General features: G+C 44.1%; 56 protein-coding genes and 2 pseudogenes (2 of these 58 cut by a window edge). 49 read left to right on the forward strand and 9 right to left on the reverse strand.

The genetic code is table 11. The features are described from left to right. The 20 genes and pseudogenes from O3621_RS02755 to thrC all read left to right on the forward strand — a co-directional run. Positions 1-195, forward strand: the end of a protein-coding gene (locus O3621_RS02755) for a dihydrodipicolinate synthase family protein (protein WP_002917881.1). The gene continues 723 nt to the left of window position 1, outside the view; only the last 195 of its 918 coding nucleotides appear in the window; the start codon falls outside the window, past its left edge; it ends in the stop codon at positions 193-195. Between the two features lie 27 nt (positions 196-222). Then, complete coding sequence (locus O3621_RS02760) at positions 223-1,764, forward strand: sodium:solute symporter (protein WP_002917879.1); 1,542 nt, start codon at positions 223-225, stop codon at positions 1,762-1,764. A gap of 18 nt (positions 1,765-1,782) precedes the next feature. Next, positions 1,783-2,241, forward strand: coding sequence for a YhcH/YjgK/YiaL family protein (locus O3621_RS02765; RefSeq protein WP_002917878.1), 459 nt, complete (start codon positions 1,783-1,785; stop codon positions 2,239-2,241). 12 nt (positions 2,242-2,253) lie between these two features. Further along, positions 2,254-2,654: pseudogene (locus O3621_RS02770) on the forward strand (sialidase); the annotation flags it as partial. A gap of 39 nt (positions 2,655-2,693) precedes the next feature. Beyond that, positions 2,694-3,803 carry a Gfo/Idh/MocA family protein gene (locus O3621_RS02775; RefSeq protein ID WP_002917876.1) on the forward strand — a complete coding sequence of 370 codons (1,110 nt, stop codon included), beginning with the start codon at positions 2,694-2,696 and terminating at the stop codon, positions 3,801-3,803. 128 nt (positions 3,804-3,931) lie between these two features. Next, positions 3,932-4,306: pseudogene (locus O3621_RS02780) on the forward strand (YhcH/YjgK/YiaL family protein); the annotation flags it as partial. 180 nt (positions 4,307-4,486) lie between these two features. Continuing rightward, entirely contained in the window at positions 4,487-5,329 is an 843-nt protein-coding gene (locus O3621_RS02785; protein WP_002917874.1) for a MurR/RpiR family transcriptional regulator, read from the forward strand. Then, positions 5,326-6,222 (forward strand): ROK family protein, encoded by an 897-nt coding sequence (locus tag O3621_RS02790; RefSeq protein WP_002901996.1) that lies wholly within the window; start codon positions 5,326-5,328, stop codon positions 6,220-6,222. The genes O3621_RS02785 and O3621_RS02790 overlap by 4 nt, the downstream gene beginning before the upstream one ends. A 150-nt stretch (positions 6,223-6,372) precedes the next feature. Beyond that, positions 6,373-6,696 carry a hypothetical protein gene (locus O3621_RS02795; RefSeq protein ID WP_002898771.1) on the forward strand — a complete coding sequence of 108 codons (324 nt, stop codon included), beginning with the start codon at positions 6,373-6,375 and terminating at the stop codon, positions 6,694-6,696. Next, the gene (locus tag O3621_RS02800) at positions 6,686-8,641 is read left to right on the forward strand and encodes a V-type ATP synthase subunit I (protein WP_002917873.1); all 1,956 of its coding nucleotides are present in this window, start codon (positions 6,686-6,688) and stop codon (positions 8,639-8,641) included. Before O3621_RS02795 ends, O3621_RS02800 begins: the two co-directional genes overlap by 11 nt. 132 nt (positions 8,642-8,773) lie before the next feature. Then, positions 8,774-9,253: a V-type ATP synthase subunit K gene (locus O3621_RS02805; protein WP_002898768.1), complete on the forward strand. Its 480-nt coding sequence runs from the start codon at positions 8,774-8,776 to the stop codon at positions 9,251-9,253. A 10-nt stretch (positions 9,254-9,263) separates the two neighbouring features. Further along, a complete protein-coding gene (locus tag O3621_RS02810) occupies positions 9,264-9,854 on the forward strand; it encodes a hypothetical protein (protein WP_371513582.1) in 591 nt (196 codons plus the stop codon). Positions 9,855-9,864: 10 nt separating this feature from the next. After that, positions 9,865-10,878: a V-type ATPase subunit gene (locus O3621_RS02815; protein WP_371513584.1), complete on the forward strand. Its 1,014-nt coding sequence runs from the start codon at positions 9,865-9,867 to the stop codon at positions 10,876-10,878. Continuing rightward, entirely contained in the window at positions 10,865-11,185 is a 321-nt protein-coding gene (locus O3621_RS02820) for a V-type ATP synthase subunit F (protein WP_371513586.1), read from the forward strand. Before O3621_RS02815 ends, O3621_RS02820 begins: the two co-directional genes overlap by 14 nt. A gap of 7 nt (positions 11,186-11,192) precedes the next feature. Further along, a complete protein-coding gene (locus O3621_RS02825) occupies positions 11,193-11,888 on the forward strand; it encodes a GNAT family N-acetyltransferase (RefSeq protein WP_111675142.1) in 696 nt (231 codons plus the stop codon). A 164-nt stretch (positions 11,889-12,052) separates the two neighbouring features. Then, positions 12,053-13,843, forward strand: a complete 1,791-nt coding sequence (locus O3621_RS02830) for a V-type ATP synthase subunit A (RefSeq protein ID WP_172454686.1) — start codon at positions 12,053-12,055, stop codon at positions 13,841-13,843. After that, a complete protein-coding gene (locus tag O3621_RS02835) occupies positions 13,830-15,224 on the forward strand; it encodes a V-type ATP synthase subunit B (RefSeq protein WP_371513589.1) in 1,395 nt (464 codons plus the stop codon). The genes O3621_RS02830 and O3621_RS02835 overlap by 14 nt, the downstream gene beginning before the upstream one ends. Continuing rightward, positions 15,221-15,844, forward strand: coding sequence for a V-type ATP synthase subunit D (locus O3621_RS02840; protein WP_314448768.1), 624 nt, complete (start codon positions 15,221-15,223; stop codon positions 15,842-15,844). The genes O3621_RS02835 and O3621_RS02840 overlap by 4 nt, the downstream gene beginning before the upstream one ends. A gap of 444 nt (positions 15,845-16,288) precedes the next feature. Further along, positions 16,289-17,386: a LysM domain-containing protein gene (locus O3621_RS02845; RefSeq protein WP_314448766.1), complete on the forward strand. Its 1,098-nt coding sequence runs from the start codon at positions 16,289-16,291 to the stop codon at positions 17,384-17,386. Between the two features lie 113 nt (positions 17,387-17,499). Beyond that, complete coding sequence (gene thrC, locus O3621_RS02850; RefSeq protein ID WP_032911804.1) at positions 17,500-18,984, forward strand: threonine synthase; 1,485 nt, start codon at positions 17,500-17,502, stop codon at positions 18,982-18,984. A gap of 43 nt (positions 18,985-19,027) precedes the next feature. Here thrC and pulA read toward each other — a convergent pair whose 3' ends face one another. Both pulA and O3621_RS02860 read right to left on the reverse strand, forming a co-directional pair. Continuing rightward, the gene (gene pulA / locus O3621_RS02855) at positions 19,028-21,103 is read right to left on the reverse strand and encodes a type I pullulanase (protein WP_314449628.1); all 2,076 of its coding nucleotides are present in this window, start codon (positions 21,101-21,103) and stop codon (positions 19,028-19,030) included. Positions 21,104-21,220: 117 nt separating this feature from the next. Then, positions 21,221-22,204 carry a LacI family DNA-binding transcriptional regulator gene (locus tag O3621_RS02860; protein ID WP_002905582.1) on the reverse strand — a complete coding sequence of 328 codons (984 nt, stop codon included), beginning with the start codon at positions 22,202-22,204 and terminating at the stop codon, positions 21,221-21,223. A gap of 435 nt (positions 22,205-22,639) precedes the next feature. Between O3621_RS02860 and malQ the strand changes: the two genes are divergently transcribed. The 4 genes from malQ to nrdI all read left to right on the forward strand — a co-directional run bounded on the left by malQ (position 22,640) and on the right by nrdI (position 27,693). Next, positions 22,640-24,151 (forward strand): 4-alpha-glucanotransferase, encoded by a 1,512-nt coding sequence (gene malQ, locus O3621_RS02865; RefSeq protein WP_314449627.1) that lies wholly within the window; start codon positions 22,640-22,642, stop codon positions 24,149-24,151. Positions 24,152-24,183: 32 nt separating this feature from the next. Further along, on the forward strand, positions 24,184-26,445 hold the full coding sequence (gene glgP / locus O3621_RS02870) for a glycogen/starch/alpha-glucan family phosphorylase (protein ID WP_314449626.1): 2,262 nt from the start codon (positions 24,184-24,186) through the stop codon (positions 26,443-26,445). A 178-nt stretch (positions 26,446-26,623) separates the two neighbouring features. After that, positions 26,624-27,142, forward strand: a complete 519-nt coding sequence (locus O3621_RS02875; RefSeq protein WP_314449625.1) for a lantibiotic ABC transporter permease — start codon at positions 26,624-26,626, stop codon at positions 27,140-27,142. A gap of 62 nt (positions 27,143-27,204) precedes the next feature. Next, positions 27,205-27,693, forward strand: coding sequence for a class Ib ribonucleoside-diphosphate reductase assembly flavoprotein NrdI (gene nrdI / locus O3621_RS02880; RefSeq protein ID WP_002908478.1), 489 nt, complete (start codon positions 27,205-27,207; stop codon positions 27,691-27,693). Between the two features lie 31 nt (positions 27,694-27,724). Here nrdI and argS read toward each other — a convergent pair whose 3' ends face one another. After that, on the reverse strand, positions 27,725-29,413 hold the full coding sequence (gene argS, locus O3621_RS02885; protein WP_371513594.1) for an arginine--tRNA ligase: 1,689 nt from the start codon (positions 29,411-29,413) through the stop codon (positions 27,725-27,727). Positions 29,414-29,713: 300 nt separating this feature from the next. On the opposite strand from argS, the gene argR reads away from it, so the two are divergent. Further along, positions 29,714-30,151, forward strand: a complete 438-nt coding sequence (argR, locus tag O3621_RS02890; protein ID WP_371513596.1) for an arginine repressor — start codon at positions 29,714-29,716, stop codon at positions 30,149-30,151. Positions 30,152-30,229: 78 nt separating this feature from the next. Next, entirely contained in the window at positions 30,230-32,779 is a 2,550-nt protein-coding gene (gene mutS, locus O3621_RS02895) for a DNA mismatch repair protein MutS (RefSeq protein ID WP_371513598.1), read from the forward strand. Positions 32,780-32,827: 48 nt separating this feature from the next. Here the strand turns inward: mutS and O3621_RS02900 are convergent, their stop codons facing one another. Next, a complete protein-coding gene (locus O3621_RS02900) occupies positions 32,828-33,298 on the reverse strand; it encodes a DUF3021 domain-containing protein (protein ID WP_371513599.1) in 471 nt (156 codons plus the stop codon). Continuing rightward, a complete protein-coding gene (locus O3621_RS02905) occupies positions 33,295-33,735 on the reverse strand; it encodes a LytTR family DNA-binding domain-containing protein (RefSeq protein WP_371513601.1) in 441 nt (146 codons plus the stop codon). Before O3621_RS02905 ends, O3621_RS02900 begins: the two co-directional genes overlap by 4 nt. A 171-nt stretch (positions 33,736-33,906) precedes the next feature. Between O3621_RS02905 and mutL the strand changes: the two genes are divergently transcribed. Beyond that, positions 33,907-35,853: a DNA mismatch repair endonuclease MutL gene (mutL, locus tag O3621_RS02910; RefSeq protein ID WP_371513603.1), complete on the forward strand. Its 1,947-nt coding sequence runs from the start codon at positions 33,907-33,909 to the stop codon at positions 35,851-35,853. A 35-nt stretch (positions 35,854-35,888) separates the two neighbouring features. Here the strand turns inward: mutL and O3621_RS02915 are convergent, their stop codons facing one another. After that, positions 35,889-36,410, reverse strand: coding sequence for an RDD family protein (locus tag O3621_RS02915; RefSeq protein WP_185756493.1), 522 nt, complete (start codon positions 36,408-36,410; stop codon positions 35,889-35,891). Further along, positions 36,394-36,900, reverse strand: a complete 507-nt coding sequence (locus O3621_RS02920; protein ID WP_371513605.1) for a helix-turn-helix domain-containing protein — start codon at positions 36,898-36,900, stop codon at positions 36,394-36,396. Before O3621_RS02920 ends, O3621_RS02915 begins: the two co-directional genes overlap by 17 nt. Positions 36,901-37,069: 169 nt before the next feature. Between O3621_RS02920 and ruvA the strand changes: the two genes are divergently transcribed. Together ruvA and O3621_RS02930 are read left to right on the forward strand one after the other, a co-directional pair. Next, positions 37,070-37,660, forward strand: coding sequence for a Holliday junction branch migration protein RuvA (gene ruvA, locus O3621_RS02925; protein ID WP_371513607.1), 591 nt, complete (start codon positions 37,070-37,072; stop codon positions 37,658-37,660). Between the two features lie 9 nt (positions 37,661-37,669). Next, complete coding sequence (locus O3621_RS02930) at positions 37,670-38,242, forward strand: DNA-3-methyladenine glycosylase I (RefSeq protein WP_371513609.1); 573 nt, start codon at positions 37,670-37,672, stop codon at positions 38,240-38,242. A 9-nt stretch (positions 38,243-38,251) separates the two neighbouring features. On the opposite strand, the gene O3621_RS02935 is transcribed toward O3621_RS02930, so the two are convergent. Further along, positions 38,252-39,100: a helix-turn-helix domain-containing protein gene (locus O3621_RS02935; RefSeq protein ID WP_371513611.1), complete on the reverse strand. Its 849-nt coding sequence runs from the start codon at positions 39,098-39,100 to the stop codon at positions 38,252-38,254. Between the two features lie 346 nt (positions 39,101-39,446). Here O3621_RS02935 and O3621_RS02940 point away from each other — a divergent pair, with 346 nt between their 5' ends. From O3621_RS02940 to O3621_RS02955, 4 genes are all read left to right on the forward strand, one after another. After that, entirely contained in the window at positions 39,447-39,713 is a 267-nt protein-coding gene (locus tag O3621_RS02940; protein WP_176693608.1) for a hypothetical protein, read from the forward strand. 67 nt (positions 39,714-39,780) lie between these two features. Then, positions 39,781-41,763 carry an ABC transporter permease gene (locus O3621_RS02945; RefSeq protein ID WP_314449615.1) on the forward strand — a complete coding sequence of 661 codons (1,983 nt, stop codon included), beginning with the start codon at positions 39,781-39,783 and terminating at the stop codon, positions 41,761-41,763. Beyond that, positions 41,763-42,386, forward strand: a complete 624-nt coding sequence (locus O3621_RS02950) for an ATP-binding cassette domain-containing protein (protein ID WP_009754418.1) — start codon at positions 41,763-41,765, stop codon at positions 42,384-42,386. Before O3621_RS02945 ends, O3621_RS02950 begins: the two co-directional genes overlap by 1 nt. Next, positions 42,383-42,874: a hypothetical protein gene (locus O3621_RS02955; RefSeq protein WP_314449614.1), complete on the forward strand. Its 492-nt coding sequence runs from the start codon at positions 42,383-42,385 to the stop codon at positions 42,872-42,874. The genes O3621_RS02950 and O3621_RS02955 overlap by 4 nt, the downstream gene beginning before the upstream one ends. 207 nt (positions 42,875-43,081) lie before the next feature. Here the strand turns inward: O3621_RS02955 and O3621_RS02960 are convergent, their stop codons facing one another. Then, positions 43,082-43,489, reverse strand: a complete 408-nt coding sequence (locus O3621_RS02960) for a helix-turn-helix domain-containing protein (RefSeq protein ID WP_072074749.1) — start codon at positions 43,487-43,489, stop codon at positions 43,082-43,084. 238 nt (positions 43,490-43,727) lie between these two features. Here O3621_RS02960 and O3621_RS02965 point away from each other — a divergent pair, with 238 nt between their 5' ends. From O3621_RS02965 to O3621_RS03040, 16 genes are all read left to right on the forward strand, one after another. Beyond that, positions 43,728-44,984 (forward strand): competence/damage-inducible protein A, encoded by a 1,257-nt coding sequence (locus O3621_RS02965; RefSeq protein ID WP_314449612.1) that lies wholly within the window; start codon positions 43,728-43,730, stop codon positions 44,982-44,984. A gap of 58 nt (positions 44,985-45,042) precedes the next feature. Beyond that, positions 45,043-46,191 (forward strand): recombinase RecA, encoded by a 1,149-nt coding sequence (gene recA, locus O3621_RS02970; RefSeq protein ID WP_049552832.1) that lies wholly within the window; start codon positions 45,043-45,045, stop codon positions 46,189-46,191. 85 nt (positions 46,192-46,276) lie between these two features. After that, on the forward strand, positions 46,277-46,675 hold the full coding sequence (gene spx / locus O3621_RS02975) for a transcriptional regulator Spx (RefSeq protein ID WP_002894078.1): 399 nt from the start codon (positions 46,277-46,279) through the stop codon (positions 46,673-46,675). A 135-nt stretch (positions 46,676-46,810) separates the two neighbouring features. Next, positions 46,811-47,383 carry an SP0191 family lipoprotein gene (locus tag O3621_RS02980; protein ID WP_314449611.1) on the forward strand — a complete coding sequence of 191 codons (573 nt, stop codon included), beginning with the start codon at positions 46,811-46,813 and terminating at the stop codon, positions 47,381-47,383. A 105-nt stretch (positions 47,384-47,488) separates the two neighbouring features. Next, complete coding sequence (locus O3621_RS02985) at positions 47,489-48,031, forward strand: hypothetical protein (protein WP_314449610.1); 543 nt, start codon at positions 47,489-47,491, stop codon at positions 48,029-48,031. Between the two features lie 177 nt (positions 48,032-48,208). Beyond that, a complete protein-coding gene (locus tag O3621_RS02990) occupies positions 48,209-48,475 on the forward strand; it encodes an IreB family regulatory phosphoprotein (RefSeq protein WP_002894075.1) in 267 nt (88 codons plus the stop codon). Then, positions 48,475-48,894 (forward strand): Holliday junction resolvase RuvX, encoded by a 420-nt coding sequence (gene ruvX, locus O3621_RS02995; protein ID WP_011837635.1) that lies wholly within the window; start codon positions 48,475-48,477, stop codon positions 48,892-48,894. Before O3621_RS02990 ends, ruvX begins: the two co-directional genes overlap by 1 nt. Positions 48,895-48,918: 24 nt before the next feature. Then, positions 48,919-49,230, forward strand: coding sequence for a DUF1292 domain-containing protein (locus tag O3621_RS03000; RefSeq protein ID WP_125352428.1), 312 nt, complete (start codon positions 48,919-48,921; stop codon positions 49,228-49,230). Positions 49,231-49,412: 182 nt separating this feature from the next. Continuing rightward, on the forward strand, positions 49,413-50,645 hold the full coding sequence (locus O3621_RS03005; protein ID WP_125352430.1) for a folylpolyglutamate synthase/dihydrofolate synthase family protein: 1,233 nt from the start codon (positions 49,413-49,415) through the stop codon (positions 50,643-50,645). 57 nt (positions 50,646-50,702) lie between these two features. Then, positions 50,703-51,182: an SP_0198 family lipoprotein gene (locus tag O3621_RS03010; RefSeq protein WP_125352432.1), complete on the forward strand. Its 480-nt coding sequence runs from the start codon at positions 50,703-50,705 to the stop codon at positions 51,180-51,182. Between the two features lie 195 nt (positions 51,183-51,377). Further along, positions 51,378-52,913, forward strand: a complete 1,536-nt coding sequence (gene cls / locus O3621_RS03015; protein WP_125340243.1) for a cardiolipin synthase — start codon at positions 51,378-51,380, stop codon at positions 52,911-52,913. A 175-nt stretch (positions 52,914-53,088) separates the two neighbouring features. Continuing rightward, positions 53,089-53,232 carry a hypothetical protein gene (locus O3621_RS03020; RefSeq protein WP_002899268.1) on the forward strand — a complete coding sequence of 48 codons (144 nt, stop codon included), beginning with the start codon at positions 53,089-53,091 and terminating at the stop codon, positions 53,230-53,232. Between the two features lie 38 nt (positions 53,233-53,270). Next, entirely contained in the window at positions 53,271-54,818 is a 1,548-nt protein-coding gene (locus O3621_RS03025) for a heme transporter CcmD (protein WP_371513617.1), read from the forward strand. 222 nt (positions 54,819-55,040) lie between these two features. After that, positions 55,041-57,236, forward strand: coding sequence for an anaerobic ribonucleoside-triphosphate reductase (gene nrdD, locus O3621_RS03030; RefSeq protein ID WP_371513619.1), 2,196 nt, complete (start codon positions 55,041-55,043; stop codon positions 57,234-57,236). Between the two features lies 1 nt (position 57,237). Further along, the gene (locus O3621_RS03035) at positions 57,238-57,378 is read left to right on the forward strand and encodes a hypothetical protein (RefSeq protein WP_002911455.1); all 141 of its coding nucleotides are present in this window, start codon (positions 57,238-57,240) and stop codon (positions 57,376-57,378) included. A gap of 52 nt (positions 57,379-57,430) precedes the next feature. Continuing rightward, a protein-coding gene (locus O3621_RS03040) for a GNAT family N-acetyltransferase (protein WP_371513621.1) crosses the window boundary here: on the forward strand, positions 57,431-57,671 show its 5' end (the start). The gene runs 257 nt beyond the window's last position; 241 of the gene's 498 nt are visible here — the first part of the coding sequence; it begins with the start codon at positions 57,431-57,433; its stop codon lies off the right edge, out of view.

A 57,671-nucleotide genomic window follows, 5' to 3' on the forward strand; every position in this document is an offset into this window, starting at 1 on the left:
ATCAATGATGTCATTTATAAAATGGTCAGTGGTCGAGCAAATCTTTATGCAGTGATCAAAGAAATTCTACGTCTAAATGAAAAATTAGATCTTGGTTCTGTAAGAGAACCACTAGAACCTTTGCATGAAGAAGATCTGGTAATTGCAAAAGAAGCAGCAGAACTTATTCAACAAGCACGAAAAGAATTTTTATAATAAATAAAATCAATATGGAGATATGCTATGGGCACAACAGGATTTACAATAATTGACTTAATTATCTTGATTGTTTATTTACTTGCGGTGTTGGTTGCAGGTATCTATTTCTCTAAAAAAGAGATGAAAGGAAAAGAGTTCTTTAAAGGAGATGGTTCGGTTCCTTGGTATGTTACTTCGGTATCCATTTTTGCCACAATGCTCAGTCCGATTTCCTTCTTGGGACTCGCTGGTAACTCTTATGCAGGTAGCTGGATTTTATGGTTTGCTCAATTAGGGATGGTTGTAGCTGTTCCACTGACAATTCGTTTTATCTTACCTATCTTTGCACGGATAGACATCGATACGGCATATGATTACTTGGATAAACGTTTTAATTCTAAAGCACTTCGTATTATTTCAGCACTCTTGTTTATTATTTATCAATTGGGGCGTATGTCTATCATTATGTACCTCCCATCAGCTGGTTTATCAGTATTGACAGGAATTGACATCAATATTTTGATTATTTTGATGGGTGCAATTGCAATTGTTTATTCTTATACTGGTGGTCTAAAATCCGTATTATGGACAGACTTTATTCAAGGTGTGGTTCTGATTAGTGGTGTCGTTGTAGCTTTATTTGTACTGATGGCTAATATTAAAGGTGGATTTGGTGCAGTAGCAGAAACATTAGCAAACGGGAAATTCCTTGCTGCAAATGAAAAACTTTTCGATCCTAACTTGCTTTCAAACTCCATCTTCTTAATTGTGATGGGTTCAGGCTTTACAATCTTGTCTTCCTATGCTTCATCTCAAGATTTGGTTCAACGTTTTACTACAACACAAAATATTAAGAAACTTAATAAAATGTTGTTCACAAATGGTGTCTTGTCACTTGCAACTGCAACAGTCTTTTACTTGATCGGTACAGGCTTGTACGTATTCTATCAAGTACAAAATGCAGGTAGTGCAGCTAGCAATATCCCTCAAGACCAAATCTTTATGTACTTTATTGCATACCAGTTACCAGTAGGTGTCACAGGTTTGATCTTGGCAGCGATTTATGCAGCAGCTCAATCAACTATTTCAACAGGTTTGAACTCTGTTGCAACTTCATGGACATTGGATGTTCAAGATGTCATTTCTAAAAATATGTCAGACGATCGTCGTACGAAAATTGCACAATTCGTATCTCTAGCAGTAGGTTTATTCTCAATTGTTGTTTCCATTATCATGGCTCATTCAGATATTAAATCTGCATACGAATGGTTCAATAGTTTCATGGGACTTGTACTTGGTCTACTTGGTGGTGTATTCATTCTTGGTTTTGTTTCTAAAAAAGCAAATAAACAAGGTGCTTATGCAGCGCTGATTGTATCAACCATCGTTATGGTATTTATTAAATACTTCCTTCCTCCAACAGCTGTTAGCTACTGGGCATATTCATTGATTTCAATTTCTGTATCAGTAGTTTCAGGTTATATTGTATCTGTTCTTACTGAAAATAAAGTATCTGCACCTAAATATACAACGATTCATGATATTCCAGAAATTAAAGCGGATTCAAGTTGGGAAGTTCGTCACTAATAGAAAAGAGAAAATAATATGATTATTTCCGAACAATCTGATTTTAGACGATATGCTTCTGTAAATAAACATTTTTCAAAAGTCTGTGATTTTTTAGAAAATACAAATTTGACAGATTTAGTTGATGGAAAAATTGATATTGACGGAGAAAATGTTTTTGCAAATTGTATGATCTATCTAGCTGATGGAGTTCCAGGAGCTATTTTTGAAACTCATAAGAAATATTTAGATATTCATATTGTTATTGAAAATACTGAAAAAATGGCAGTAACTTCCCCAGTTCGTGCCCAGTCACGTGTACCTTTTAGCGAAGAAAAGGATATTGCTTTTTACGATAGCAAAGACTATCAAATTGTTGAATTGCTTCCAGGGAATATGTTGGTGACTTTTGAAGAAGATCTTCACCAACCAAAAATTCATTGTAATGATGAACCTGTTAAAAAACTTGTTATCAAAGTTTTAAACGAGGAAAAATAAAAATGAAAAAAATATTTAACAAGTACAGACGCAGGTACTACCTGGAGTGTACCGGAATATTTGAAATTTGATTCAAATCCAAGTTATGAAACACAATTATCAATCATCAATTATAGTCAATTGATTGATGGGAAAAGGCTGTCATTTTAAGTACTCCAAACTCCACAAATGTTCGTAAACAAGGACAAATTTGGATTGGTCTAATTAATGATGATAATACAATTGATTGGCGTTATCATCACGATGTTGATTATAGTAACTATGGATACTCATATTCAACATTGACAGAGTTACCGAATCATGAAATTGGATTGATGTTTGAAAAATTTGATTCATGGTCTCGTAATGAACTTCATATGAAAAATGTTGTACCATATATAACATTTAAAATTGAAGATTTGAAAAAGAATTAAAGCTGAAATTTAAAAATATATAGAAAGAGGATAAAAATTATGGTAAATTACGGTATTGTTGGAGCTGGATATTTTGGCGCTGATTTGGCTCGCTCAATGAACAAAATTGAAGATGCAAAAGTGGTTGCGGTATTTGACCCAAATCACGGAGAAGAAGTTGCTCAAGAGTTGGGATCAGATGTTTGTGCAAGTTTAGATGAACTTGTAGCACGTGAAGATATTGATTGTGTGATCGTAGCTTCACCTAGCTACCTTCACCGTGAACCGGTTGTGAAAGCTGCTCAACATGGCAAACACGTATTTTGTGAAAAGCCAATTGCATTGTCTTATGAAGATTGTAAAGCCATGGTTGACGCATGTAAAGAAAATAATGTTATCTTTATGGCTGGTCACATCATGAACTTCTTTAATGGTGTACACCATGCTAAAGAATTGATTACTCAAGGAAAAATCGGTAAAGTTCTTTATTGCCATGCCGCTCGTACAGGTTGGGAAGAACAACAACCAACTGTATCATGGAAGAAACTTCGTTCTCAATCTGGAGGACATTTGTACCACCATATTCATGAATTAGATTGCATTCAGTTTATCATGGGAGGACTTCCTGAAAAAGCGACAATGGTAGGAGGCAATGTATATCATAAAGGTGAAAACTTTGGTGATGAAGATGATATGCTCATTGTAAACTTAGAATACTCTGATGATCGTTATGCTGTTTTGGAATATGGTAATGCTTTCCGTTGGGGTGAACACTACGTCTTGATTCAAGGAACTGAAGGAGCTATCAAACTTGACTTGTTCAATACTGGCGGTACTCTTCGTGTTAAAGGTGAAGGAGAATCACACTTCTTAGTTCATGAAACTCAAGAGGAAGATGATGACCGTACAGCTATCTATACCGGTCGTGGTATGGATGGAGCAATTGCGTACGGTAAACCAGGAGTACGTTGCCCATTATGGTTGCAAACATGTATTGATAAAGAAATGGAATATCTACATGACATCATTAAAGGTGGAGAAATTACAGAAGAATATGAAAAACTTCTCAATGGTGTAGCTGCTTTAGAATCAATCGCTACCGCTGATGCATGTACTTTATCAGTTAAAGAAGATCGAAAAGTAAGGCTTTCAGAAATCACAAATGCTTAACTTTTGTAAAACAGAATAGTAAATTCTTGTAATTATATACTTTCTAAAGTTCTGTGATACAACCCATTGAATAAAGAAATAGAGATGAGGCTGGGACAAAAGTCTAACTTAATTTGACAATTTAGGATTTAAAAACACATGATGTCAGTCAAGAGGAAAAGGGGACGCATACAGTCTCTAATGATTTCTTTTACAATGTGATTGAAATGGAAACAACAGATGAAGAACACCGCGTGTGGGAAAGCCACCGAGCCTACTATGACGTTTATGTTCTATTTGAAGGAAAAGAACGCATCTCATATAATTTTTTGTCCAATATGGAAGAAGGGGATTATGATGCGGAGGGAGACTGGCAGCAGATGTCTGGGCAAGCCTTGTTTGACCTGATATTCACTCCTGGCAGCCTGCTCTTGCTGGATCCTAATGACGCCCATAAGACTGGACTGATCGCTGAAGAAGCCGGCCCCATCCGTAAGGTTGTCTTTAAAGTAAAAATTGTATAACAGGCTGCGGGCGGGATGAGAAAGACAGATTGTTCTCAACATGCTGCCCCAGCTTTTTTAGTCAGTTTTGAGCTTTGTTTTTTGCTGCAAGTCTCTAAGGGAGACTGAGCTAGCAAGTGTTGGAATTACTTTTGAGAAAGTGGTAGAATAAAGAAAATAGTTGCAGGAGGAAAGTGTCTGATGGTTTCTTTGGAAAAAAACATTTTGCCAGTGATTGAGTCTGTATACGGCAGTCTGACACACCTGGAAAAGAAGATTGCAGATTATTTTCTGTCTGATGAGGCGCTGACAGCTAATCTATCGGCTCAGGCTGTGTCTCAGAAGCTCTATGTCTCTGTGCCTTCTCTGACTCGCTTTGCCAAGAAATGTGGCTTTTCAGGCTACCGGCAGTTTATCTTTGAATTTCAGGAATCCAGCTCAGAAAGTAAAAATGTCAGTAGGGATTTGACGAGAAATGTCTTGTCTGATTATGGCGAATTGCTCAATAAGACTTTTTCCTTGATTGACGAAGAACAGTTCCTGCGCGTGGGGGATATGCTCAACAATGCTGGTCGAGTCTATATCTACGGGCAGGGGAGTTCAGGCTTAGTGGCTCGGGAAATGGAGTTTCGCTTCATGCGGTTGGGAATGGTTTGTAAGGCCATTACGGACGACCATATGATTCGGGTGAATAGAGTCATGCTGGATCCGGACTGTCTGGTTATTGGCATTTCCATATCTGGCGAGACTAAAATTATCACGCAGGCTATTCAGAATGCCAAAAAAGTCGGAGCCAAGACTGTGCTGGTAACTTCCAATAACAGCGACGACTTGAGGCAGCAGTGTGATGAACTGGTCCTAGTAGCTGTCAAGAAGCACTTGGCACAGGGCAATAATATCTCTCCTCAGTTTCCGGTTTTAGTTGTGATGGACATTTTCTATGCCTATTATATAGATTTAGACCGAGATTATCGCAGCCAAATCTTTACAAATACACTTTCAGCTTTAGAAGAAAATCAAGAAGAGAAGGAGCATGAATCGTGAATATTGTAGGAATAGATATCGGTGGGACAACGATTAAAGCAGATCTCTATCGGTCTGATGGACGTAGTCTAAATGAGTTTCGAGAAGTTACTACTGAGATCGATTTTGAAAAGAAAACGAATCAGATTTTAGAGCAGGTTTGCCAGCTAATAGCATTTTATAAGGAGAAGTTTGAGCTAGATGGAGTAGCGATTTCATCTGCTGGTGTAGTTGACAGCCAGGCTGGGAAAATCAGTTACGCAGGCTATACCATTCCAGGTTATATTGGGACAGATTTCCGTAGTCGGGTTTTAAAAGAATTTGGTTTGCCGATTGCGATTGAAAATGATGTTAATTGTGCTGCTCTGGGTGAGGCTTGGCTAGGTGCTGCCAAAGGTCATGCTTCTGCGGTTATGATTACTGTCGGTACAGGCATTGGCGGTGGCATTATCTATGATGGAAAAATTGTCAATGGATCCACCTATACCGCTGGTGAGGTAGGCTATCTGCCCATGGAAGATGGACAGGACTGGCAATCCCAGGCCTCAACAACTGCCTTGTTAGCATTATACAGCCAAAAGACAGGTGAACAAGGCCATACTGGGCGTAGTTTTTTTGCGGCAGTAGACCAAGGAGATAAGCTGGCGCAGGAAACACTTGATATTTTCTTAGGTCGCCTAGCTAAAGGTCTCTTAACGCTATCCTATATTCTAAATCCAGAGGTGTTGATTGTCGGCGGCGGCATATTAGCTCGTTCTGAGCTTATTCTGCCACGTCTTGAAAGTCTGATGAAGCAGCAAGTAGTAGATCCGCGCTTTTTGCCTAGAGAGTTGGTGGCAGCAGCCCTAGGGAATGAAGCCGGACGATTAGGCGCTGTTCAACATTTTCTGAATCAGGAGAAAAAATCTGTTTGAAAAAGATGTTTTCAGAAAGAATATGATATAATTTATGCAAGTACGAAGCTGTATTCTTGAAGATAACTTGCCAGATGGTTGGACAGTCAGTTAGGAATGCAGATTTTAAAATCCGTTTTCGAAGGTTTTTGAAAACGAGGGGGTGAATAGATGGCCAATGAAACACTTGAAAAAATGCAGGAAATTGAAACTGCTGCAGAAGAAGTTTTGATGGGCTACAGGACGCAGGCTCAGGAGCTACGACAGCGCGTAGATGAAGATCTCAGGCAGCTAGGTCTGACTTATGACGATGAAACGCAGAAGCTGGCAGAGGAATTAACAGCGAGTTCCCAGCAAAAGTTGGTGCTCCTGCAGCAAGACTTGGAGCAGACAACTCAGCAGAATGAGGATAAGGTTGAGGCTGCGCTGACAGACAAAAAAGCAGACTTGGCGCGAGCCATTGTAGAGAAGGTGGTAGAAGCCTATGGCCATTAGTCAAATGCGGCAGTTGTCTCTGCTTCTGCCCAAGGAACTGCTGGATCAGCTTCTCTTTTACCTACAGGGTTTAGAGTCGGTTCAGATTCATGACTTGCGGCAGGAAGAGGACTGGCAGGCAGCCTTTGAGCAGGCTTTAGTCGGCCAGCCGGATCAGCAGTTATCTCAGCAGGATTTGCTCAGTCGTCAGGAAAAGCTCGAGAGACTGATTGCAGAGCTGGAGCCTTTTATGTCCAAAAAGAAACTGCTGGAAGCCTTAAAAGAAGAACCTTTGGAGTTGTCCTTTGCTGCTTTAGAGCAGGCAGGGAAGGCCCGAGATGAGGTGGCGCTGTTAGAAGGAATCAGCAAACAGCTCAAGGTCTTGCAAGAGGCCAAGGGTCAGATAGAAGCTGACCGCTTGGAAGTGGCTGCGCTGGAGAAGTGGGAGCCACTGGAGCTAACACCGCAAGCAGCTGCGACTTTCAGTCATCTGGGAGCGTTGATTGGGACGATTCCCAATACAGACGACGATGCTCTGCGCCTGACTCTGGGATCACATCCCGACCTGAAGTTTCAGGAAGTCTTTACCGATGATACGGAGCATGGGGTTCTTGTCTTTTACAAGACAGGCTCTCTGGAAGATGTTCGCAAAATCTTGAAAGAGTATGGCTTTAAGCCTTTTGAGTATGACCATGAGGAACTACCTGCTGAGCGGGTAGCCCAGCTCAAGGCCGATATTCGACAGAATGAGGCTGTGGCGGATGCTATGACTAAGAGTCTGGCAGCTTCTAGGAACGAGTTGGACCAGCTCAAGGTTCAGCTGGACTATCTCTGTAATCTCTCCTCTCGTCAAGAAAGTAAAAATCAGTTAGCCAGTACGCAAAATCTAGCAGCCTTGGAAGGCTGGATCGAAAGCAATCAAGTTCAAGCTCTTGAGGCTTGCTTGGCAGAGCAGTTTGGCCAGAGCATTCTCATCCAGGTCAGAGAGATTCGACAGGACGAGGAAGATAAGGTTCCGACCAAGCTTAAAAACAATGCCTTAGTGGAGCCTTTCGAGCTAGTGACGGAGATGTATTCCCTGCCTAAGTATGGTGATAAGGATCCTACCCCCGTCGTTTCCCTATTTTATTTTGTATTCTTTGGGATGATGGTTGCAGATATCGGCTACGGTCTCTTGCTCTTTGTGGGCACCAGCCTGGCGCTGCACTTCTTGCATGTCAAGTCGGGGTTGGCTAAGAATCTGCGATTCTTCCGCCTGCTGGGCGTGGCAGTCATTATCTGGGGACTGGTTTATGGCTCTTTCTTTGGCTTTGAACTGCCCTTTGCTCTGATTAGTACCAGCTCAGACGCCATGATGATTCTGGTTATTTCGGTCGTCTTTGGCTTCATTACAGTGCTGGCGGGCCTCTTCCTCAGCGGTCTGAAAAATATCCGCCTCAAGGATTATGCAGAAGCTTATAATGCAGGCTTTGCTTGGGTGCTGATTTTGCTGGGGCTGCTACTCTTGGCCCTGGGAAATTTCTTCCCATTCTTGGCCTTTGCAGCAACGATTGGTCAGTGGCTGGCCATCATCAATGCTCTGGGCATACTGGCAGTATCCATTGTCAGTGCTAAGAGTTTGGCAGGGCTGGGGTCAGGTCTCTTTAATCTCTACAATGTCAGTGGTTATGTAGGAGATCTTGTCAGCTTTACGCGGCTGATGGCTCTGGGGCTTTCGGGGGCCAGCATTGGCTCGGCTTTTAACTTGATTGTCAGCCTCTTTCCACCTGTCGCTCGCTTTAGCATTGGTATTCTGCTCTTTATTGCCCTGCATTTGGTCAATATGTTTCTATCTTTTCTGTCCGGCTATGTGCACGGAGCACGTTTGATTTTCGTGGAATTCTTCGGGAAATTTTACGACGGCGGCGGCAAGCCTTTCACTCCGCTCAAGCCTAGTGAAAAATACGTTCAGCAAAGCAAGAAATAAAGATTAGAAACTATGGTAAGAGATGAGAAGCTCATCTTAAGAAATACAGTTTCTACAACATCAAAACAAGCAACATTCATTAAACTAGCTGTTGGTTTTACGACGATTACAGCATTTTCATAGGAGTAAATCATGGAACATTTAGCATCATATTTTGGAACTTACGGCGGCGCCTTTTTTGCAGGTCTGGGAGTAGCTTTGGCGGTCTTTCTTAGCGGAATGGGCTCAGCTCTAGGTGTTGGAAGCACCGGTCAGGCAGCGGCAGCCCTCTTGAAAGAGCAGCCGGAAAAATTCGCTCAAGCTTTGATTTTACAGCTTTTGCCGGGTACCCAAGGTCTCTATGGCTTTGTTATTGGGATTACCGTCTTCTTTAATATCAAGCCAGAATTGGCTCTGCAATCAGGCGTGGCTTATTTCCTAGCCGCTTTGCCAGTTGCGATCGTTGGTTACTTTTCAGCCAAGCATCAAGGACGAGTGGCGACAGCTGGTATTCAGATTTTGGCCAAGCGTCCGGAAGAGGTCATGAAAGGGGTTATCCTAGCGGCCATGGTTGAAACCTACGCCATCTTGGCCTTCGTTGTATCCTTCATCATGGTTCTGAATGTGAAGTAAGGAGGCTTTTATGTCTGACATATCAGATCTCAAAGCTTCTGTCTTGGAGCAGGCTCACGAGAAGGGGCGTTTGCTTTTGGCCGAGGCTACTGAGAAAATAGAGCAGGAAGCCAAGGAACGTGAGGCCCAGCTGGTTCGGCAAAAGCTTGGACAGCGGGAACAGCAGCTGAAAGAAATCAGCCGGCGCAGTCAGCGCGATATTCAGCAGTTGGAAAATCAAAAACGTCAATCTACCTTGGTCATCAAGCAGCGGGTTCTCAGAGAGCTTTTTGAGGAAGCCTATGCTCAGATGGCGGCTTGGTCAGCAGCTGAAGAAGAGCATTTTCTGAAGAGTGTCCTGGCTAAATATCCAGAGGAAGAGTTGACGCTGGTTTTTGGTGCTCTGTCTGCTGAGAAATTCAGCTTCAGCCAGTTAGAAGAATTGAAAAGGGCTTTTCCTCAAGTACACTTTTCAGACCAGTCCATAGCCGGTCAGGCAGGTTTTGTATTGAGCCAAGGACGGGTGGATGATAGTTATCTCTATCGTGACTTGCTGGACTCAGTCTGGCAGGAGGAAAGCTACCGTCTGGCTCAGGATATTTTCAAAGACCAGGCAGAATAGGAGGCGGACCATGAGTGAAAAAAACTTCTCTCAAGTCAATACAGCCATTAGTGTGCAAGAGGCTTCCTTTTTGACACCCCAGCAATATGATCAGTTGCTGCAGACTGACGATCCTGCTAGCCGTTCGGCTCTTCTGCAGGGAACGGTCTATGCCATGGATGCTGAAGCGATTAAGGATCTCAATGCCATTGAGCAAGTACTGATGAAGCATTTGTATTCCGTTTATAATTGGGCGCTTGAGATTAGTCCAAGTAAGGAGCTGGTGGAGATTTTCACGCTCCGCTACACCTACCATAATCTCAAAGTTTTTCTCAAGGGTCGGGCGACAGGTCAATCCTTGGAGCATTTGCTGATGCCGGTGGGGACCTATTCGCTGGAGGTTTTGGAGCACTTGGTCATGGCCTTTTCGGCTGAGTATTGTCCAGATTTCATGCTGGACGAGGTGCTTGCGACCTGGCAGGAATATCAGGATTATCAGGATGTGCGCGTGCTGGAGATTGGCATGGACATGGCCTACTTCCAGCATCTTAAGCGTCTGACACAGGAGTTGGAAGACGAGAGCTTGCTGCAGCTGGTAAATCTGACTATTGATTTTTACAATGCTATCACCGTCAAGCGGGCTGTTGATTTGGGAAAACCGCGCAGCTTTATGAGGCAACTCTTGTCTGATGAAGGAAGTCTTTCTGCTGCCAACTGGATTGCCATGGCAGAGCAGGGGGATTTCTTGACTTGGTTTAGCCAGATCAATCCCTGTGGTTACGATCTGGATCTGCGCTCTTATGAGGAAAAAATGCGGAACCAGACCTTGACGACAGTAGAGTTAGAATATCTAGCGGACCTCTTGCAGGCTAAGTTGCTGGCGGCTGGTCAGTTTGAGACAGATGGACCCCTCCCTCTGGCCCGCTATCTGCTGGGCAAGGAGTTGGAAATCAAGAATCTGCGGTTGATTTTGACCGGAATGGACAATCAGCTGCCCGTAGAGCTTATCAGAGAAAGGATGCGACCGATTTATGGACAAGACTAGCTACAAGATTGCGGTCGTGGGGAATCGCGATACCATTCTCCCTTTTAAGCTGATTGGTTTTCAAACCTTTCTAGTGAAGGAAGCTCAGGAGACGATCAATACCCTGCGTCGGCTCGCCCGCGAAGATTTCGGCATTATCTATCTGACGGAGGATATGGCGGCAGATATTCCAGAAACCCTGGCCTACTATGACCAGCTGGAGATTCCTGCTCTTGTGCTCATTCCTACCCATAAGGGGAGCACGGGGCTGGCTCTTTCGCGGATTCATGAAAATGTCGAAAAGGCTGTCGGACAAGATATATTGTGAGGTTTTTATGCGAATCAATCAACTAGGTCAACCCATTGGGAATGCTCTGCCGGATTTTCAGCCGGGGGACTTGCCTAACTTGGAGCGAATCGAAGGCCAGTATGTTATTATCGAGCGTTTGTCCAAGGACAAGCATGGGGCGGATTTGTATGAAGTGTATGGCCCAGATTCTCCTGCGGATATGTGGACCTATCTATTTCAAAATCCTGCTCAAAATCAGGAAGAATGGTCCCAGAAGCTAGAACAGATGCTGGCAGCACAGGATCGTTTTCACTATGCGATTGTGGATAAGGAGAGCGGTAAGACTTTAGGAACTTTTGCCTTGATGAGGATTGACCGAAATAACCGCGTTATCGAAGTGGGAGCTGTGACCTATTCGCCTAAGCTGAAGCGCACCAGACTGGCTACAGAAGCCCAGTACTTACTAGCACGCTATGTCTTTGAAGAGCTGGAGTATCGTCGCTATGAATGGAAATGCGACTCCCTCAATCAGCCTTCAAGGCGGGCAGCAGAGCGGCTTGGTTTCACTTATGAAGGTAGGTTTCGTCAGGCTATTGTCTATAAGGGGCGCAACCGAGATACTGACTGGCTGTCTATGATTGACAAGGATTGGCCGGTCGTCAAGAGCCGTCTAGAAAAATGGCTGAGCCCAGACAATTTCGACGAAAAGGGCCAGCAAATAAAAGCCTTATCTGATTTTTAAAATAAAAAGTAACAATCCTTGCCCTAGAGCTAGCTAAGAAGAATTTCAAACTCGCGGCAAGAATCAAAAAATACTCTTTGGAAATGAATTTCAAACTGTTACTTAGTTTGAGCTTTGATTTTCATGGAGAATTAAGAAAAATCTCCCAAGAATGGAGGAAGATTGTGAGTCAAGGAAAGATTATCAAAGTTTCTGGTCCTCTGGTGCTGGCATCAGGGATGCAGGAAGCGAATATTCAGGATATCTGCCGGGTTGGCGATTTGGGGCTGATCGGTGAAATTATTGAAATGCGGCGGGACCAAGCCTCTATTCAGGTTTATGAAGAAACTTCTGGCTTGGGTCCGGGAGAGCCGGTCATCACGACTGGAAGTCCTCTGTCCGTTGAGCTGGGACCAGGTCTGATTTCTCAGATGTTTGACGGGATTCAGCGGCCTTTGGAGCGTTTCCAGACCATCACGGCAAGCGACTTCCTCGTTCGCGGTGTCCAACTGCCAAATCTAGACCGAGAGGCTAAGTGGGATTTTGTTCCAAGTCTGTCTGTTGGAGATGCAGTTGAGGCTGGCGATATTCTGGGCACGGTGCAGGAGACCAATCTGGTGGAGCACCGCATCATGGTGCCAGTCGGCGTCAGTGGACGATTGGCTAATATCTCAGCTGACAGTTTCACTGTTGAAGAGACTGTTTATGAGATTGAGCAGGCGGACGGTTCTGTCTTTAAAGGGACTCTCATGCAAAAATGGCCGGTCCGTCGTGGGCGTCCTTTTGCTCAGAAGCTGATTCCGGTTGAGCCTTTGGTGACAGGTCAGCGGGTCATTGATACCTTCTTCCCAGTGACCAAGGGCGGAGCAGCTGCTGTACCAGGACCATTCGGGGCTGGTAAGACTGTGGTTCAGCACCAGGTGGCCAAGTTTGCCAATGTTGACATCGTTATCTATGTCGGCTGCGGTGAGCGTGGCAATGAGATGACTGACGTACTTAATGAATTTCCAGAACTAATCGACCCGGCGACAGGCCAGTCCATCATGCAGCGAACGGTGCTGATTGCCAACACCTCCAATATGCCGGTGGCAGCCCGGGAAGCGTCGATTTACACAGGGATTACTATCGCAGAATACTTCCGTGACATGGGTTATTCTGTGGCCATCATGGCGGACTCCACCTCTCGCTGGGCAGAAGCCCTGCGGGAAATGTCCGGCCGTCTGGAAGAAATGCCGGGTGACGAAGGCTATCCAGCCTATCTTGGCAGCCGGATTGCTGAGTACTATGAGCGGGCAGGCCGGGTCAAGACACTCGGTTCAACTGCGCGCGAAGGCTCTATAACCGCTATCGGAGCCGTATCACCTCCGGGCGGCGATATTTCTGAGCCGGTGACGCAAAATACCCTGCGAATTGTCAAGGTCTTCTGGGGCTTGGATGCCCAGCTGGCTCAACGCCGGCATTTCCCAGCTATCAACTGGCTGAGCTCATACTCACTCTATCTAGACGAAGTGGGAGCATATATCGACCAGCATGAGAAGATTGCTTGGGCGGAAAAGGTGACCAAGGCCATGAATATCCTGCAAAAGGAAAGCGAACTGCAGGAAATCGTGCGTTTGGTGGGCTTAGATTCCTTGTCTGAGAAGGACCGGCTGACCATGAATGCAGCCAAGATGATCCGCGAGGACTATCTGCAGCAGAATGCCTTTGATGATGTGGACACCTATACTTCTTTCAAAAAACAGGTGGCTTTATTGAGCAATATCCTGACCTTCGATGCGGAGGCCAATCGTGCCTTGGAGCTGGGAGCTTATTTCCGGGAAATCATGGAAGGAACGGTGGAGCTGCGTGACCGAATTGCCCGCAGCAAGTTTATTCATGAAGACCAGCTGGAAAAAATTCAGGCTCTCAGTCAGACTATCGAGGAAACCCTGCACCAGATTCTTGCCCAAGGAGGACTAGACAATGAGCGTCATTAAAGAATACCGCACCGTCAGTGAAGTTGTCGGCCCTCTGATGATTGTCGACCAAGTCGCTGGCGTGCATTTCAATGAATTGGTAGAAATCCAGCTACATGACGGAAGCAAGCGTCAGGGCCAGGTTCTGGAAGTCCAAGAAGATAAGGCTATGGTCCAGCTTTTTGAAGGCTCCAGTGGGATCAATCTGGAAAAAGCCAAGGTTCGCTTTACCGGTCGTCCGCTAGAGTTGCCAGTGTCAGAAGACATGGTGGGACGGATTTTCAATGGAATGGGCAAGCCAATTGATGGCGGTCCAGCAATCCTACCGGAAAAATATCTGGATATTGACGGACAAGCCATCAATCCAGTAGCTCGCGACTATCCGGATGAGTTTATTCAGACTGGAATTTCGGCCATTGACCACCTCAATACCTTGGTTCGGGGACAAAAACTGCCAGTATTCTCTGGCTCTGGTCTGCCTCATAAGGAATTGGCTGCTCAAATCGCCCGTCAGGCAACCGTGCTTAACTCTGATGAAAACTTCGCCGTGGTCTTTGCGGCCATGGGGATTACCTTTGAAGAAGCAGAGTTCTTCATGAATGACTTGAGAGAGACGGGAGCTATTGACCGATCGGTGCTCTTTATCAATCTGGCCAATGACCCAGCTATCGAGCGGATTGCGACGCCACGGATTGCCCTGACAGCAGCCGAGTATCTAGCTTATGAAAAGGATATGCACGTTCTGGTCATCATGACCGACATGACCAACTATTGTGAAGCCCTGCGGGAAGTCTCCGCAGCTCGTCGCGAGGTGCCGGGCCGTCGTGGGTATCCGGGCTATCTCTATACTAACCTGTCCACCCTCTATGAGCGGGCTGGACGTCTGGTTGGCAAGAAAGGCTCGGTGACGCAGATTCCGATTCTGTCCATGCCAGAGGATGACATCACCCATCCGATTCCAGACTTGACGGGTTATATTACGGAGGGGCAGATTATCCTTTCACGTGACCTATACAACAGCGGCTATCGTCCGCCCATCAATGTCCTGCCTTCTCTGTCTCGTCTCAAGGACAAGGGTTCGGGTGAGGGCAAGACCAGAGGTGACCATGCTGCAACCATGAACCAGCTATTTGCCGCCTATGCGCAAGGCAAGCAAGCCAAGGAGCTGGCTGTCGTTCTGGGGGAATCCGCCCTGTCCGAAACGGACAAGCTCTATGTGCGCTTTACTGACCGCTTTGAGCAGGAATACATCAATCAAGGTTTTCAGACCAACCGAACCATCGAGGAAAGCTTGGATCTGGGGTGGGAACTCCTGTCCATCTTACCTAGAACGGAGCTCAAGCGGATTAAGGACGATGTGATTGACCAATACCTGCCGCAGACCAAGGAGGAAGAAAGATGACACGACTCAATGTCAAGCCGACTCGGATGGAGCTGAATAACTTAAAAGCCCGTCTCAAAACGGCTGTCCGTGGGCATAAATTGCTCAAGGACAAGCGGGATGAGCTGATGCGGCGCTTCATTGAGTCAGTCCGTGAGAACAATCAGCTCCGCCAAAAGGTCGAATCCGCTCTGGTTGGCCACCTGCAGGACTTTGTCATGGCCAAGGCGCTGGAGAGCGACCTCATGGTTGAGGAGATTTTCGCTGTGCCCATGCGGGAAGTCAATCTGCATGTGGAGACTGAGAATATCATGAGTGTGCGCGTGCCCAAGATGTACGCCCATATTGACAATCCGCATACTGATGACGAGGGAGACGTGGTTTATAGCTATGTGGCGTCTAACAGCCAGATGGATGAAACCATTGAAAGCATGAGCGATCTGCTTCCTGACCTGCTGCGACTGGCTGAAATTGAGAAAAGCTGCCAGCTCATGGCGGATGAAATCGAGAAAACCCGCCGTCGGGTCAACGGACTAGAGTATGCTACCATCCCTGACCTCAAAGAAACTATCTACTACATCGAGATGAAGCTAGAAGAAGCCGAACGAGCCAGCCTCGTCCGAATGATGAAGGTGAAATAAGATGTGTAGGCGTTAAAAAACGACTGAAAAACAGGAACTGGACGATGGATTCGATGAATCCGAGCCAGTTCTCTTTTTTTCGAGTTTTTAGCTGTAGCTCGATTTAGCTGAGCTAACCTAGACTGAATAGATCTATTCACAGCAAAAATAGGAAAATAGACGAAGAAGTGACAGCTTCTAGGAGATTTTATCTTTTTTGCCCAGAGCTTAGGTCGGGTTCAGTTCACCAGAGTAGAAAAAATTCAAATAAGCCCAAAAGAAAAAACAGAAACTCTCCAAATGGGGTTCTTTTGCTTGTTGCCTGTTTTTATATGTTACAAACAAATCTCCATATTACAGGGGGCAGACAGTTTTGTTAAATAGGTCGAAAAAGGCTTTTTTCTTAGAAGATTTATGGTAAGATGGTTTTCGTATCATGAATGATTAGGAAGGTGCATTTTGCATATGAAAATGAATAAGAAATTACTTTTGGCTTCAACTGTTGCTTTGTCAGCATTGCCTTTGTTGACAACGCGAGCTGAGGAGCAGCCACAAAACTGGACTGCCAGAACAGTTGAGCAAATTAAAGCAGATATTACGAGCAATGAAAACCAACAAACATACACTGTTCAATATGGAGACACTTTGGGAAATATCGCCCAAGCGATGAACATTGATCTTGTTGACCTGGCTAAAATCAACCAAATTGCCAATGCTGACTTGATTTTCCCGGGTACTGTTTTAACTATTACAACAAATGGCCACAATGAAATTGCCTCTGTAGAAATCCAAAGTTACCAAGCAGGAAATAATGCAGGATTGGTAACAGAAGATTATACGGCTAGCGAGATTTTTGGTACTGAAGAAGCTGCTCCAGCAGCACCGGCTCCAGCAGCAGAAACTCCAGCTCCGGCTGCTGAGGAAGCTGTTGCGGCTCCAGCAGAGGCCGCACCAGCGCCTGCTGAAGCAGCTCCTGCACCAGTAGCAGAAGTTGCAAGTGAAGCAGCCCCAGCTGCGGAAGCAAATGCAGCCGCTCCTGTAGAAGCAGCACCGCAGCCAGTAGTTGCTGCAAGTCCAGAAGCTCCAGCAGAGGCGGCTCCAGAAGTGACTGAATTAGGCCAAGACCAAGTCAGTCAAGCAACTGCCGCTGTTGAGCCAACAACTTACAATGCTCCAGCTGTAACAGATGCTGCTAGCGTGACAACTAACAATCCTGCTAATGAAGGTCTTCAGCCACAAACTGCAGCTTTGAAAGAAGAAATAGCAGCTAAATATGGCATTACAGAATTTAGTCTTTACCGCCCAGGTGATAGTGGTGACCATGGTAAGGGCTTGGCAGCTGACTTTATCGTTGGTGACAATACTGAATTAGGAAACCAGGTCGCAGCCGATGTTACTTCTAACATGACTGAAAGAGGCATCTCTTACGTTATCTGGCAGCAACAGTTCTATGCACCATTTGAAAGCATTTATGGACCAGCTAATACTTGGAACCAAATGCCAGACCGTGGCAGCGTAACTGAAAACCACTACGACCACGTTCACGTATCTATGAATGAATAAGATGAATACAAGCCCAGAAATGGGCTTTTTTCTGATATTCTCTGTGAAAAAGCGAGAATTTTCTGATAAATTTTGGTATAATAAAGCGAACTACAGATAAAGGATGAGAAAGAATGACCTTAGTTTATCAATCAACACGCGACGAAAAGAATAGAGTAACAGCCAGCCAGGCGATTCTACAAGGCTTGGCAACAGATGGTGGGCTCTTTACGCCCATTACCTATCCGCAGGTCGATTTGGACTTTGCCAAGCTCAAAGATGCTTCTTACCAGGAAGTAGCCAAGTTGGTTTTGTCTGCTTTTTTGGATGATTTTTCTGAAGCGGAGCTGGACCACTGTATCAACCATGCCTACGACAGCAAGTTTGATGATGCGGCGATTGCTCCCTTGGTCAAGTTGGATAGTCAGTACAATCTAGAGCTTTTCCACGGAGCGACCATTGCCTTCAAGGATATGGCTTTATCCATCTTGCCTCACCTGATGACAACCGCAGCTAAAAAGCACGGTTTGGAAAACAAAATTGTCATTTTGACGGCGACTTCTGGCGACACAGGCAAGGCGGCTATGGCAGGCTTTGCGGATGTTCCTGGGACTGAAATCATCGTCTTCTATCCGAAAGACGGTGTCAGCAAGGTCCAAGAGCTGCAAATGACGACCCAGACAGGTGCCAATACGCATGTGGTGGCCATTGATGGCAACTTTGACGATGCCCAGACCAATGTCAAGCACATGTTCAATGACACAGACCTACGAGCTCGTCTCTTGGAGCATAAGCTGCAGTTTTCATCAGCTAATTCTATGAATATTGGCCGTTTAGTGCCACAGATTGTCTACTATGTCTATGCCTATGCTCAGCTGGTGAAGGCGGGAGAAATCACAGCGGGAGACAAGGTCAACTTTACCGTTCCGACGGGGAACTTTGGTAATATCTTGGCGGCCTACTATGCCAAGCAAATCGGTCTGCCAGTTGGCAAGCTAATCTGTGCATCGAATGAGAACAATGTCCTGACCGACTTCTTCAAGACTCAGGTTTATGACAAGAAGCGGAGCTTTAAGGTGACATCTAGTCCGTCCATGGATATTTTGGTTTCCTCTAACTTGGAGCGCTTGATTTTCCATCTGTCTGGTAACAACGCTGAGAAAACAGCTGCCTTGATGGCGGCTCTGAATGAGCATGGACAGTATGAACTGACGGACTTTGACGCTGGGATTTTAGAGCTCTTTGCGGCTGATTATGCGACAGAGCAAGAAACAGCTGCTGAAATCAAGCGGGTCTATCAAGCATCTGACTACATCGAAGACCCTCATACTGCCGTTGCGTCTGCTGTCTATCAAAAATATCTGGCAGAGACAGGTGATCAGCGCAAGACTGTTATCGCGTCTACCGCTAGTCCCTATAAATTCCCAGTTGTGGCCGTTGAGGCTGTGACTGGTCAAACAGGACTCAGTGACTTCGAGGCTTTGGAGCAACTGCACGAACTTTCTGGCGTAGCCTTGCCACCAGCTGTGGATGGCTTAGAAACGGCCCCAGTGCGCCACAAAACGACGGTCGCTGCAGACCAAATGCAGGCAGCAGTCGAGGATTACTTGGGATTATAAAAAACAAAAACATCAGCTTATTCATTGGCTGATGTTTTATAATCTATTTCAACACAATCAATTGCTTGCCAGCTAGGCTGTAACTGTCAGCTAGTGGCGCGATTGGTTTTTGAGAATCAATGGCTGGGTATTGAAGGTGCAACTTTTGCTTGTTTTTATTTTCGTAGACAGCCTCTTGACTGCTGAAGTTGATGACGATGGTCATACTCTCTTTCCTGTCTTGAATTTTGTACTCCAATAAACTCTCTGTCAACCAGTTGACCTGACAGGCTTGCTTGATAGCGGCGCTGGTCTTTAGATGCAGCAGCGGATGTGCTCTGCGAAAGGCAATCAGCTTTTTAAAAAAAGCAATGTCCTCTGTGTAATGCAGGGAGCGCAGCCAGTCTAGTTTATTGATTTCGTCAGGCATATTGTAGGTGTTGTCAATCAGATTTTTAGTCCGGAAAAATTCCTGACCACTGTGGATAAAGGGAACACCTTGAGCCAGCAGGACGAGTTGGAGAGCCAGCCGCGAATTGGCCAGCCGATCCCGCAGGGTGATAGCAGGGTTGACGATATCAAAGTAATCAAAAACCGTTGCATTGTCATGGCACTCGACATAATTAATGGCCTGCTGGGGCGCTATGAAGTGAGCCTCGCCTTTTAGACCGATATTGGCTGTCAGGACATTCTCAAGCTGACTGGCAGGAGTCTCGCTCTCGATTTGCCGGCCTTGAGCGATGGTCTGCTTGAGACTGTCACGAAAATGGTCGCTGAAGAACCCATAATCTGGCAGCTGTGCGGCATTGTACTGATGAGCCAAACGTTCACTTGCCAGCCCAGTATCCATCTGCCAGCCTTCACCGTAGAGATAGATGTTAGGATAGAGCGTCTTGAGTTCGTCGGCTATTTGCTGCATGGTTTGGATATCTAAAATCCCCATCAGATCAAAGCGGAAACCGTCAAAGCCATAGAGGCTGACCCATTGTTTGACCGACTGCTTGATATAGCGGCGGACCATGGCCTTCTCACTGGCTACATCATTGCCGCAGAAAGTTCCGTTGGTCCGGTAGCCCATGTCATTGAGACGGAAAAAATAGCCGGGCACGATTTTTTCAAAAGCATAGCTGTTGGCATCATAGACATGATTGTAGACCACATCCATGATGACGCTGATATCAGCATTGTGGAAGGCAGTAATGGCCGCCTGTAGCTCTAAGATGCGGGCATAAGGGTCTCGTGGGTCACTGGCAAAACTGCCGTCTGGGACATTGTACTGGACAGGGTCGTAGCCCCAGTTGTAGACGAGCTCTGGATGCTTTTCATCAACGCTGCCAAAGTCGTAGACAGGCAGAAGCTGCACGTGGCTGATACCTAGCTCTTTCAGATAGTCCAGACCAAACTTCTGACCGTGAACGACTGGAGATTCGCTCAGCGAGGCAAACTTCCCAGGATAGGAGAAACCAGCTTCTTTCTGCATAGAAAAATCGCGGACGCTCATTTCATAAATGACGGCTTCTGTCGGATTCAGCTGTGTTTTTGCTCGTTTGATAGGCTTTTTAATCTTGTCTAGATCGATGACATAGCTGTTTCCCGAATTGACATCTGAGGATAGGGCGTAGGGATCATGGACTTCCACCCACTTGCCATTGATCTTATGGAGATAAGAATAGGAGGCTCCCTCTAAATCTCCTTCAATCCGAGTATGCCAGACTCCCCTATCCAGACGTTTGAGATGGTGAACCTGGTCTTTCAGATGCAGGAGGACTTTTTCGGAAATGGGTGCCCAGAGTCTGAAATCGGTGGCTTGGGGACTGTACTGAGCTCCTAAATCGTCGCCTGCATAATCAAAAATCTCATCGAAAATAGGCTTTTTCACGATATGGCGGTACTGCAGGTCAGTATGGTTGCGGTCTTGGTCATAGACCTTGTAGGACTGCGTCAGGTCAATGGGCTCATTAGCCGACACGGTATAGATAATCCGCTCTTCCTGATTGTTGATGTTTTTGATAGTTAAAGGGCTGGAGCTGTGCTTGTCTTCCAGTGTAAAGTGGATGGAATAGGCATCAAAGCTCTTTTCCAGTTCGATAGTGATAATGTTTTCGTCATCTAAATAGGCTTGAAAAATACGAAAGGCCATGTTTTTCCTCTTTCTTTGTCAGTTTCTCTTCGGGTAATTGTTTTGAGTTTAGGGCTCTGCCCTGGTTGGGACAAGGCCGATATGTGAATCGTTGATGAATGAGCAAAAGCACTCGAATTAGCGAGTGCTGATGCTATGCGGGATCAACTGGCGATAGCAGATTTGCTTGTCTTCTTTATTGTCCTTGATGATTTGGAAGAGGGTCCGGAAAGACTCTTTCCCAAGCTCGAGGGCATTGATATCAATATAGGCATCCACATCAATGCGCGGTTTGATAGAATCAAAGGTGATAATAGGAATCTGGTAGTCCTGATCTTTGAGATAGTGCAGTGCTCCTTCTGCTACCAAGGTATCAGAGGTTACGATAGCTTCAATCTCATCCAGTGGCAGCTCTTCCATAATCTTGTAACTGTTGTCTTCCAGAAGGAAACCGAAGGCAAATTTGATAATGCGATCATCCAAAGGCCGGTCTGCTTCATTGAGAGCTTGCTTGTAGCCTGTGTAACGATCTTGGGAAACGACCAGCTCCTTATTCCCGGCCAGAAAGGCGATTTTTCGATAGCCCTTGTCAAGGAAGTATCTGGTCGCGTCATAACCGGCCTTAATATTGTCATTGTCCACCAGAGAGATGAAAGGTGAGACAGCTTTCCCAAGGATAAGGAAGGGGAAGTTGTTTCTGACTGCAAAGTCGACCAAAGGATCGTCCTGCTTAGAATAAAGGAAGATCAGTCCGTCTACTCGCTTTCCTAAAATCATCTGCTTCATATTTTCCAAGCGGTGCTCTTCATCTTGCCCTGTGCTAATCTGGATGGCATAGTCATAGTCAGAAGCAATCTGAGAAATCCCCCGCAACACAGTTGGGAAAAAAGGGTTTTGATAGAAGACATCTGAGTCGTCCGGCAGGACCAAGCCGATGACCTGGCTGGACTGGCTGACCAGACTTCTGGCATTGAGGTTGGGATGATAGTCCAGCTCCTTCATAGCAGCACGGACCCGTTTTTTAGTTTCTTCACTGATGGTTGATTTATTTTGCACGACGCGGGTCACGGTAGAGGGTGATACGCCTGCTAGTTTTGCGACTTCTTTGATAGTAACTCGCATAAAAACCTCCTAAAGGCCTGCATTTGCTGGAAATCCTTACGATAACATGAACTATTTTAAATCTACTAGTAGAAGCACTTGCTTTCTAAGAGTCATGCAAACCTGTGCCAAAAATAGCTAGCAACGACAGTGGTTTTGCCTGACTATTGTGGTCAAAAAAGCAAGTATGAGGCAGTTTCTCAGTAAACGCAAACGTTTTCTGTTTGTAAGAACATTTTAACACAAAAAGAGAACGCTTGCAAGAAGAGAAAAACGGTAAACAATTGGGGCAGTAGGAGAGTCCTAAAAGAGCATTATATCCATTAACCAATAAATTGAAAAAAATCTCAAAAACCCCTTGCACTAAAAAAAAAAATAGGTTATAATCAAGTCGACGCAAACGTTTGCATTAAGTAAAAATGAAAAGGCGTAGAGGAAAAATAACGAGGTGACAAAATGAAAAAACGTCAAAGCGGCGTGCTCATGCACATTTCATCCCTTCCGGGCAAGTACGGTATCGGATCTTTTGGCCAAAGTGCTTATGATTTTGTAGACTTCTTGGTTCGCACCAAGCAGCGCTATTGGCAGATTTTGCCACTGGGAACGACCAGTTATGGTGATTCTCCTTATCAGTCTTTCTCTGCTTTCGCGGGAAATACCTACTTTATCGATTTTGATGTTCTGATAGAAGAAGGTTTGCTGAACGAGGCAGATGTCAAGGGAGCTGATTTTGGAGATGATCCTAGAAAAGTGGATTATGCAAAGATTTTCGATGCTCGCCGTCCAATCATGGAAAAAGCAGTTGCTCGCTTCTTGAAAGCAGACGATCTGTCTGACTATGAGAGCTTTGTGGAGCAAAATGCAGCTTGGTTGGAAGTTTTCGCTGAGTACATGGCTATCAAAGAGCATTTTGATAATCTAGCTTGGACTGAGTGGCCGGATGAAGCGATCCGCCGCCGTGAGGCTGCTAGCCTCGCTTCTTATCGTGAGAAGCTGGCTGACAAGCTGACTTATCATCGTGTAACCCAGTATCTCTTCTTTAAGCAGTGGTTAAGATTAAAAGCCTATGCTAATGAACACCACATCGAGATTGTCGGTGATATGCCAATCTATGTGGCAGCTGACAGTGCTGATGTGTGGGCACAGCCGCACTTCTTTAAGACAGATGCTGTTGGCAAGCCAACTTGTGTGGCAGGTTGTCCGCCAGATGAATTTTCAGAAACTGGCCAGCTTTGGGGCAATCCTATCTATGACTGGGAAGCGATGGATAAGGATGGTTATGCTTGGTGGATTGAGCGTCTGCGTGAAAGCTTCAAGATTTACGACATTGTCCGTATCGACCATTTCCGCGGCTTTGAGTCTTACTGGGAAGTACCTGCTGGCTCAGAAACTTCTGCTTCTGGTAAGTGGGTCAAAGGTCCAGACTACAAGCTCTTTGCAGCAGTTAAGGAAGCCTTGGGTGATTTGAATATCATCGCAGAAGACCTAGGTTTTATGACGGATGAAGTGATCGAGCTGCGTGAGCGCACTGGTTTCCCAGGAATGAAGATTTTGCAATTCGCCTTCAATCCTGATGATGAAAGCATTGATAGCCCGCATCTAGCGCCAAATAACTCAGTCATGTATACAGGAACCCATGATAACAATACTGTTTTGGGCTGGTACAAGGATGAGATTGACGACGCTACTCGCCAGTACATGGCTCAGTACACCAACCGTAAGGAGTACGAAACAGTACCTCATGCAATGCTGCGCACAATCTTTGCTTCAGTCAGCTTTATGGCCATTGCAACCATGCAGGACCTGCTGGAATTAGACAGTGCAGCACGGATGAACTATCCATCCACAATTGGTGGCAACTGGACTTGGCGGATGACAGCTGAAGAGCTGAATCCAATCGTCGAAGGTGAGCTTTACAGCTTGACCAAGACTTACCGTCGTATGAATACCGATTTAATTAACAAATAAAGAATAGCTAACTAGGCTTGAAGGGATTAATCATGTCAAACTTACAAACTTATATCAAAAATACTTATTCAAAAAATCTTGCTGATTGCAGCAATGAAGAACTCTACCTGGCTCTTTTGAACTACACTAAATTAGCCAGCGCTCAAAAGCCAGTCAACACTGGTAAGAAAAAACTCTACTACATCTCAGCAGAGTTCCTGATTGGTAAACTTTTGTCTAACAACTTGATCAACCTTGGACTTTATGACGATGTGAAGCAAGAACTGGCAGATGCTGGCAAGGACTTGATCGAGGTAGAAGAAGTTGAGTTGGAGCCGTCTCTGGGTAACGGAGGCTTGGGCCGTTTGGCTGCCTGCTTCCTGGACTCTATTGCGACATTGGGTCTCAATGGTGATGGTGTAGGACTGAACTACCATTTTGGTCTTTTCCAACAGGTTTTGAAAAACAACGAACAGACAACTATTCCTAACTTCTGGCTGACTGAGCAAAACTGGTTGGTTCGCTCTAGCCGTAGCTACCAAGTGCCATTTGCTCACTTCACTCTGACATCTACTCTTTATGATATTGATGTGCCAGGCTACAAGACAGAAACCAAGAACCGTCTTCGTCTCTTTGATTTGGACTCAGTGGATGCGGATATCATCACAGACGGTATTGACTTTGATAAGACAGATATCGCTCGCAACTTGACCCTCTTCCTCTATCCAGATGATAGTGACAAGCAAGGTGAGCTGCTCCGTATCTTCCAGCAATACTTCATGGTTTCAAATGGTGCTCAGCTGATTATTGACGAAGCGATTGAAAAAGGCAGCAACCTGCACGACTTGGCAGACTATGCTGTCATCCAAATCAATGATACTCATCCATCTCTGGTTATCCCAGAAATGATTCGTCTCTTGACTGAACGTGGTTTGGATCTGGATGAAGCAATTGCCATCGTACAGAAGATGACTGCGTATACAAACCACACGATTCTGGCAGAAGCCCTTGAAAAATGGCCTCTGGAATTCTTGAAAGAAGTAGTACCGCATCTGGTACCAATCATCAAAGAGCTTGACAAGCGCGTTAAAGCTAAATACACAGATCCAGCAGTGCAAATCATTGATGAGGACGATCGTGTGCACATGGCTCACATGGATATCCACTATGGATACAGTGTCAATGGTGTTGCTGCTCTGCATACAGAAATCCTGAAAAACTCTGAGCTCAAGGCCTTCTACGATATCTACCCTGAAAAATTCAATAACAAGACCAACGGTATTACTTTCCGCCGCTGGCTCATGCATGCCAACCCACGCCTGTCTCATTATTTGGATGAGTTGCTGGGCCGCGACTGGCACCATGATGCAACTAAGCTCGAAGGCTTGTTGGAATTCACTGGCGCTGCAAATGTTAAAGAAAAATTGGAAAGCATCAAGGCTCATAACAAGCGTAAATTGGCTCGTCACTTGAAGGAAGCACAAGGCGTGGAAATCAATCCAGAATCTATCTTTGATATCCAAATCAAGCGTCTGCATGAGTACAAGCGCCAACAAATGAACGCTCTGTACGTTATCCACAAGTATCTGGACATCAAGGCTGGTAACATCCCTGCTCGTCCAATTACTGTCTTCTTCGGTGGTAAGGCTGCCCCTGCTTACACGATTGCACAGGACATCATCCACCTCATTCTTTGCTTGTCAGAAGTGATTGCTAATGACCCTCAAGTGGCTCCACACCTGCAAGTAGTTATGGTGGAAAACTATAATGTTACGGCATCTAGCTTCTTGATTGCGGCTGGTGATATTTCTGAGCAGATTTCCCTGGCTTCTAAGGAAGCATCTGGTACTGGTAACATGAAGTTCATGCTTAACGGTGCTTTGACTCTTGGTACTATGGACGGAGCGAATGTTGAGATTGCAGAGCTGGTCGGCGAAGACAACATCTACATCTTCGGTGAAGATTCTGAGACTGTTATTGACCTCTACGCAAAATCTGCTTATAAGTCTAGTGAGTACTATGCTCGTGAAGCTATCAAGCCATTGGTTGACTTTATCGTCAGCGATGAAGTATTGGCAGTCGGTAAAGCTGAACGCTTGGAACGTCTTTACAATGAACTGATTAGCAAGGACTGGTTCATGACCTTGCTGGATCTGGAAGACTATATCCAAGTGAAAGAGCGCATGCTGGCGGACTACGAAGACCGCGATGCATGGATGGACAAAGTCATCGTCAATATCGCCAAAGCTGGCTTCTTCTCATCTGACCGTACTATCGCTCAATACGAAGAAGAAGTATGGCACTTGAACAGCTAATATGATTTGAATTAAAAAAGCCGAGACAGCAGTGTTTCGGCTTTGATTTTTTAATCGAGGATATGAAAAAGGATTTAGTTATTGTGTGTGGTTCTGAAAAGGTGAAAGCCTCTTGGTCTTGTCAGCTTTTTCTTTTCGGTGTATAATAAGTGAAAATATTTCTTTACAGGAGGCGTTCATGAAAAAGAAACCAATTTATCTTTATGTTTTGCTGGGATTGTCAACCGTGGGAACCTTGTGGGAACTTTTTAGCAAGTTCACTTCTTCTGATGCTGGAGTGAAAAGCATTCTTAAGCAGATAGAAGAACCAGCAAAATCCCAGTATGCCACTTATTTTAGCAAAAGTGCAGAAGTGGCGAATTCGCTAGCCAATAATTTCTTTTTTTACGGGCACATCGTTCTCTTGATAGTGGCTCTTTTCTTCCTTTTTAGGAAAGATATATTTAAGGCCAATCTTATCTACATTGCCGATGTTCTTGTGGGCTTGATTTCGACAGCCTATGCTTATGTGGTATCAAAGGGAATTATAGCTTCTTCTTTTTCAGACTCAACTCTTCTTTCGGCACAGATGACGGGGCTGAATTTCTCCATCCTCCTTTCAGTAGTCATTAGCCTAATCTTCCTTTCCATCGTCATCTTTAAGCTAGTCCAGCAGCAAAAAGAAGCTGAAAAAGCAGAACTGGCTGCAAGCGAATAAGATTTGACAAATAACAGATAAGTGCTTACAATTTTAAGAAGCAATATCTGTTATTTTTTAGAATGGAGAGTAAAATGACAAAGGTTTCCTTGGTTTACATCAGCTTAAGTGGCAATACAGAGAGTTTCGTCCGTAGGCTGACAGACTATTTGCTGGAGCAGCATCCAAGCCTAGAAGTAGAGAAGATTCATATCAAAGATCTGGTAAAGGAAGGAATTCCCTTTTTTGAAATGGACAACCCTTTTATCGCTTTTCTGCCAACTTATCTGGAGGGTGGCAATGGTGTGGATAATGGTGATGTAGAAATTCTGACAACAGATGTGGGGGATTTTATCGCCTATGGTCAGAATGCCAGCAAGTGTCTGGGCGTCATTGGCAGCGGCAATCGAAACTTTAACAACCAATACTGTCTGACTGCCAAGCAATACTCAGAGCGCTTCGGATTTCCGGTTTTGGCCGATTTTGAAATGCGCGGCATGTTGGGAGACATTAAGAAGGTTGCAGGGATTATTGAAGAACTTTATCATATTGAAAAAAACGAAAACCAGTGAGGTTTTCGTTTTTTGATGTTCTAAATCAAGCTTACATCTTTTCTGGGGCTTCTACTCCCAGCAAACGCAGAGCTTCTTTGAGGACAACAGCTGTTGAGTAGCTGAGAGCCAGACGGCTGTCGCGCTCAGGGCTTTCGTCCAGAATCCGTGTGTGTGCATAGTATTTGTTAAAGGCTTGGGCCAGGCTGATAGCATATTTGGCAATCAGAGATGGTTCATAGTTATCAGCAGCACGCTTGACAACACGGCCGAAGTCTTGAAGCAGCTTGATAATTTCCCAGCTTTCTGGATCGTTTAGGCTGTATGTAGCCTCTGCATCTGGCTGGAAGTTCCCCTTACGCAGGATAGACTGGATACGAGCATAGGCATACTGGATGTAAGGGCCTGTTTCTCCCTCGAAGGAAACCATAGCTTCCAAATCAAAGTCGTAACCATTGCGGCGGTCAGTTTTGAGATCGTAGAACTTAACTGCTCCGACTCCAACTGCACGAGCAACAGCGTCCTTGTTTTCCAAATCTGGGTTTTTAGCTTCAATCTGGCTCTTAGCCCGGCTGATAGCTTCCAGCAGAGTTGGTTCGAGAAGGATGATGTTTCCTTTACGTGTAGACAGTTTTTGACGGTTCTTAGTCACCAGACCAAAGTCAACGTGAATCATGTCATCGCTCCAGTCAAAGCCCATCTTTTTCAGAACGGCCTTGAGTTGTCTGAAGTGGTTGGCCTGCTCTTGACCTACAACATAGACATTTTTGACAAAGTTGTAAGTGCGAGCCCGGTAGATAGCTGTTGCAATATCACGTGTGATGTAGAGGGTAGCACCGTCTGATTTTTTAATCATAGCAGGCGGAAGGTTAAAGTCTTCCAAGTCTACAATGCTAGCTCCTTTTGATTCCTGTAAAAGACCTTTTTCTTCGAGGATTTGAATCCCTTCGTCCATCTTGTCATTGTAGAAGGCTTCACCATTTAGACTGTCAAATTCGACACCTAGGAGTTCGTAGATACGGTTGAATTCCATCAGACTTTCGTCGCGGAACCATTGCCAGAGCTCAGTTGCTTCTGGGTCGCCATCTTCCAGCTTCTTGAACCAAAGGCGGCCTTCTTCATCCAGAGATGGGTCGTTTTCAATCTCGGCATTGATACGCACATAGAGTTTGAGGAGCTCGTCGATAGGGTTAGCTTCAACAGCTTCCTGGCTTCCCCACTTCTTATAAGCTACCATCAGGAGACCAAACTGTTTGCCCCAGTCTCCCAAGTGGTTGATTTTGATGGTGTTGTAACCAATCTTGCGGAAGATGTTGGAAAGAGCGTCACCGATAACAGTAGAGCGCAAGTGGCCGACTGAGAAAGGCTTGGCAATGTTTGGGCTGGATAGGTCAATGGTGACATTTTCTCCATTTCCTTCGTTCTGCTGGCCGTAGTCAGCTCCGTCTTTGATGACTTCTTTGATGACTTGGCCAGAAATTTCAGCCTTACTGAGGAAAAAGTTGACATAAGGACCAGTCGCAACGACTTTGTCAAAATGCGCTGTATCAATCTTTTCAGCGATGTCAGCAGCGATGATTTGAGGAGCTTTGCGCTCAGTCTTTGCCAGAGAAAAGGCTGGGAAGGCGATATCACCAAGTTCAGAGCTCTTTGGCTGCTCCAATAAATTTAAAATAGCGTCTTGATCAAGGTTGTCAATAACCTTGGCCAATTCGCCGGCAATCAACTGTTTGTTATCCATATTTGCTCCTTTGTGTCTTTTGTTATTATTTTATCACATTTTTCAAGGAATCTTCAATTTTTTTGGGAATAATTTTTGGGCTAATAGGAATTTTTCTGATATAATAAGAGGGATAAGAACCTGTATTTATAGATGAGTTTTCCATCTAAATGCTTCCTTTCCTGACACTCTTGGTTAAAGTTTTTTGTTTATTCTCAGAATTCCTGCAAATCTTTGCCTAGATTGATGGAGAAGCAGCCTTTGATCGGATGAAGTGCCCTTCATGAATGCAGCTTCTAATTATTCAATAATGAGGTAAAAATGAGAAAGAATGACCGTCATCAGTTAGTCAAAACGATGATTAAGGAAGAAAAGCTAGGAACGCAAAAGGAGATTCAGGATCGTCTGGAAGAGCAAGGGATTTATGTAACACAGACTACCCTGTCGCGTGACCTCCGTGAAATCGGCCTGACTAAAGTTAAGAAGAAGGGGCTGACTTATTATGTTTTGGCGCATGAGACTGAAGAGATTGACTTGATAGAGTTTTTAGCCAAGCATGTGGAGAGTGTAGCCAGGGCAGAGTTTAGTCTGGTTCTTCGTACGGGCCTGGGCGAGGCAACAGTGCTGGCCAATGTCGTGGATAGCTCGCTGGATAGTCGTATTTTGGGAACCGTTGCGGGTGCTAATACTCTTTTAGTGGTTTGCCGGGATCAGGCAGCTGCTCAAGAGATTGAAGAGCAAATACAGGAAGTGATGTAAGAATCACAGTTTTTTCAGGAAAAATGGAGAGGTTTGAGACGGAAGTCCTGACCTCGTTTGTTTTTAGAAAGGATAGAGATGGCAGTAGAAAAGTTATCGCCAGGCATGCAGCAGTATTTGGATATCAAAAAGGACTATCCAGATGCTTTCTTGCTCTTTCGGATGGGGGATTTCTATGAGTTGTTTTATGATGATGCGGTCAATGCCGCCCAGATTTTAGAGATTTCTCTCACCAGCCGCAATAAAAATGCTGAAAATCCCATTCCCATGGCCGGAGTTCCCTATCATTCGGCTCAGCAGTATATTGATGTTTTGGTCGAATCAGGCTATAAGGTAGCGATTGCGGAGCAGATGGAAGATCCCAAGGAAGCCAAGGGAGTTGTTAAGCGGGAGGTCGTTCAGGTTATCACACCGGGGACAGTGGTGGACTCCAGTAAGCCGGACTCTGCTAATAACTTTCTGGTGGCTCTGGATTACTCAGACGGCCTCTATGGTCTGGCTTATATGGACTTGGTGACCGGTGAGTTTCAGGTGACCAGTCTAGAGGACTTTGCCTTGGTCTGCGGGGAAATCCGCAATTTGAAAGCTAGAGAAGTGGTGCTGGGCTATGCCTTGCCAGAAGCTGAGGAGCAGGTTTTGGCTGGACAGATGAACCTTTTGCTGTCCTATGTACAGACGGCCTTGGACGATGTTCAGCTGCTGGGCGAGGAGCTATCTCCTATGGAGCGTCAGGCAGCGGGGAAACTGCTGGAGTATGTGCACCGGACCCAGATGAGGGAGCTCAGCCATTTGAAGAAGGCTCAGCATTATGAAATCAAGGACTTTCTGCAAATGGATTATGCCACCAAGGCGAGTCTGGATTTGACAGAAAATGCTCGCTCGGGCAAGAAGCACGGCAGTCTTTATTGGCTGATGGACGAGACTAAGACGGCCATGGGCGGCCGCATGCTGCGCTCTTGGATTCAGCGGCCGCTGATTGATGAAGCGCGAATTAGCCAGCGGCAGAATGTCGTCGAGGTTTTTCTGGATCATTTCTTTGAGCGGAGTGATTTGACGGAGAGCCTCAAGGGAGTCTACGATATCGAGCGGCTGGCTAGTCGGGTGTCTTTTGGCAAGACCAATCCCAAGGATCTGCTGCAGCTGGCAGCTACATTGGGCAATGTGCCTCAGATTAAGGCTATCTTGCAAGGAATCGGTAGCCAGCATCTAGCTCGTTTGATTGAGGGCTTGGATCCTATTCCAGAGTTGGCAGGCTTGATTAGCTCAGCTATTTCGCCGGATGCGCCCCATATCATCACCGAGGGCAATATCATTCGGACCGGTTTTGATGAGACCTTGGATCAGTATAGGCTTGTGCTGAGGGAGGGGACTGGATGGATTGCGGAGCTGGAAGTTAAAGAACGTGCTAATAGCGGCATCAGCAATCTGAAGATTGATTACAATAAAAAAGATGGTTACTATTTCCACGTGACCAATTCCCAGCTGGCTCATGTGCCTAGTCATTTCTTCCGCAAGGCGACCCTGAAAAATTCGGAGCGTTTCGGAACGGAGGAGCTGGCCAGGATTGAGGGAGAGATGTTGGAGGCGCGTGAAAAATCTGCTAATTTGGAATACGAGATTTTCATGCGGATTCGCGAGGAAGCTGGCAAATACATCCAGCGCTTGCAGGCCTTGGCACAAACGCTGGCAGCTGTAGATGTCCTGCAGAGCTTTGCTGCGGTAGCAGAGCAACAGCATCTAGTGCGCCCCGTCTTTACTGCAGAGCGCTGTCTGCAGATTGAAAAAGGCCGGCATGCTGTTGTGGAAAAGGTCATGGGTGCCCAAAGCTACATTCCAAATAGTATTCTGCTGGACCAGGAAACAGACATTCAGCTGATTACCGGGCCTAATATGAGCGGGAAATCAACTTATATGCGCCAGCTGGCTATCATCGTTATTATGGCACAGATGGGCTCTTATGTGCCTGCTCAGTCTGCCAGTCTGCCGCTATTCGATGCGATTTTCACTCGCATCGGTGCGGCGGATGATCTGGTGTCTGGCCAGTCCACCTTTATGGTGGAGATGATGGAGGCCAATCGGGCCATTCGACAGGCCAGCGAGCGTTCGCTCATCCTCTTTGATGAGCTGGGCCGTGGGACGGCTACTTACGATGGGATGGCGCTGGCTCAGGCTATTATTGAGCATATTCATCATTATACTGGAGCCAAGACCCTCTTTGCCACCCACTATCATGAGCTGACAGCCTTAGAGGATAGCTTGGAGCATTTGGAAAATGTCCATGTGGCAACCTTGGAAAAGGACGGGCAGGTGACTTTCCTGCATAAGATTGAGCCGGGTCCGGCTGACAAGTCCTACGGAATCCATGTGGCGAAGATTGCCGGACTTCCTGAGAAATTACTGGAGCGGGCGGATAGCATTTTGAGTCATTTGGAGAGTCAGGATACAGGACTAGGCTCAGAGCTTCCTACCGAATCCAGACAAAAACGGTTACAAGTGGCGGAGCAGATGTCTCTTTTTGCAGAAGGAACGGAAAATCCAGTCCTGACTGAACTCCGAGAATTGGACATCTACAATATGACTCCCCTGGAAGTCATGGCGGCCGTAGCTGAGCTCAAGAAGAAGTTGTAAAAACAAAGAACAGACTTGTTAATTTCACAAGTCTGCTCTTTTTATTTCTCACGATTTGCTAGACAAGCCGCTATTAATTTTTTGAATGTTGCGGTAGGTGTGGTAGTAGATAACGCCTGAAATAACCAGATAGATGAGGGTGAATTCCCCGACGGCAGTCAGTGTCAGGCTGAGTATTTTTTCTCTTGGGAAAAATCCAGCTAGGTTAGCTAAAAGTGCAAAGGTTAGAATCATCACGCCAAAGTGGCTGACGATGGAGCGCAGGATGCTCCAGTCTCTTTGGAAGAAGCTTCCACTCCATCTGAAAATGGCTCCCATGATAAACCAGATAAGCATGCAGTAGAGCATGATGAGGGAAACATGGACATGCTGGCTCAAAAAGAAGTGGCCGATAGGAGAGCGAGGATGAAGCGGTAGATAAACTGGATTGTAAAAATAAGAAACAATCATGGAGAAGAAGAGACCAATGAAAATCCCTCCAATCCCTCCGAAAAAGAGTTCTTTAAGACGAGTTTTCATAATTGCAACCTTTCTTTGATAGATTTGAGATAACGGCGGGACGAGTAAGTCTGATCACCGTTTTTCAGAAATATTTGAATCAGACCATTTGGAGTCAGCTTGAGGTGGCTGATTTGCCGGCTGTTGATAATCTCCGATTGAGAAATCTGCAGGAAATAGTCCGGCAGGATCTGCAGTAATTGATAAAGAGGCTGTTGAGTTCGATAGCCGTCTTTTGCTGTTCGAACCTGAATCTGGCGATTTTCTGTATAGATTCGCTGGATTTCCTTAGCATTCAGCAGATAGATGTCGTCTTCTTTCTTGACATGGATCTTGTCCTCTTTACCCAGATGTTGAGCAAAGTGGACCAATTCCTGAATGCTTTCTGTCATGAGGCGAGCCTCAATGCTAACGGAGTCTTCGGTAATTTGAGAATCGATTCTTAGCTTAACTTTCATCACCCTTATTAAACCGCAACTTAGCAGCGAAAACAAGCCCTTTTGTCTATGTGGCAGCTATTTGTGTCTATATGGTTTGGCTGGCGGACAGAATGGTCAAGAAAAGGCTGCCCTCTGATAGAAAAAGCCCAATGTGTTATAATAGATAGCAGAACAAATACGGAGAAAAAGATGTCAAAAATTATCGAACTTCCAGAAATTCTGGCCAATCAGATTGCAGCCGGTGAAGTCATTGAGCGGCCTAGCAGCGTGGTCAAGGAGCTAGTGGAGAATTCAATTGATGCGGGTGCAAGCCAAATTACCATCGAAATCGAGGAGGCCGGACTCAAGAGCATTCAGGTGACGGATAATGGCGAGGGCATAGATCACGAAGATGTCCCTCTTGCCCTTCGACGTCATGCTACCAGTAAAATCAAGAAACAGGCGGATCTCTTTCGGATTCGGACGCTGGGTTTCCGTGGTGAGGCCATTCCTTCCATTGCTTCTGTCTCGCGTTTTACCATTGAGACAGCGACGGAAGCCGGCCAGCACGGGACTCTGCTGGTTGCCCAGGGTGGCGAGATCGAAGAGCATGAGCCTACTAGCAGTCCGGTAGGAACGAAAATCAAGATAGAAGATCTCTTCTTTAATACTCCAGCCCGGCTCAAGTATATGAAGAGCCAGCAGGCAGAGCTTTCCCATATCGTTGATGTGATTAATCGGCTTAGTCTGGCCCATCCGGAAGTGGCTTTCACCCTTATCAGTGACGGCCGCGAAATGACACGGACTGCCGGCAGTGGCAATCTGCGTCAGGCTATTGCAGGCATCTATGGTCTGGCAACAGCCAAGAAAATGGTGGAAATCTCTGCTTCAGATCTGGACTTTGAAGTGAGCGGCTATGTCAGCCTGCCTGAGCTGACTCGTGCGAATCGGAATTATATTTCGATTCTCATCAACGGTCGCTACATTAAGAATTTCCTGCTCAATCGTGCTATTTTGGACGGCTACGGCAGCAAGCTGATGGTAGGCCGCTTTCCACTAGCGGTCATCAATATTCAGATTGACCCCTATCTGGCTGATGTCAATGTCCATCCGACCAAGCAAGAGGTGCGAATTTCTAAGGAGCGGGAACTCATGGCCCTGATTTCGCAAGCCATTGCGACCAGTCTCAAGGAGCAGGACCTTATCCCAGATGCTTTGGAAAATCTAGCCAAATCAACTGTTAAGCGTGCGACTAAGCCCGAACAGACCAGTCTTCCGCTGAAAGAAAATCGCCTCTACTACGATAAGGAGCAGAATGACTTCTTCCTCAAGCCACAGGTGGCCGAGCAACAACTATCCTTTGAAGAATCAGCAGGGCCTGTTCATGAAGCGACAGATGAAAAAGCAGAACCGCCACAACCGACTTCGGTCAAATTCGCAGAGAGAAAGCCTGCTAGCTATGACCAATTAGACCATCCAGAGCTAGACCAGGCTAGTCTGGAGCGGGCTGTGGATAAGTTGGAGCAGGAAGAGAAGTCAAGTTTCCCAGAGTTAGAATATTTCGGCCAGATGCATGGCACTTATCTATTTGCTCAGGGCAAGGGTGGTCTTTACATTATTGACCAGCATGCTGCTCAAGAGCGGGTCAAGTATGAGTATTATCGGGAGAAGATTGGAGATGTGGACAATAGCCAGCAGCAGCTCTTGGTGCCTTATATCTTTGAATTTCCAGCGGACGATATGCTGAGAATCAAGCAGCGGATGGAGCTGTTAGAAGACGCTGGCATCTTTTTAGAAGAGTACGGAGCCAACCAGTTTATCCTCCGTGAACATCCCATTTGGTTCAAGGAAGAGGAGATTGAGGCCGGCATCTATGAGATGTGTGATATGCTTCTCCTTACCAAGGAAGTTTCTATCAAGAAATATCGAGCAGAGCTAGCCATTATGATGAGTTGCAAACGCTCCATCAAGGCCAATCACAGTCTGGATGACTACTCTGCACGTGACTTGCTCTTTCAGCTGTCCCAGTGTGATAATCCTTACAACTGCCCACACGGCCGGCCGGTTTTGGTCAACTTTACCAAGTCGGATATGGAAAAAATGTTCCGCCGCATTCAGGAAAATCATACTAGCCTACGGGAGTTGGGGAAATACTAAACTCTATAGAAAATCAAACAGCCCTAGTCATCGAACTAGAGCTGTTTTGAATTTTTGAGCTGAACTTGTGTTCCAGCAAGCAAATCAGCTGGATGGCGTTTATCCTTGCGAAGCAGTCCCATCAGCAGAAAGATTAAGAAGAGAATCCCTGCTGAAGTTGACAAGAAAATTGACAGATTATCTGCTTGATAAGCACTACGGATAGCTCCCATATGCCCCAGCTGCCAAGGGAAAAAATTGATAGCAGAGCGCAAAAGGCTGTGGGCAAGGCTCCTATGCTTGTAAATCAGCTGTAAACCTGCCCAACGCTTGCCAAAACTGCCTTTTCTATAGTCTAGCCAAGCAAAGATGATAGTTAGAGGAAGAACGGAGGTAGAAAAAGCCAGAAGCTGGCTCTGGACTTCAGTGAATGCAGGAATGCCTCCTAGAACCAGATTGTAACAGCCCATAGCTAGTAAAAAAAGAGCAATGAGGTAGCCTGAGATGAAGAGCCAGTCTCCAATCAGATCTTTCAGACGAGTTTTGACAGGTATGGGATTGTCAGTTTTTAGTTTTATCTTTAGCACCTTCTTTCTTAGAATCCTCATCAAGGCCGATAACCTTGTCCAGATACTTTTTCTTAATCTTTAGCGCCTTGTTAATAGCCATTGCTGATGCGATTAAGAGGAAAAAGGTTAACCAGACCAGGGCAGTGAATTTTGCTGGAAAGCTAGAACCTGCGAAAAAGAGAAAGATAGCCAAGGCTGATACAAAAATATATAGAACCTGCCAGAAGCCATAAGATTTTACTTCCTTGTAGTAGCGATCTTTTTCGTCTTCTGAGAGGACGGGTTTTATTTCCGGCTTGTCGCCGTCTTCTAAAAGCAGATAATCTGTCGTCACTTGGAAAATCTTGCTCAGCTCTACAATTTTTTCGAGCTCTGGCAGCGCTTGGCCAGACTCCCACTTGGAAATGCTCTGGCGAGAGACATTGATCTGTTCAGCTAGCTTTTCTTGTGACCAGCCTTTTTCTTTTCTTAGTTCAAATAATTTATCAGCGAGTTTCATCGTGACAGCCTCCTTTTCTTTGCTAACTCTATCCTAACAGCTTTTAGTTATCTTGAGAATACAGCTTCCTGTACATTTTGTCAACCGCTGGTTGCACTTCTATTTGCAGTTTCCAGACAGAAAATATGATATACTAGATAGGCAAAATGATACAAAAAGAAGGAAGATTATGTACGAATATTTTAAAGGAATCATCAGCAAAATTACAGCCAAATACATTGTGTTGGAAGTCAACTCTATCGGCTATATTCTTCATGTGGCCAACCCCTATGCTTACTCAGGTCATCTCCATCAGGAAGCCAAGATATATGTCCACCAGGTGGTGAGAGAAGACGCGGAGCTCCTGTACGGTTTTGCGACCGAGGAGGAGAAGCAACTCTTTCTCAGCTTGATTTCAGTCTCAGGTATTGGCCCAGTGTCTGCCCTGGCTATTATTGCAGCGGATGATAATGCTGGCTTAGTGCAAGCCATTGAGCAAAAAAACATCACCTATCTGACCAAGTTTCCTAAGATTGGCAAGAAGACAGCCCAGCAGATGGTGCTGGACTTAGAAGGCAAGGTAGTGGCGGCAGATGGTCCGGCAGAAAGCAAGGCACCTGTCCAGACTGTGGATAATCAGGAGCTGGAAGAAGCCATGGAAGCCATGCTGGCACTAGGCTATAAGGCTGCTGAGCTTAAGAAAATAAAGAAATTCTTTGAAGGAACGACGGATACAGCTGAAAACTATATCAAGTCAGCCCTCAAGATGTTGGTGAAATAGGAGGAAGCTATGACCAAACGCTGCGGCTGGGTAAAAATGAACAACCCCTTGTATGTGGCCTATCATGATGAGGAGTGGGGCAAGCCCCTCCATGATGATCAGAAATTATTTGAATTGCTTTGCATGGAGACCTATCAGGCTGGACTTTCTTGGGAGACCATTCTGAATAAACGCCAGGCTTTTCGGGAAGCTTTTCATTTCTATGACGCCCAGAAAATTGCCCAGATGACGGATGCAGACTTGGATAGTCTTTTAAATAATCCTAATATCATCCGTAATAAGATGAAAATCTATGCGACTAGGGCTAATGCCCAGGCTTTTTTGGCTGTTCAAAAGCAGTTTGGCTCTTTTAACGACTATATCTGGTCCTTTGTCGATTTCAAAACGATTGACAATCAAATTACGAACTACAAGGAAGCCCCTACTAAGACAGAGCTGTCAGAAACTATGTCCAAGGCGCTGAAAAAGCAAGGCTTCAAATTTGTTGGTCCTGTTTGTGTCTATTCATTCTTAGAAGCCGCTGGCCTTATCAATGACCATGAAAATGATTGTGACTTCAATTTACATAAAAATACCGTTTGAGAAAGACTCTCAACGGTATTTTTCAATTTCTTCTTTTAACGATTTTACTAGTTCTTTTTCATCGGCAAGTTGTAGTAGAGCAATCCCTTTTTTTATTAATTCGTTATCATTTTTGCAAATTCCAAGTCGAATCTGTGAAAGCCCGAGGGAATCATAATGTTTTTCTTTTTTTGACAAATCGTAAATGTATTTAGTAATTTCAGCGCATTCTCTCTTTAATCCATTATAAAGATAGATGGTAGAAAGGTTGACTAAGAGTCCGATTTGTAGATTATTCCCATAGCGAAATGATTGGTATTTTTTTATGCTATTTAAAATCTTTTGGGTAAATTGTTTGATATTTTCTAAAGGGAAGAAATAAAGGATAGTAGAAAGAAGTCGAAAATCGCTTTCATACCAAGTGTCCTGTTTCTCTAAATACGCCCAAATTTTATTGGTAGTAGCATTAATTTCTTTTGTCTCAGAAATTCCATTTTGTCTCAGATGAATAGTAATATTGATGATATCTAAAGCATGTTTAATCGGAATATCGGAATGTTTATATAGATATGCCTCGCATTCTCTCTTTAGTTGTAACAAACCTTCTGTCCCTACAATAGACTCACCTTGGTTGTAAAGAGAATTTAAAATTTTCTGTCTCTGACTAGGTTGATAATAATCACAAATGTATTTAAATTCTTCTAGTGTCATATCTATCTGGCGAAGTAAAAAAATCATGGTATCGAACTTTGGCACGACTTGTCCGCTTTCAATTCGTGCCAAAGTTGAGCGAGCTAAAAAATCTCCACAAATTTCTTCTTGAGTCAACCCTTTTGATTTCCTAATTTCTTTATAGATTTTTCCATAATCCCAGCGCATAAGAACTCCTTTTTAAAATGTTACTAAAAGCTACATTTTGAAAAAATATTTTAAAATAGTATATCATGAAATAAAAAGTAGGGCAAAAATGAAGAAAGTGAAATACAATTCTATTTTATTGGCAATGACGCTAATAATGCTTGTAAATGCACTCCCATGGTGGTGGCCGTGGAGATAAGGTGGATAGGATAGAAGGGGAGTGAGTTCAATGTTCTAAATATTTCAAAAAAGTAGGCAAAGATTAAATATATATATATTTAAAAATTAGAATCTATAAAATTTAAGAATTAAAAATAAAACATTAGCTTTATTAGCTACAGTTTCTTTAGGTTTTGGGCTAACTACTATGACTAGTATCGTTAGTGCAGAAGTAGCATATCCAGCCCCATATCCGATTATTGATGAATGGAATTATGGTGTGAATGATAACTATGGTTATTCTAATTACTATGTTAAATCTCCGAATAATATTGGTTCAAAATCTTCGATAACTAATCTTTGGGGAACTGTTAAGTCATCTGATTCTCAAAAATATGGATGGGCAATGTCAAGTTCAACAAAAAGTTGGAATGATGTTCGATTAAATGCACATTGGAACTACTTTAAATTTTAACAATAGTTTATGAAAGTTGGAAGAACCAATAATATTATAGGGTCTTTTATAATATAGGTAGGAGCTTATGAAATTAAAATTAGGTGTTATAGGACTCTTTTTTTGCTTAATTGCTGCCATTGGTCTGGTTAGTATTAGTGATACTCAAAAACCAATACCTTTACCAATTGATGGTGCCTTCTCCATTCAAGGGAAAAGCAATCTTTCTAATGAAGAAATATATCAAATGATTAGTGGCCTATCAGAAGAGAAAAAAGTTAAAATATACAAGCCGGTGGTTCAGAATTCAGGACAGTTGACTTATATAAATCTTGATGATGCCAGCCATGAACAATTAAAGTCTATACCGATAACAGGGATTTACTATACTCTAGGGGAAATAGATTCAAATGGTTTAAAAAAACTTACGTCTACAGGTCTGCAAGTAGTATATATGGCTTACCCTTGGTATATGGGAGGAATGATACAATTTACTGGCTCTTTAAGATTTTTGTTAATGATTTCAATTTACTTAACCTTATTAGTTGTTTTATTTGTTGTTAGAGCGAGAAAGATTAAAGAAGGGATGATAAGACGTTCTTTAGGATTGCCTGTGTATAACCTAAAAAAGGATTATTTAATTTCTGTTACTTTTGAGCTGATTTTAGTTGCTTTATTGATGGTTTTCTATGGCTCTTTTCTGGGGAGTGGTCTCTTCACCTATAGTTCCAAGTTATTCTTCTCTCTACTTCTAACCAATTTTATAATTTTTCAAATCATTGATCTCATCACCTTTGTTTTATTTTGGCTGACGATTCAGGTTGAAAAGCCTATTGAAATTATAAAAAATAAGGCCAAAAACAGCCTCATTTTTATCGTATGGCTTGCGGTTATTTCTAGCATAATAGTTGTTTCAGGAGTCTTTTTACGGGAAACAAAGGCTAGTCAATCAAAGATAAATATACAGATAAAGCATTTAGAACCATGGAGTGCAGTAAAAGATTGGAAAAGACTAGAGTTTTTGGGTATTGAAAATGAATCTGTTACTAATGGAGAAGAAGCAAATGACTCAGGAGCTAAGTATATAGAGATTGCTAAAGCCTTAAAAAAACTGGATTTTATATATATCAAATCATCTTCAGCCTATGTTCCAGATTTTATGAAAACTTCTCATGTTACAGAAGATTTTTCTAAGCAATTAAAAAGTGATGGGATAACGAATCCAGAGGTTAATAAAGAGCTGGTTTATATCAATCAAACAGGTGCTAAGGTACAAAATAAAGTTAATGGAACAAACTATCGTATTTTAGATAATAAAATAGCAACCATCTATATTCCTAATAAATTTAAAGAGAATAAGGCATCAATCGAGAATACGGTTGTAGCAGAACAATTTACTGGTACAAACTATACAAAAGATGATCTTACGGTGCAAGTCATTCCTGATGGGCAAGAATTTTTCTATTTCAATGAAAATGGCAGTAGTGTCCCTGAAAATAAAGATAATCTACCTTTGGAAAGTGTGACAAATAGTAAGAGTAATATAGTGGTTATATTAGATACTGATAAAATGGTAGAAACTAACGATTTTATTTTGGCAAGCAATATCATATATAACTCACTTTTTAGTCCAGAAGCAATTAAGGAAATCAACGATTTGAGTGCTAGTTTGAATTTTTCAATCAATCCAGTCGAGGTTTACCAAACTGTGAAACTTAATATTCAATCTTTAGAGCACCAAATTCTCCTTTCAAAAATACTGCAAATAATTATTTGTGGAATTGTATTTCTACTCATTTATCAATATGCTCAAATGTTTGTTGCCTTAAAACAGAATGACTATGTCAAAAAAATCATTTTAGGCCTATCGAAAACAGGTATAGCCATTTCAAGTCTAAAATATTTTATGATAACGATTATAATGGTTATCTTATTGACATTTATCATGACAGGACAAATAGAGTTATTGTATATTGGTCTTGCTTCTTTAACGGTTTTAATGATGTCAATGATAATGAGTTTCAGAAAATTATCTGATAGATACACTCAAATTCTAAAAGGGGATGACTAATGACAATTGAAATTGTGAATGTTACAAAAAAATATGGCTCAAAAGAAATATTTACAGATTTAAATTTAACCTTTGAAGCTGGGAAAAGCTACGCCTTGATTGGCGGTTCGGGTTCAGGTAAAAGTACCTTGCTAAACATTATAGGAAGGCTAGAAAAAATTGACAGTGGAAAAGTGTTAGTTGATAAACAGGATATTTGGAAAACCAAAGAAAGAACCTATTTTAAAAATACTATTGGGTATGTATTCCAAAATTATTCTTTGATAGAAAACAAAACAGTATATGATAATTTAAAACTCCTCAATAAAGACAAAAAGATTATATCTGAGATACTTGAAAAAGTAGGCCTTTCTAGGGACTATTTAAAACATAAAATATATGAATTGTCTGGGGGACAAGCTCAGCGTGTAGCTATTGCAAGAATGTTAATGAAACCGCGTAAAATTATTTTAGCGGATGAACCTACAGGAGCCTTGGATAGTGAGATTGGGAATGAAATCATCAACTTATTATTGAGTGAAGCAGCCAAGAACAATTATGTTATTATAGCAACACATGATCCAGCTGTATATAGTAAAGTTGATGTTATCATTGACATAAAAGATATAGGAAGTCAGGCATGAAAAAGAAAATTTATATTAGTTTGCTACTAGTCATTGGAATACTCGCAATCGTCTTAATTGGCAAACAAGTGATTAAAAAAGAAAATTCCAATAAACCTTCGGTGGATTTAACAGTCTATACAATCTCTTCGAATGATACCGAAAGATGGGATAAGGTAAGGCAAGTAGAAACAGAAGATGCTGTCTATCTAATATCTGTCAAAGAAGTAGCATCTTCAGAAGAAGTGTTTTCAAATATTATTGCAGATGGCACTTCTATGGGGTTTGGAGTTAGTGAAGAAGAAGTTAAACAATTTAACAATAATTTAGGAACTACTGTAGTAGATGCTAAAAATAATAAATTGATTGGGATAGAATTCTTCACTTTTTCTGATGATGGCAAGGGATTTTCAGTAGCGAATTTTGATTACGGCAAAAAAGAGTTTAATAATCAAAAAAAAGAAAAGAAAGAGTTCTATAAAAAACTATACGAAGCGTTTAAAAAATAATTTATGATGACACGACAAACGCATAAAGACAAAAGTTCCAATAAATTTTTGAAATACAAAGCATTTGTCAAAGGTAGCTACAGTTTTACTTTCCTTTTTTTCATTGCTTGTCTGTTCTCTTTCATAATTTTCATAATAGTGCGACTATATTCCTTGTTTCATAGAAAAAATTCCTTGGTTTTCTATCATCCAAGGAATTTTGTTTAGTTATCCTTTCTGCAACCAAATCTTTTCCTTGATAAAGATGCGCAGTTCATAGAATAGCATAAAGAGGGTGGAGATGAGGAAGCCAGCCATAAAGATATGATGCAAATAGGCAAAAATAGCAATCTCAACCAAAACGGAGAAGAGATAGAAAATGACTAAATAATGCCATTTCTTGGCCTTGCTATCTTCGATGACCTTTTTCTCCAAGCGCTCATCCTCCTTGATGAGTGTGTCCAGACTGATATCAAATTCCCGACTGATAGCGATGAGATTTCCAATATCAGGGATACCTTTTTCGCTTTCCCAACGGGCAATAGCAGAGCGGGAAACCTTGAGTCTTTCCGCCAAAGCCTCCTGAGTGAGTTGGTTTTGTTGACGAATATCTTTGAGAACTTGTGAAATTTTCATGATGATCTCCTTTCTTCATCTTTATTATAAAAATAATGAAACAATTTGCCAATAGCATTTCCCTAACAATCTAGTTATTCTGCATAACACCAGTCATTCTTAAAAGTTTTCCACAGCATGTTGACAAGTTTGTCAAGGAGCTTGACAGCTCTTTTTATTTCCTGGAATGAAAATCAACTTTTTTAAGATTTTTTGTGATAAAATAAAGCCAATTCCGAATAGTAAGGTAGGAGGTTCTATGAAAGCAGAAATTATTGCTGTGGGCACTGAGATTCTGACGGGTCAGATTGTCAATACCAATGCCCAATTTTTATCTGAAAAACTGGCGAGTCTGGGGATTGATGTCTATTTTCAGACAGCAGTAGGGGACAATGAAAATCGTCTCCTCTCTGTTTTGGAAATTGCTCAAGGGCGCAGTAATCTGATTATCCTGACAGGAGGCTTGGGGCCAACAGAGGATGATTTGACCAAGCAGACCTTGGCTAAGTTCTTAGGACGTGAGCTCATTTTTGACTCACAGGCTGTGGAAAAGCTGGATCGCTTTTTTGCTAGTCGACCAGATTATGCTCGAACGCCCAATAATGAGCGTCAGGCCCAGCTGGTTGAAGGCTCGGCTCCTTTACCAAATGTGACTGGTTTAGCTGTCGGAGGATTGTTAGAAGCAGACGGAGTGACCTATGTAGTCTTGCCTGGCCCGCCTAGTGAGCTCAAGCCCATGGTCAATAACGAGCTGGTTCCCCTCTTATCCACAGGCCAGAAATTGTATTCACGGGTGCTGCGCTTCTTTGGTATCGGCGAGAGTCAGCTAGTGACTATTTTGTCAGAGATGATTGAGCAGCAGAGTGACCCCACCATTGCTCCTTATGCAAAGACAGGAGAAGTTACCCTACGACTGTCTACCAAGGCTCTGAGTCAGGCAGAAGCCGACACTAAGTTTGAGGCTGTGGAAAAGGAAATTTTGTCCCATAAGACTTTTGAGGGGCAATCACTGTCAGAGATTTTCTATGGTTATGGGGATGACAATTCCTTGGCACAGGTGGCTTTTGATTTGCTCAAAAGTCAAGGAAAGACGATTTCGGCGGCGGAGAGTCTGACAGCAGGGCTCTTTCAGGCGACCTTGGCTGATTTTGCTGGAGCCTCTTCCATTTTTTCAGGTGGCTTTGTCACCTACAGCATGGAGGAAAAGAGCCGGATGCTGGATATTCCGTTGGGAGACATGGAGAAGCACGGTGTCGTTTCAGCTTTTACGGCTGGGAAAATGGCAGAGCAGGCTAGAAAGCTAACCGAAAGCGACTTAGCTGTCAGTCTGACAGGTGTGGCAGGCCCAGATTCACTGGAAGAGCATCCAGCAGGGACTGTTTTTATCGGCTTAGCTAGTGCTGCTGGAACAGAAACTATTAAGGCCAATATTGCTGGACGAAGTCGGCGTGATGTGCGGAAAATTGCTGTTCTGCACGCCTTCAACCTAGTACGAAAAACTTTATTAAATAGCTGATTTTTGGTATAATGATGAAGATGGCCAAAAGACATTTTAGAAAAAACAGGAGAAATAAATGGCAAAGAAACAAAAAAAATTAGACGAAATCTCAAAGAAATTCGGCGATGAGCGCCAAAAAGCCTTGGATAATGCTCTTAAAAACATTGAAAAGGATTTTGGTAAGGGAGCCATTATGCGTCTTGGCGAGCGGGCAGAGCAAAAGGTTCAAGTTATGAGTTCTGGCTCTTTGGCCTTGGATATTGCCCTTGGTGCCGGTGGTTATCCTAAGGGACGGATTATTGAGATTTACGGACCAGAGTCTTCTGGTAAGACAACCGTTGCTCTTCACGCAGTTGCTCAAGCGCAAAAAGAAGGTGGTATCGCTGCCTTTATCGATGCTGAGCATGCTTTGGATCCGTCATACGCGGCTGCTCTGGGTGTTAATATTGATGAGTTACTGCTGTCTCAACCTGACTCTGGCGAACAGGGACTGGAAATTGCCGGTAAGCTGATTGACTCAGGTGCGGTGGACTTGGTGGTTGTGGACTCCGTTGCAGCCCTGGTACCACGTGCAGAAATCGATGGCGATATCGGCGACAGCCATGTCGGCTTGCAGGCTCGGATGATGAGCCAGGCTATGCGCAAACTGTCTGCTTCTATCAACAAAACGAAGACAATTGCGATTTTCATTAACCAGCTGCGTGAAAAAGTTGGCGTTATGTTTGGTAATCCTGAAACAACACCAGGTGGTCGTGCACTGAAGTTCTATGCTTCTGTCCGTTTGGATGTCCGTGGTAATACTCAAATCAAGGGAACTGGTGATGAGAAGGATACCAATGTTGGTAAAGAAACCAAGATCAAAGTTGTTAAAAATAAGGTAGCTCCGCCATTCAAGGAAGCCTTTGTAGAAATCATGTATGGAGAAGGTATTTCTAAGACAGGTGAGCTGATTAAGATTGCGACTGATTTGGATATCATCAAAAAAGCTGGTGCTTGGTACTCCTACAATGATGAAAAAATCGGTCAAGGATCTGAAAATGCTAAGAAGTACTTGGCTGATCATCCAGAAGTCTTTGACGAAATTGACCGTCAGGTTCGTGTACGCTATGGTTTGATTGATGGAGACGAGCTGGAAGAAACAGTTGGCAACAAGGCTGACAGTCCTGTGGAAACGATGGAAGAAGTGACTCTTGATTTGGAAGATGCCATCGAAATTGAAGAGTAATTTTGCAAAATAGGTCGCAAGACCGATGGTTTTTGTGATATAATAGACTACGATATTAGTATCGTGTAGCGAAAGGAGTACTTACATGATCACAATCTATACTGTCTCAAGTTGTACTAGTTGTAAAAAAGCAAAAACCTGGCTAAACGCTCATCAATTAACTTATAAAGAACAGAATTTAGGCAAAGAAGGCATCACCAAAGAGGAACTTCTGGATATTTTAACCAAAACAGAAAATGGTATCGCGAGCATTGTTTCATCAAAAAACCGCTATGCTAAGGGTTTGGGTGTTGACATTGAAGAGTTGAGTGTCAACGAAGTTCTTGACATCATCATGGAGACCCCGCGTATTTTGAAAAGTCCTATCTTAGTGGATGATAAACGTCTCCAAGTTGGTTACAAAGAAGATGATATCCGTGCTTTTCTACCACGTTCTGTTCGCAATGTTGAAAATGCAGAAGCTCGTCTGCGGGCAGCTCTCTAATCTTTGAATATAACTGAAAGAGTCGGGAAGAGAATCTCGGCTCTTCTTTTTGTTCGGGTTGACAGAGGGCTTTGGCGACTGGATGGATTGACAAGGAGCAGAACTGTGATACAATATCTCTGAGGAGGATGGAAGATGAAGAAAATTTTATTAGGACTGGGATTGAGTGTGGCGTTGTTAGCAGGCTGTGGACATAAAAAGACAGAGACGAATTCGAATGCGGCTGACAAGAAAGAAATCAGCAATAATCTGCCTATCATTGATAATGCCAAGCAGCAGGAAGTGATTACTCGGACGCTTGTTTTTCCAAAGGATGAACGAGGAAACCAGCAGAGCCAGACAGTGACTTATCATGGAGAGCATTTTAAACGCTTGGTTATTGAAAGGCTGACTGCGACTGATGATGAGATGAAAGAAGCCATCAAGCAGATGGGGCTGGAGGAAGCGCAGAAGTCGCTCAATGAGTCACTGGAGCAGGATGCAGACTATGTGCAGGCTCGTGGACTTCAAGGCTTTAGCGGTTCAGTGACAATTTTGAATGAGAACGAGCTAAAAATGACTTCCACCTACGACTTTGAGAGTCTGGATATCGAAAAAGCAGCGGCTATGCCTTATTTTCAAAATCTCAAGCTCAAAGAAATGATTAAGCTGACGCCAGAAGAGTACATCAACAATCTCCTGATGAATGGAGCAGAAGAGCAGAAATAAGCTGCTCTTTTTTATTACATTTTAATGACAGAGTGACAATCAGTTTGACATCGCCGTTTTTATAATGATATGATAAAATCAGCTCAATATTGAAGGAGATAAGACATGAGAAAATTAATTGTCTTTTTGCTGGCAGCTTTGGCAATTTTAACAGCTTGCAGTCAGCAGTCAAATAACAGTTCACCCTCACAGGAAGGAGCTGGAAAAGGAGATATTGTCACTAAGTCCTATAAAACTGAGAAGCAATTAGAACATGGAAAAGAAACCAGAATCTTAACCGTCAGCTACAGCGGACAGAAGTATGAGAAGGTTATCCTGCATGTCAGCAAGGCTATTCCTGACAACATTAAAGAAGCTCTGTCAAAACAGGATGTTTCCACTGTGAAGAAGGAAATGCTGTCTTTGATCGAGGAAGCACTGGGTCTGAAAGAGGCGGTGAATATCACCGGTCTTGACTTGAAAACAGATATGACAGCGGAAGAGATTTCTCTGGAGATGACTATCGATCCTGAGAACCTAGACTACGAAGCAGCCAAAAAGCTTCCAAACTACGCGCAGCTGTTTGAGCAGATCGAGACCCTGAGTCCGGAAGAATTGCTGAACAAGTTTAAGGGAAGCGACGGTGTGGAAGTGCCGTCTTCAAATTAGGAAGTTTCCATCCAGTTCTCTGAAGAGAGCTGGATTTTTGCTGGATTTCAGAGTCAGACTTCGGATAAATATTAGCTAAAGCTTATTGAAAAATTAGGAGAATTCGGGTGAATTAAATTTGTGAAAAGCCTATAATTATGCTATAATAGGGATATTCTAAAGAAAGAGGGTGTAATTGTGGGATTTACAGATGAAACAGTACGTTTTAATCTCGATGATTCAAATAAAAAGGAAATTAGCGAGACTTTGACCGATGTCTACAAGTCGCTCAATGAAAAAGGATACAATCCAATCAATCAAATCGTGGGATACGTACTCAGTGGTGATCCTGCGTACGTACCTCGCTATAACAATGCCCGCAATCAAATCCGCAAATACGAGCGCGATGAGATTGTTGAGGAGTTAGTTCGTTATTATTTGAAAGGACAAGGCGTCGATCTCTAATGAGAATTATGGGATTAGATGTGGGCTCAAAAACGGTTGGGGTTGCTATTAGTGATCCTCTTGGTTTTACAGCTCAAGGACTGGAGATTATTCCGATTCATGAAGAAAAGGGCGAATTCGGCCTAGAGCGCTTGGGTGAGCTGGTGAAAGAGTATAAGGTTGATAAGTTCGTTATTGGCCTGCCTAAGAACATGAACAATACCAGTGGACCTCGGGTGGAGGCCAGTCAGGCTTATGGTCAGCGGATTGCTGAGCTATTTGGCCTGCCGGTTGACTATCAGGATGAGCGTTTGACGACGGTGGCTGCTGAGCGCATGCTGGTGGAGCAGGCGGATATTAGCCGCAGCAAGCGCAAGAAAGTTATTGATAAGCTAGCCGCGCAGCTGATTTTGCAGAATTATCTGGATCGAAATTTTTAGAAAAGAAATGAAGGAGACACTAGTATGACACATGATCATAACCATGACCACGAGCATGAAGAGCGTGAATTAATCACCTTGGTTGACGAGCAAGGGAACGAAACTTTATTTGAAATTCTTTTGACCATTGACGGTAAGGAAGAGTTTGGAAAGAATTATGTTCTTTTGATTCCGGCTAATGCGGAAGAAGATGAGAACGGTGAGGTAGAGATTCAAGCTTATTCCTTTACTGAAAATGAAGATGGCACAGAAGGAGACCTGCAGCCAATCCCAGAAGACTCAAATGCTGAATGGGATATGATTGAAGAAGTCTTCAACAGCTTTATGGAGGAGTAAGACTGGCTCTGCCTTGGTCAGGAATGGGCAAGTGCAGGTGAGAGACCGTTTAAACTTGATAGTAGAGGGAAGTAGCCAAGCCTTGGCTCTTTTCCAGCGTGCATTATGATAAACATTAGAAAGAGGAGCGAGTTGCAATTCAGATTTGAATTCTGCTTCGCTGCTCTTTTTTGGGTAAGAAAATGAATGAAATTGAAGAATGGCTGAACAGCCGAATTGGTCTAAACTTTCGTTCGGGTCTAGGGCGGATGCAGCAGGCAGTGACTCTTTTGGGGAATCCTGAGCGGAGCTATCCAACGATTCATGTAACTGGTACAAATGGCAAAGGTTCTACTATTGCCTTTATGCGTCAGCTGTTTGCGGGGCATAGTCGCAAGACAGGAAGTTTTACTTCGCCTCACATGATTAGTATTCATGATCGGATTTGTATCAACGGCCAACCGATTGCTTCAGCTGATTTTATCCGTCTGGGTCAGCAGGTGCAAAAGATAGAGCAAGAACTGCTCAAAAGTCATGACCAGCTGTCCTATTTTGAAATTCTGACTTTGATTGCTTTTCTCTATTTCAAGGAGCAGGAAGTGGATTTGGCCTTGATTGAGGTAGGGATTGGCGGACTCTTGGACACGACCAATGTCATTACGGGAGATATTGCGGTCATCAGCTCTGTGGGCTTGGACCATCAAGAAACTCTGGGAAGGGGCTTAACGGCGATTGCGGAACAAAAGGCAGGGATTTTCAAGACGGGGCGGCCAGCGGTCATCGGGCCGCTGCCAGAGGAGGCACGATTGGTTTGTAAGCAACGAGCTGAGGAGCTGGGAATAGAACTCTATCAGTATGGTCGCGATTTTTCTCTGACGAATCAGTCTTTTTCCAATTCGACTATGACCCTATCCAATCTTGAACTGGGTCTCAAGGGGGGCTATCAGGAGGAAAATGCAGCGCTGGCCCTGCAGGCATTCCTGCTCTTCATGCAGCAGCAAGGCTGGGAAATAGATTCTGCTAGGATTCGGACGGCCTTGCAGGAGACTCGTTGGGCTGGGCGCTTGGAAGAAGTCAGTCCAGGTATCTATCTTGATGGGGCCCATAATCTTCCTGCGCTGCAGAGGTTAGTAGAGTTTATCCAGAGCCAGAATGACAAAGAGTGCCTGCTTCTTTTCGGTGCTCTCAAGCGTAAGGACTATAGCGCTATGCTGGCTTATCTGCGAGAGGCCTTGCCAGATGTTCAGTTGACGGTTACTTCCTTTTCTGATGGAGATTCCCTTGGTCAAGCTGAAGCGGACGGCTTCTTCTACATAGAGGATTATCGGCAACTTATTCAGAATTTTCGGGAGAGGCAAAACGATAATCAGCTGCTTTTCATTACGGGCTCTCTCTATTTTATTGCGGAAGTCAGAGCTTATTTGACAAGTTTATAAATTGACCGCCAGAGTCCCGCTTTGGTACAATAAAGACAGAAGAAAAAGGAGAATACTATGGCAATTTCTAAAAAGTTAATGATTTCAGGTTTAACTGCTGCGGCTGTTTTGGCCTTGACAGCTTGCGGTTCTAATCAGAACCAGACAGCACCTTCCTCTCAGTCTCAGTCAGTCGCTTCCAGCAAGCCAGCAGAGTCTTCGTCGGTAGCTAGCACGTCTAGTGCGGCCAATAGCAGCTCATCAGCTTCTGCATCCTCTTCTGAGCAAGCAGCCAATGGCGAGCTGGATGGCAGCTATCAGACAAGTCATGAAGGCGATCAGCTGACCTTACAGATTTCAGGAACTACTGGCCAGCTGACCAAGGTCGAGCCTGATGGTGATCAGGAAATAGAACAGGTTCAAATTGATGCTACCAACCAGACTATGGTCATTGGGGATGATGTCAAGCGCTATCGCATTGAGGGCAATCAGCTGACTATCGAGGACCTTTCCCAAGAGCCTTATGATGATGACACACTGGTCTTTACAAAACAATGATGAAAAAGCCCTGTCTTGAATAGGGTTTTTCCTTTTATCAGCTGCGGAAAGGGAGTGAAGGTCTGAGGCAGAGCAGTTTTCAAAAGCTGTCATAGTTTTTTCATCGGTCGGAAATGCGGTTTGCATTGATATAAACGTTGTTTTAAGGCGCTTTTACTGCTATACTAGAATATATGCAATGAGATAGGAGAGTGTATGACTTTCAGGAAATTCCGCTTATTAATGTCAAAATACGGTTTCAGCATCATTATTATGCTGCTGGAGCTGGTCTTTGTCTTTGTTGCGTTTTTCTATTTTAATGAGATTGCACCCAACTGGCTGTCAGTGGTCATGATTGTTTTCCTGTATATTGGGACCATTTTAGCCATTGTCAACCGCAATATGCCGCCGGAGAGTAAGGTGACCTGGCTCCTGATTGCTGTGGTACCGGTATTTGGCTTCCTGCTCTATCTGATGTTTGGCGAGCGGCGGCTGTCTAAAAAGGAAATGATCCAGCTGGAAAATATGGACTCTATGAAATTTCGTGAGGACAACAGCTACGATCTTCGTGTCCAGCTGAAAAAGAAAAACAAGTCGGCCTACGGCATTATCAAGTCATTACTGAGTATGGACAATAATGCGGATGTCTATGACGGTACAGCTTCTCGCTATTTTCCCATCGGTGAGGAGATGTTTGAGGCTATGTTGGAGGATCTGCGGGCTGCTGAGAAATTCATTTTTCTGGAATTTTATATCATCGATGAAGGGCTGATGTGGGACAGTGTTCTGGAAATCTTGGTCGAAAAAGCTTCGCAAGGCGTTGAAGTCAAGCTGCTCTATGATGATATTGGCTGCATGGCTACTTTGCCAGGCGATTATACCCGTAAGCTGCGCAAGATGGGCATCGAGGCTTATAAGTTTAACAAGGTGATTCCGCGAATGACGGTATCCTACAACAACCGTGACCACCGCAAGATTTTGGTCATTGACGGTCAGGTTGGCTATACTGGCGGCATCAATCTGGCTGACGAGTATATCAATCATATCGTCCGTTTTGGCCACTGGAAAGATGGCGGTGTCCGCTTGGAAGGTCGGGCAGTCAAGGCTCTGACGCGGCTCTTTCTCATGAACTGGTATATCAATCGTGGGGAAATTACAGACTTTGACAAGTACCATCTGGAAAATAAAGCTGTCGAAGGCAAAGGGCTTTACGTTCCCTATGGCAGCGGGCCTAAGCCTATTTATAAGGATCAGGTTGGCAAAACGGTCTATCAAAATATCATCAGTCAGGCTACGGACTATGTCTACATTACCACGCCTTATCTGATTATTGACTATGACCTGACGGAGGATATTAAGAATGCTGCTATGCGAGGAGTGGATGTCCGCATCGTGACTCCTTTCATTCCGGACAAGAAGCTGATTCAGATTGTTACCCGCGGAGCCTATCCGGATCTGATGGAAGCAGGGGTTAAGATCTTTGAGTACACGCCAGGGTTTATCCACAGTAAGAACGTGGTGGCCGATGATGAATTTGCCGTGGTAGGGACGATTAATTTTGACTACCGCAGTCTGGTGCACCATTATGAAAATGCAGTCCTGATGTATCATACGGAGAGTATCCCAGCTATCAAGGAAGATTTTGAAGCCATTTTTGAGGCTTCTGAGGAAATTCTTCCTGAAAATCTTGATAGCAGCTGGTATCGTCGCTTTATCAAAGAAATCATGCAGCTCTTTGCACCTATGCTCTAATGCCAAGGGGGCAAATTCTGAAGCAATATACAGAAAATCTGAGGCGGAAGTTTTAGATTTTTTGCATGTGCTTTTGTTAATCGTGCTGAGATGTGTTCTTGACATTTTTGCTTTTATGTGGGGGCGGATTTTTGCTCTGTTTTTACGAATGTAAAAAATAAAGGAATTTTTTAAGATGACAATGGAGAAAATTTCCAGTCAGCCGCTTGCTTATGAAACGAGAGAATATCGCTGTTTTCGGGAATTGGAGGAGCTGGCTAGAAGCTATAATGCTCAGAAGAAGGGTCAAGAGAAAGCTGACAGGAGGACAGGAATTTGATATACTAGATGGGACTGATATCAAGGAGAATATTTTATATGCATGATACAACGGAAGAAAAAGTTTTAGAGGTTTCAGAGGAGCAGCTGACTAGGGCTGAAAGGTCTGAGCAAAAAATTACCAATCCAGAGCCGACGCCCTATTTTTTGACGCTCTTGTGCAGTTTGGCTATCAGCCTGCTGAGTGTGGTCAATCCTTTGTTGACCAATCTAGCAACGAATTTACAAAGCCAGAACCTCTATGCCGGCTGGGCCATGACTCAGGGGCAGGTGCCTTATTCGCAAATATATGGGACTAGTGGCCTGCTTTACTATCTGATGGCTTGGACCAGCAGCCTGGCTTTTGGCCAGCTTTTGTGGATGGTCTTTCAGACGCTGGCTCTGTGGCTGGCTGGACTTTTCCTGCACAAGACCTTGGTGCTCTTACAGCCTAAACAGGATTTATCGCGCAGCCTCCTACTGCTCTTTTACCTTCTAGTCTTTGCTCTTGGATTTGGCGGTCTTTACTCTAGTATTTTTGTTCTGCCCTTTATTTTTTGGAATCTATCTTTTTTGGTGCGCTATCTGCAGGATTCAATCAAGGATGAAAAGTTCATTATCTATGGAGCTTTTGGAGCTCTTGCTTTTATGATTGATCCGGTTTCCAGCCTAGTCTTCTACTCTTTGACTGCTCTGGTGCTTTTGGTCTACAATATCGCAGCCAAGCGTGCGGCTCGAGGCTTTTATCAGCTTTTAGCTGGTCTCTTTGGCTTCTCAGTGATTTTTTATCCTATCGGCTACTTTACTGTTGCCAATCAAACCTTTGGTCAGGCTATCAGTCAGGTGACCTATGCTTGGGATTCCATCAGCTTGATTGGCAGTCATAGCCTTTCTAATTTGATTTATTATGGCTTGCTGACGGTTGGTCTAGGTTTTATTTCTGCTTTGGGTGCCAATCTCTTTTCAAGGGAAAAGGGGCAAGCAACCAGCCTGCGCGTCTTGCGCTTTATCGGTCTGCTAGGGCTATTCATTACTGTCTTTGCGGCTTTTATCCTGCCAGATCAGGGCAGTTATCAACTGCTTCCGGCCCTGCCTTTTGCCATGATTCTTTTTGCTTTGTGGTTCAATAAAGGCAAGCAGCAGGCACCAGGGCGTCATCGTCGAGATCGCCGTCGTCCTACGATGTGGACTTCCTATCTCTCAGGCCAGTTCTTTCTGCCACTCTTAGCCATCTTTTATCTGATTGGTTATCCTTTGGTGAATGAGTATATCCTTTCCAGCGGTGTATCTGCTGAAAGAAGTGAGGCGGCTCTGTATATTAAGGAAAAGACCAAGGATGGGGATACTATCTATGCCTGGGACACCTCGGCTAGTCTGTATCAGAAGAGCAGCCGCCTATCTGCTGTCTCTCTCTTGTCTCCAACTTTGTATGTGGGAACGGCTGAAAATCGTTTGGGTCTTCAGAAGGGACTTGAAAACAGCCAGCCCAAGTATATTTTGGTTAACAATGATGTCAAATTGCTATCAGATGTGAAGCAGCTAATTTCCCAAAATTACAAGGAAGCTGACCTCAAACTCGACCATTTCAAGCTTTATCAACTTAAATAGTAAAAAATCAATATGTTGTGTCTAAAGTTAAAAATTAACTTTTTTTCCACAACATATTGATTTTTAATTTTAACGTGTTATAATGAAACTTGTATCGACTTATTTAAAAAATACTGTTCTTTGGATGAACTGCTGTCGGAGATTTCCTATAAATTTCTTGGCAGGTGGCTGGTCTGAAGAGATTTGATTTGTCCTAAGGGCAGAGAAAAGGAAGTGTTCGTGATGATTTTAAGGGAAGAGAAGTTTGAAACTGCTCCAGCGATTTATGTGGAGAAGCGGGATGGCCGCAGAGTGGCTTTTGATGTGTCAAAGATTTATAAGGCTATGGTGCGGGCAGCTCAGGAAGTCGGTCCGCTGAATCCAATGCTGGAAGCCAAGCTAGAAGCTATCACAGACCGCATTGTGGCAGAAATCAGCAGTCGCTTCGCTAAGTATGTCAAAATCTATGAGATTCAGAACATCGTTGAGCATGAGCTTTTGAATGCCAAGGAATATGCCATTGCAGAGAACTACATCACTTACCGCACCCAACGGGATTTTGAGCGCTCAAAAGCGACTGATATCAACTTTACCATCGACAAGCTCCTCAATAAAGACCGCACGGTAGTCAATGAGAATGCTAATAAGGACAGTGATGTTTTCAATACCCAACGGGATTTGACGGCTGGGATTGTCGGCAAATCCATCGGCCTTAAGATGCTGCCGCCTCATGTGGCCAATGCCCACCAGAAGGGGGACATCCACTACCATGATTTGGACTACAGCCCTTATACACCGATGACGAACTGCTGTCTGATTGACTTTGACGGCATGCTGAAAAATGGCTTCAAGATTGGCAATGCAGAAGTAGAAAGTCCTAAGTCTATCCAGACCGCGACAGCTCAAATCTCGCAAATCATTGCCAATGTAGCTTCTAGTCAGTACGGAGGTTGCTCAGCGGACCGAATTGACGAAGTCTTGGCGCCCTATGCTAAGCTTAATTACCAAAAGCATCTCAAGGATGCGGAGCAATGGGTTTTGCCGGATAAGCAGGAAGAGTACGCCTGGGCGAAGACCAAGAAGGACATCTACGATGCCATGCAGTCGCTGGAGTATGAGATTAATACTCTCTTTACCTCTAACGGTCAAACTCCTTTTACCTCGCTGGGCTTTGGTCTTGGGACCAATCGTTTTGAGCGGGAAATTCAGAAGGCCATTCTCAATATCCGCATCAAGGGACTGGGAAGCGAGCACCGCACAGCAATTTTCCCTAAGCTGATTTTCACCCTTAAGCGTGGGCTCAATCTCGAGCCAGGGACGCCTAACTACGACATCAAAGAACTGGCTCTAGAGTGTGCCACTAAGCGCATGTATCCAGATGTGCTTTCCTATGACAAGATTATTGACTTGACCGGATCGTTCAAGGTACCGATGGGCTGCCGTTCTTTCCTGCAAGGTTGGAAGGATGAAAATGGTCAGGAAGTCAACTCTGGCCGTATGAATCTAGGAGTTGTTACTGTCAATCTGCCGCGGATTGCGCTTGAATCCGAGGGGGATCTGGATAAATTCTGGGAACTCTTTAATGAGCGGATGAATATCGCTGAGGACGCTTTGGTCTACCGAGTGGAGCGGACCAAGGAAGCCAGTCCAGCCAATGCACCGATTCTTTATCAGTATGGGGCTTTTGGCCAACGCTTGGGCAAGTATGATCAGGTAGACCAGCTCTTTACTCACCGTCGTGCAACGGTTTCCCTAGGCTATATCGGTCTCTATGAAGTGGCAGCAGTCTTTTACGGCGGTAATTGGGAGACCAATCCTGAAGCCAAGGACTTTACGGTTGCTATTGTCAAAGATATGAAGCGTCGGGTGGAAGAATGGTCCGAGCAGTATGACTATCATTTCTCTGTCTACTCGACGCCATCTGAAAGTCTGACCGACCGCTTCTGCCGTTTGGATACAGAGAAGTTTGGGGTTGTTTCAGATATTACCGACAAGGAATACTATACTAACTCCTTCCACTACGATGTGCGCAAGAATCCAACGCCTTTTGAAAAGCTGGACTTTGAGAAGATTTATCCTGAAGTGGGAGCCTCAGGCGGCTTTATCCACTACTGTGAATATCCTGTTCTCCAGCAAAATCCCAAGGCTCTGGAAGCAGTTTGGGACTATGCCTATGACCGAGTTGGTTACTTAGGTACAAATACACCGATTGACCGCTGTTACAAGTGTAACTTTGAGGGAGATTTCACGCCGACCGAGCGGGGCTTCACCTGTCCAAACTGTGGCAACAGCGATCCCAAGACGGTCGATGTGGTCAAGCGGACCTGTGGTTACTTAGGAAATCCGCAAGCCCGTCCGATGGTTAACGGCCGACACAAGGAAATATCAGCTCGGGTCAAGCACATGAATGGCTCGACTATTAAGTACGAAGGAAATTAAGATGGGAAAGTATCAATTGGACGACAAAGGAAAGGCTCAGGTGCAGCGTTTCCATGAAAAACATTCGCAGGGAGGCAGCGGCAAAAAAGAACGATTGGCCAAACTGCGTCAGCAATTTTTAGAAAAGAACAAGAAAGAATAGAAGTCAGAGTGGGGCGCAAGGCGGTCTCACTCTCTTCGTATCAGGAGGAAGTATGGAACTGAGACGACCGAAGCTAGAAGACAAGGAAAAGATTTTAGAGATGCTGGCCGACTTTGAAGCAGCTGGCAGCCGGCAGGATGGCTTCTTTGGTGGAGTGGATTTTGTCTACGAGGACTGGCTGGAGACGATTCAGCTAGCTGAGGCAGGTCTAGGCTTGCCGCAAGGTTTTGTGCCTTACATCCAACTAATCTCTTTTGCAGCGGATGGTCAGGCTGTGGGCTTTCTCAATCTGC

This window comes from Streptococcus sp. 20925_1_22 (genome assembly GCF_041431685.1).
Taxonomy (GTDB): Bacteria; Bacillota; Bacilli; order Lactobacillales; family Streptococcaceae; genus Streptococcus.

Excerpts from the sequence above, each read along its gene's own strand:
- O3621_RS02760 (WP_002917879.1), top strand. The coding sequence starts at position 223 with ATGGGCACAACAGGATTTACAATAATTGACTTAATTATCTTGATTGTT.
- O3621_RS02765 (WP_002917878.1), top strand. The coding sequence starts at position 1,783 with ATGATTATTTCCGAACAATCTGATTTTAGACGATATGCTTCTGTAAAT.
- O3621_RS02775 (WP_002917876.1), top strand. The coding sequence starts at position 2,694 with ATGGTAAATTACGGTATTGTTGGAGCTGGATATTTTGGCGCTGATTTG.
- O3621_RS02785 (WP_002917874.1), top strand. The coding sequence starts at position 4,487 with ATGGTTTCTTTGGAAAAAAACATTTTGCCAGTGATTGAGTCTGTATAC.
- O3621_RS02795 (WP_002898771.1), top strand. The coding sequence starts at position 6,373 with ATGGCCAATGAAACACTTGAAAAAATGCAGGAAATTGAAACTGCTGCA.
- O3621_RS02800 (WP_002917873.1), top strand. The coding sequence starts at position 6,686 with ATGGCCATTAGTCAAATGCGGCAGTTGTCTCTGCTTCTGCCCAAGGAA.
- O3621_RS02805 (WP_002898768.1), top strand. The coding sequence starts at position 8,774 with ATGGAACATTTAGCATCATATTTTGGAACTTACGGCGGCGCCTTTTTT.
- O3621_RS02810 (WP_371513582.1), top strand. The coding sequence starts at position 9,264 with ATGTCTGACATATCAGATCTCAAAGCTTCTGTCTTGGAGCAGGCTCAC.
- O3621_RS02815 (WP_371513584.1), top strand. The coding sequence starts at position 9,865 with ATGAGTGAAAAAAACTTCTCTCAAGTCAATACAGCCATTAGTGTGCAA.
- O3621_RS02820 (WP_371513586.1), top strand. The coding sequence starts at position 10,865 with ATGGACAAGACTAGCTACAAGATTGCGGTCGTGGGGAATCGCGATACC.
- O3621_RS02825 (WP_111675142.1), top strand. The coding sequence starts at position 11,193 with ATGCGAATCAATCAACTAGGTCAACCCATTGGGAATGCTCTGCCGGAT.
- O3621_RS02835 (WP_371513589.1), top strand. The coding sequence starts at position 13,830 with ATGAGCGTCATTAAAGAATACCGCACCGTCAGTGAAGTTGTCGGCCCT.
- O3621_RS02840 (WP_314448768.1), top strand. The coding sequence starts at position 15,221 with ATGACACGACTCAATGTCAAGCCGACTCGGATGGAGCTGAATAACTTA.
- O3621_RS02845 (WP_314448766.1), top strand. The coding sequence starts at position 16,289 with ATGAAAATGAATAAGAAATTACTTTTGGCTTCAACTGTTGCTTTGTCA.
- thrC (WP_032911804.1), top strand. The coding sequence starts at position 17,500 with ATGACCTTAGTTTATCAATCAACACGCGACGAAAAGAATAGAGTAACA.
- pulA (WP_314449628.1), bottom strand. The coding sequence starts at position 21,103 with ATGGCCTTTCGTATTTTTCAAGCCTATTTAGATGACGAAAACATTATC.
- O3621_RS02860 (WP_002905582.1), bottom strand. The coding sequence starts at position 22,204 with ATGCGAGTTACTATCAAAGAAGTCGCAAAACTAGCAGGCGTATCACCC.
- malQ (WP_314449627.1), top strand. The coding sequence starts at position 22,640 with ATGAAAAAACGTCAAAGCGGCGTGCTCATGCACATTTCATCCCTTCCG.
- glgP (WP_314449626.1), top strand. The coding sequence starts at position 24,184 with ATGTCAAACTTACAAACTTATATCAAAAATACTTATTCAAAAAATCTT.
- O3621_RS02875 (WP_314449625.1), top strand. The coding sequence starts at position 26,624 with ATGAAAAAGAAACCAATTTATCTTTATGTTTTGCTGGGATTGTCAACC.
- nrdI (WP_002908478.1), top strand. The coding sequence starts at position 27,205 with ATGGAGAGTAAAATGACAAAGGTTTCCTTGGTTTACATCAGCTTAAGT.
- argS (WP_371513594.1), bottom strand. The coding sequence starts at position 29,413 with ATGGATAACAAACAGTTGATTGCCGGCGAATTGGCCAAGGTTATTGAC.
- argR (WP_371513596.1), top strand. The coding sequence starts at position 29,714 with ATGAGAAAGAATGACCGTCATCAGTTAGTCAAAACGATGATTAAGGAA.
- mutS (WP_371513598.1), top strand. The coding sequence starts at position 30,230 with ATGGCAGTAGAAAAGTTATCGCCAGGCATGCAGCAGTATTTGGATATC.
- O3621_RS02900 (WP_371513599.1), bottom strand. The coding sequence starts at position 33,298 with ATGAAAACTCGTCTTAAAGAACTCTTTTTCGGAGGGATTGGAGGGATT.
- O3621_RS02905 (WP_371513601.1), bottom strand. The coding sequence starts at position 33,735 with ATGAAAGTTAAGCTAAGAATCGATTCTCAAATTACCGAAGACTCCGTT.
- mutL (WP_371513603.1), top strand. The coding sequence starts at position 33,907 with ATGTCAAAAATTATCGAACTTCCAGAAATTCTGGCCAATCAGATTGCA.
- O3621_RS02920 (WP_371513605.1), bottom strand. The coding sequence starts at position 36,900 with ATGAAACTCGCTGATAAATTATTTGAACTAAGAAAAGAAAAAGGCTGG.
- ruvA (WP_371513607.1), top strand. The coding sequence starts at position 37,070 with ATGTACGAATATTTTAAAGGAATCATCAGCAAAATTACAGCCAAATAC.
- O3621_RS02930 (WP_371513609.1), top strand. The coding sequence starts at position 37,670 with ATGACCAAACGCTGCGGCTGGGTAAAAATGAACAACCCCTTGTATGTG.
- O3621_RS02935 (WP_371513611.1), bottom strand. The coding sequence starts at position 39,100 with ATGCGCTGGGATTATGGAAAAATCTATAAAGAAATTAGGAAATCAAAA.
- O3621_RS02940 (WP_176693608.1), top strand. The coding sequence starts at position 39,447 with ATGACTAGTATCGTTAGTGCAGAAGTAGCATATCCAGCCCCATATCCG.
- O3621_RS02945 (WP_314449615.1), top strand. The coding sequence starts at position 39,781 with ATGAAATTAAAATTAGGTGTTATAGGACTCTTTTTTTGCTTAATTGCT.
- O3621_RS02950 (WP_009754418.1), top strand. The coding sequence starts at position 41,763 with ATGACAATTGAAATTGTGAATGTTACAAAAAAATATGGCTCAAAAGAA.
- O3621_RS02955 (WP_314449614.1), top strand. The coding sequence starts at position 42,383 with ATGAAAAAGAAAATTTATATTAGTTTGCTACTAGTCATTGGAATACTC.
- O3621_RS02960 (WP_072074749.1), bottom strand. The coding sequence starts at position 43,489 with ATGAAAATTTCACAAGTTCTCAAAGATATTCGTCAACAAAACCAACTC.
- O3621_RS02965 (WP_314449612.1), top strand. The coding sequence starts at position 43,728 with ATGAAAGCAGAAATTATTGCTGTGGGCACTGAGATTCTGACGGGTCAG.
- recA (WP_049552832.1), top strand. The coding sequence starts at position 45,043 with ATGGCAAAGAAACAAAAAAAATTAGACGAAATCTCAAAGAAATTCGGC.
- spx (WP_002894078.1), top strand. The coding sequence starts at position 46,277 with ATGATCACAATCTATACTGTCTCAAGTTGTACTAGTTGTAAAAAAGCA.
- O3621_RS02980 (WP_314449611.1), top strand. The coding sequence starts at position 46,811 with ATGAAGAAAATTTTATTAGGACTGGGATTGAGTGTGGCGTTGTTAGCA.
- O3621_RS02985 (WP_314449610.1), top strand. The coding sequence starts at position 47,489 with ATGAGAAAATTAATTGTCTTTTTGCTGGCAGCTTTGGCAATTTTAACA.
- ruvX (WP_011837635.1), top strand. The coding sequence starts at position 48,475 with ATGAGAATTATGGGATTAGATGTGGGCTCAAAAACGGTTGGGGTTGCT.
- O3621_RS03000 (WP_125352428.1), top strand. The coding sequence starts at position 48,919 with ATGACACATGATCATAACCATGACCACGAGCATGAAGAGCGTGAATTA.
- O3621_RS03005 (WP_125352430.1), top strand. The coding sequence starts at position 49,413 with ATGAATGAAATTGAAGAATGGCTGAACAGCCGAATTGGTCTAAACTTT.
- O3621_RS03010 (WP_125352432.1), top strand. The coding sequence starts at position 50,703 with ATGGCAATTTCTAAAAAGTTAATGATTTCAGGTTTAACTGCTGCGGCT.
- cls (WP_125340243.1), top strand. The coding sequence starts at position 51,378 with ATGACTTTCAGGAAATTCCGCTTATTAATGTCAAAATACGGTTTCAGC.
- O3621_RS03020 (WP_002899268.1), top strand. The coding sequence starts at position 53,089 with ATGACAATGGAGAAAATTTCCAGTCAGCCGCTTGCTTATGAAACGAGA.
- O3621_RS03025 (WP_371513617.1), top strand. The coding sequence starts at position 53,271 with ATGCATGATACAACGGAAGAAAAAGTTTTAGAGGTTTCAGAGGAGCAG.
- nrdD (WP_371513619.1), top strand. The coding sequence starts at position 55,041 with ATGATTTTAAGGGAAGAGAAGTTTGAAACTGCTCCAGCGATTTATGTG.
- O3621_RS03035 (WP_002911455.1), top strand. The coding sequence starts at position 57,238 with ATGGGAAAGTATCAATTGGACGACAAAGGAAAGGCTCAGGTGCAGCGT.